Source organism: Pseudomonas sp. NPDC089396 (genome assembly GCF_044749545.1).
In the GTDB taxonomy this organism is placed as follows: domain Bacteria; phylum Pseudomonadota; class Gammaproteobacteria; order Pseudomonadales; family Pseudomonadaceae; genus Aquipseudomonas.
Genome location: NZ_JBIVIC010000004.1, coordinates 1 through 55,394, shown reverse-complemented (window position 1 = coordinate 55,394; position 55,394 = coordinate 1). Strand labels below are relative to the sequence as shown.

The following is a 55,394-nucleotide window of genomic DNA, read 5'->3' as shown; positions in this document are numbered from 1 at the left end:
ATAGAGCGCCAGCACACCTTGGTTGGTTTCTTCCAATTCCGAGCGCAGGGCCTGGTTTTCGGCCTGCAGACGCGCCACGAGTGCGGCCTGCTCGGCGCTGATGTCGGGTTCAGCCATGTACGGTCTCCAGGTCGATGACCAGCACCGTCACGTCGTCCCGTCCTCGGCAGAAGTCGCGATGCAATACGGCGGCGATCACGGCTGGGTGGCGGTGAGCAAGGCCGGGATAGGTATTGAGGCTCCAACGGGACTGCAGGCCGTCGCTGAACATGATCAACAGATTTCCCTTCACTTGAGCGTAGTCGAACACCTGTCCCTTGCGGTATTGCCCGCCGACGATGCCCGGGTGCGAGGCCAGGCCGCGCGTTCGGTCGCCACCGATCAGTGTCGCGCCGATGTTGCCGATGCCGATGAACGTCAGTTTGTCGCCCGCCCTGTCGTACTGGGCAATGGCAACGGCCCCGCCACGGGTGGCGGCCATGGCGTGGTGCAGATCGCCCAGCAGGTACTCGGGGGCGTTGAAAGGGCTCTGGGCAAACGCTTCGGCGCCGGCCTTGGCGGCACGCTCGGCCTCCTCGCCATGGCCCAGGCCATCGATCACCAGGGCGCTCAGGCGTTGTTCCCCAAGCGTCACGTGCCAGGTGTCGCCACACGCCTCTGCGTCATGCAGTGAATGCTGGCTGACGCCGATGCGCAGGTCCCTGGCCGTGTCTTCTTGCCTGTAGAGCCGCGCCAGTACCACCGCCCCGCCTGCGTCGGCATGCACATCGAACACCTGGGCCAGGCGGCTAACCGCCCCCAGGCCGATGCCTTGGGTGCCACCGGTGGAATAGCCGTCGGCCAGGCAACTGGGCAGGTCGAAACCTTGGGCACGGTCCACCGCGATCAGCTCGATGCCGTGATGGGCGCCCTGGCTGAGCGCCCGCAGGTGCAGCTCTCCGTGCTCGGCGTGCTTGAGCACATTGCTGGACAGTTCGGTAGCGACGATCGCCGCACGCCCGGCGTCAGTCGCTGAAAAGCCGAGCTGTTCGGCAAGTTTCTGCACGACCCGCCGGGCGTACCCGACCTGGCTGGCGTCATCGAGGCGAAGGACCTGGGTCAGGCTCGCGGCCAGGTTCATGTCCATCGGGTGATCGTTACCCGGGTGCCTTGCCCGGGAGCGGTGTCCAGTTCGAATTCATCGACCAGCCGACGAGCGCCTGTCAGCCCCAGGCCCAAGCCTGAACCCGAAGTCCAGCCATCGGTCAGCGCCAGCCGGGTATCAGCGATGCCCGGCCCTTCGTCGCGAAAGACCAGGCGCAGCCCTACCCGCCCGGTTTCTTCGATGACCGCCCAGTCCATGTCGCCACCGCCGCCGTACACCACCGTGTTGCGGGCCAGCTCGCTGACGGCCGTGACCAGCTTGGTCAGGTCGACCAGGCGCATGCCGCATTCGCTGGCGATCTTGCGTGCCAGTTGCCGGGCCAGTACCACGTCCTGTTCGATGCGCACCGGTTGACTGCCGCTTTGGCGAATGGTCATGAGCGGCCTACTCGCTGGCGCAGCAGGTTCATGCCGCGGTCGACATTGAGCGCGGTATTCACCCCGGGCAGGGTCAGGCCGAGCTCCACCAGGGTAATCGCCACCGCCGGCTGCATGCCGACCAGTACGGTTTGGGCATCCATGATCCGCGACAGGCCGGAAATGCTCGCGATCATGCGGCCGATGAACGAATCGACCATGTCCAGTGCGGAAATATCGATCAGCACGCCCCGGGCCGAAGTCTGGTCGATGCGCTCGGTGAGGTCGTCCTGCAGCCGCAACGCCAGCTGGTCATGCATGTCGACCTGGATGGTTACCAGCAGAAACTCACCCATTTGCAGAATGGGAATGCGCTCCATCGTCTCACACCCGCTCGCCAGTGGCCGTGCCCAGGCGCGCGAGCGCCAGTTTCAAGGCATCGGCGAGGTTGGACTTGGTCGTCAGGGTTCCCAGGTCCAGGCCCAGGTGCACGATGGTCTGGGCGATCTGTGGGCGCACGCCGCTGATGATGCAATCGGCCCCCATCAGCCGGATGGCCGTCACGGTCTTGAGCAGGTGCTGGGCCACCAGGGTATCGACCGTGGGCACGCCGGTGATATCGATGATGGCGATTTCCGAACCTGTGTCGACGATGCGTTGCAGCAGCGACTCCATCACTGTCTGGCTGCGTTGAGAATCGAGCGTGCCGATCAGCGGCAAGGCCAGTACCCCTTCCCACAGCTTGACCACGGGGGTGGAAAGCTCCAGCAGTTCTTCCTGCTGCCGCTTGATCACCGCCTCGCGGGTTTTCTGGTAGGTGCGGATGATGTGCAGGCCGAAGGCATCGAGCAACTGCGATATTTCCCATAGCTGCTCGGCCAGCAGCGCGGGTTGCTCGCGGTAATGGGTTTGCAGGAGGGTGAACAGCGGGCCCTTGAGGGCAAAGATGAAGTAGGCGGTCTGGTGGGATTCCTGGCCGATCTGGGCGCGGGTGGTTGACAGCTTATCGAGGAAGCGGCGGACTTCCTCCCAGCCTTCGACGCCGATCTGGGTGCCGCATTCTTTGCGCAGACCGTCGAGCAGCAGTTGAAGAAAGTCACGGGTTTCCTGACGCAGGTCCTGTTCGCGGATATTTCGCGTCGCTCCGTTGGCTTCCAGCGCCGCCAGCCACTCCCCCTGCAGTTGCGCCTGACTCCCGACGATCGCTTCCAACGTGCTGTTCTGCAGTGCTGCCATTGCGGTTCGCTCCTGAATAATGGTGTCGACTTCAAAAAAGGACATCTGCCGATGAAGAAAGTTGTGGCGTCATGCAATGGTTTCATTGCGCCATCTACCGTGCCGCTAACTCTAGGCCATGTTCATTGGCCATGCGCCGGCGTGAACGGCGGATGCGGGTGCAGTCCACTTTGTGGTGTACCTGTGGATAGGGTCAGAACAGGCGGTACAGGACGACAGGGTTGTGCCTGCCCCGGCCTCATCGCCGGCAAGCCGGCTCCCACAAGCTTGCGCACTTACCGTAGGGCTTGCACCAGTTGTTCGACAACGTACGCTTCAACGGCACCTTCACTTGCGCCCACCTCAAAGGCAGCACAACACACCGATGCCTTTGCACCGCAGATTCGGTAGACGGCAATGACACTGTCCGGCCCGCAGCCTGTGTGCCCGCACAAGGTGAATCCACCGTCTACCGCCCCCTGCATCACACCCAGGCCATAGCCCGGCGTGAGCCATGGGCGTCCAGGAATCGGGCCGCCCAGTGCCCGGGCCGCCTGCATTTCCAGAAGCAAGGCCGTGGGGAGAAGTTCTCCGGAAAAGAGTCGATCCAACAGTAGCGCTGCTTGTGAGACCGGGCCGATCAGCAAACCATGGTAGACCCAGCCGGGGTCGTAGTTTGAGTGGTTTCCAAGATGGGTCGCCTGCAAGTCAGCACGCGTTCTAGCGAAGCGCACGTTCGACAGGCCCAGCGGGTTGAGGACCCGTTGACTCACGGCCTCATCGAGCGGCAGGTCCGTCAGCCGTTCGATGAGCCTGCCGACGAGCATGTAGCCCACATTCGAATAACGCCACGCGGTGCCTGGGTTACAGCGAAGCCGAGTACCATCGAGTCGCTGCATCATCTCACTTGCCGACCAGGCAGACTCACCGTTGGCGACCGCGGCGTGATACGCCGCGAGTTCGCCATAATCGGCGAGGCCTGCCTCATGCCGCAGTAGCTGGCGCAACGTGAAAGGCTGATCAGGAATCGGGGCGTCCAGTCCGACCCGGCCATCACGCACCAACGTCAGGGCTGTCGCTGCCAGAACTGTTTTTGTAAAACTCCACCAGAGGGCCGTCAGTTCTGATCGGCCAGGCGGTTGTGATTGACCATTGACGATGAGTGAACTGAGCATTGGCGTCCTTGGCGTATTGAGATCGAGAGCACTACAAGATACCCCATGCACTTTCGCCAGCGTGCAAAGCCAATCCTGTGCATTGCCAATGGACATTGCTTGGATAAATGGCAGTCCCTTAGCCTGCGGGACGTTTGGAAATCAGCTGTACCAAGTACTGAACGTGGACGCTCGAACGGCGAAGAACAGCCGAAGAACAAGGTAGACATCTGGATGTTGGGGCCGCTTCGCGGCCCATCGCCGGCAAGCGCGGCTCCCACAGGGGGCTTGGTGATACTGATACTTCTGTGGGAGCCGGCTTGCCGGCGATGAGGCCGGCACCGGCAACAGAACCTGTCACCTGCCGCTGGTCACTTGCGTCCACAACCGCGTGCTCTAGCGCATGCCGGCCGGCGATAGGGTCTGGATCGGAAACTGCGGATCGAGCACCTCCTGGGGTGGGTACACCGCCGGGTACCCGGCATGCAAGGCAGTGCTGCATTGCCTCGAAGCACAACTGGAGCAAACGCGGGTTGGCCCGTTTACTTCTGCTGCCTGCCCCTGATGTTGCCGACAACCCCGCCGGCGACGGCGCCGACCGCTGCGCCCGTCCATCCACTGCCACCAGCGATAGCGGCAATACCAGCGCCAGCCGCAGCACCGATGGCCGCACCGCTCACCGTCCCCTGCTGCTCAGCGCTCATCGAGGTGCAGCCGATCACACTCGCTGCGGCGAGGGCTACGGTATAAAATCTCAAACTCTTCATGTCCACCTCCGCTACTTATTCTGTTTCAGTCCGGGCTGTACCATCTCGAACCAGATGGTCTCGATGACGGGCCGTTTCACTTGGTCGGGATGGGCGGCGTACCACTGGTTGAGCTTTTCACGGACAGTATCGAGCGTTTGACCCTTCAAGCCCCTGCCGAATCGTGGAATCAGGCTCTGCTCATCGGACGGTGGCTTCGCGCCATAGTAGGCCGCCTCTACCTCGTAGGCATTGGCGATGCCGATGAGATAGACCTTCTTGAGCTGCTCCGTCGACTGCATCCATTGCTCGCCGGTGATCATGGCAACGCCTTCGGCGCGCGCCATACCCGATGCCGTCACCAGGGCCATCCATGCCAACCAGACCAAACTGCCCCATCGCAATGCGCTCATCGTCTTCCCTCCTCGCCAGGATGAACTTCGACGTTTTTTCAGGGTGAGTTATCAGAATAGGCCAACTGGCGAAGATCAGCGGGTTGGCGCTGTCACGCATCCGGTTCTACGCGGCAAGCAAAAAAAGGAAGCAAGGGACTGGCCCCGGCTTCCTTTTCTCGTCACTGACTGCCTGCTATTTTTTCGGCGGTGTGCCTTCAGCGTTTGCCACCACCACGTCGATTTGCACCAGTGCATCATCAGGAAGCGCTGACACGCCCACTACCCGGCGTGCTGGCACGCCACCTGGGAAAAATGCCGTGTAAACCTCATCCAGTGCCGCGATATCTTCAATGTTCTTAAGGAAGACGTTGACCTTTACGACATCGCTCAAGGTGTGGTCGACACTTTCGACAATGGCCTTGATGTTTTTCAAGCATTGTTCCGTCTGCTCCCTCACCCCGCTGCCCACCACCTTTCCGGTGTTCGGGTCCAACGGTAATTGCGCAGACAGGTGGTTGTAATGAGAAAACGCTACCGTTTGGGTAGACAGCGCATGTCTGGGAGCGTTCGCCGTATTATTTGCCTTGATGACAATCCCGTGTCTGTCTTCAACCACTTGCGGTGGCGTGCCATCGCCGTGGGATACCACGGCTTCTATTTGCACTAAAGCATCCAGGGGTAAAGCGGAGGCTGCCACTACAGTGCGCGCGGGGAAATAGCCTACCGCCCGGGCAATGGCCGAATCCGGGAAAAAGGTGGTATAGACTTCGTTAATACGCTCGATGTCCGAGAGGTTTTTAACGAAGACAGTAATCTTTACAATATCATCAAAAGGAACATCAATACCTTCCAGGATCGCCTTGATGTTTTTCAAACACTGTGCTGCTTGCTCTTTTACACCACCCGCTACCAACTTGCCTGTTTTGGGGTCGATCGGCAGTTGGGCCGACAGGTTGTTGTAATGCGAAAACGCCACGGTTTGCGCAGACAGTGCGCTGACGGGAGCAGTCTCCGTGTTCTTTACCGTTTTTATCAAGTCGCCGGCCTGTGGCGCTTGTGGAATAGTCCCTTCGCCATTTGAAATCAACGCTTCCACTTGCACTAAAGCATCCATGGGCAAAGCGGCAACGGCGACGGTCGTCAGAACGGGCACATAGCCAGGGAAGAACCCGGAATACACACTGTTGACCGTTTCGATGTCGGCGATATTCTTAAGGAAAATAGTAACCCTTACGACATCTTCCATCGTGTGGTCGATGCTTTCTACAACTGCCTTTATGTTTTTGAAGCACTGTTCAGCCTGCGCCTTGACGCCACCCGCTACCACCGTACCCGATGCAGGGTCGATCGGTAGCTGAGCTGAAAGATTATTATAGTGAGAGAACGCTACCGTTTGAGAGTACGGACCTATGCCTTTTGGAGCATCACCTGTGTTTCTCGCCAATACCGCGTTATAGCCACTCATAATAGTACTCCCGTTCCTCTGGACTTCGCGGGTTGTGTGGCAAGCACCTATTCCACTGCGCTGTCGACGGTTGCCACCGTTGGTCGGCCGACTGGCTTCACTTCCACGAAGGACTCGCGAGCCAGTGCCGGGGGTGTCCCATGGAGCAGGATCAATTGTAGTGGTCTCTGCGTGGTGTGATATTGACTTGGGTTAGGTATTGAACGGAATTGGCTGCGCGACCAATCAATTTGGCATAACTTCAATAACCGTTTGTTAAGAAATATCGGCTACGACGCAACCCTGCTGTCGCACGACTTTTGCAAACAAAAAAGTGAAGTTGGATTGCGCGTGTTCAAAGCCCGCGAAGGCCGGATGTTGGGTGCCGTGCTGGATGACTGTCACTTCCAGCAACGGCCGTTGACGGCTGCGGGCTTCGAACACTCATGCGGTGGACTCGATTGCTCCCTGGTAGCGTGGGGCTATTGCTCTTCAGTTGGTGCTAACCCCTCTGTGTCATCGTCAGCGAATTGCTCGGAGAGTACAGGTGCGTTGGGGTGCATCGAGTGTGAACCATTTCTCCCGACTGCCCGAATATATCCAGATGCGTCTTCGTCAGCATATTGCGCGGCGGGTAAAGGCGCGTTGGGATGCATCGAGTGTGAACCATTTCTAACGACAGTCTGGACAAATCCAGAGGTGCTGTCGGTAGCGTCGTTGGAGCCTGCAAGTGCTGTCAGGCAGGCTGCGCTCAGCAGCGCTGCGGTCATCGCACTCACTAAGGTAGTGCTCATTGTCATACGCCTCCGTTTAGAGTCGCACCTCGCAGTTTGAACCTCTGGGCAAGAAGCGCGCTTGCAGGTGACCAACGGCCAGGAGCAGTTGGTCGACCGATCAAGCTGGGGCGGTTACGCTGGCGCTTTTTATCATCTACATGGAGGTGCGTATGGCAGGGGCATACCAAGGAAGCTGCTTGTGCTCAGCGGTCAGTTACGCGCTAATCGCCCCGCCAAAGGCAGTGAGTCATTGTCACTGCAGCCAGTGCCGCAAAGGTCACGGGGCAGCATTTGCTTCGTATGGCAGCGTCCCGCGTAGCGCACTTCGAATACTTCGCGGCGCCAGCAGCATCAAAACCTTTGCTTCTTCACCGACGGTAATGCGCGAGTTCTGCGTGGAATGCGGTTCGACCTTGTTCTGGTCACGGTCTGAAGGCGAGTTTGCCGACTGGATTTCGATAGCGCTGGGCACGCTCGATACCCCGTTCCTGCCCCAGAAGCAAAAACACATACACGTCGATTGTGCAGCCCCCTGGTACACGCCCACCCTTTCCAAAGACTGACGTGCTTTTGGCGGGTGGACGAGCACCCCGCTCCCACAGTGACACCACAGGCATTGAATGCAGTGATTTCCCCTGTGGGAGCCGGCTTGCCGGCGATGAGGCCGGCACAGGCAACACGACCAGCCGCTTTCCCTACTTGCTGGCAATCGCCTGATTAGCCAACGGACAGCTCTGTGCATTCAGGAAGCGCGATTGCTTCAGCCAGTCTTGCTGCGGGTAATAGGCGAACACATAGCTCCCGCGTCGCAGCGTATCGATCAACTTGCCGGCAATTGCCGGCCGTACGGCAGGACACCCCTGACTGCGGCCCAAGCGACCGAGACCCGGAACGACCTTGGGATCGGCATAGGCGGCGGCATGCATGACAATCGCCCGCGACATGCTGTTGTCGTTGAACCCCGGCTCCAGCCCCTGCAGGCGCAGCGAGCGGCCGTGCTTGCCGCTATAGGTCTGGCCCGTCTCATACAGGCCAATGGAGGATTGGTAGCTGTTCGGCGCGTTGGAGAACGTGGTCGGCACATCGGCGCCGCTGTTCTTGCCATGGGCAACCCACTCCTCGAACAGCAGTTTGCGGGCTTGCAGGTCGAACACCCACAGACGCTTGTCACGCGAGGCCTTGGAGTAATCGATCACCGTCAGCAACTTGTCCGCGTCGCTATGACTGGCGCACGCGTAGGCGGTGAGTGCCAGGGCCAGGGTCGAAAGGCTGGCGCTCGGCGCCAACTGCTGCAGTTCGGCGGCGCTAGGCAGGGGTTGCGCCTGGGCGGTATGCCAGGCGCTGAGGAAAAACAGGCCAACACTGGCCACTGAGAGCCGGATGGCTCCCCGCAAGGGTTTGAACATCGACATGGATTACCTGTTAAAAAACCTGTGCCCAAAACCCGCTACTGTGCTTGATTCCTGGAGGATTTCCGATCATTTCTTGACCAACGGTTTAAGATCTTCACCGTCTTCGGTGCTGATCACCGTGAATTTTCCATCGCTGCGCGTATCCCGGGTGGACGCCCAATCGGTGATTACCAGCATCGTGCCGACGTCCATCGCCGCACGCAAATGACGGCGGAATTCCGGGTTCAAGTTCAGTTGCCCCAGTTGTTCATAGGGCGTATCCCCATACTCCGGGTTGCTCAGCCCCACCACCGACCAGCGTAAGGGTAGCGCAGCGTCAGTTGCCAAGGCGGACGGCTTTTGCAGCAGGGAATACACCGCCATGCCACTGCGATGCTGACGGCTTTCAGGCGACAGTGCCGGCGCCGAGCCGATCAACTGGCCACCGCGAAACACATAGGCGCGCAGGTCGGCACGACTGATCAGGATCGACAGCGGTCCCGAGGTCGGGTCCGGATCGTCCCAGAACTGTTGGTTGCTCAATACCAGCGGGCCCTGGGGTTTGCCTTCGCTCACCGTCGGTGCCAGCACGCCGGGGTGGTAGACCTCCACCGGTGCACTGTGGGTATCGGAAACGATGACGGTGGTCGAACTGAAACCGGTGACTTCATACAGTTTCTTGGCAAATCCCATCGGCAGGCGCACGCAACCATGCGAAGCGGGGTATCCCGGCAGATGGCCAGCGTGCAGGGCTATGCCATCCCACGTCAGCCGCTCCATATAGGGCATGGGTGCGCTGTTGTAGAGGCTGGACTTATGCTCGACTTTCTTCTGCAGGATGCTGAATACCCCCGTGGGAGTTTCCCGGCCTGGCTTGCCGCTGCTCACGGTACTGACGCCGATGGCGATGCCATTGCGATAGACGTAGGCACGTTGCTCGGTGAGGCTGATCACCACGGTCACCGGTCCCACCGGCGAGACCTGCGGGTACCAGAGAAACTGACCAGGCTTGAGGCTGTCGAGCTGGCTCCTGAGCTGGGCCGGGGTAGGCACCTGCAACGGCGCCGCCTCGACCAACGCGACGGCAAGTAATAGTCCCAGTCCTAGCGGTATATGCAACATCGAATCCATCCTCATAGAAGCATCAAGCCAGCTTAATCGGAACATTCACCTGCGAGCAAATGCGTGGAGTCCCCGCAAAGCTCGACATACCCGGCCTACGGTTGGCATGAAATAGAAAGAAAATGGCGTCGAATGTAAAGCCGGCCAACAGACATGAACTCAGGCCTGGCACTGTTTCTGTGGGAGCCGGCTTGCCGGCGATGAGGCCAGCGCTGCCAACAAATACCGCTTTGGGTGCCTCCAGCTCGTCGCCCCAGTTTTGCCCTCGTCATGAAGTGAAAAACCGCTGTCGTGGGATGAGAAGTGGCCGCAGCCACTGCTGCCGTAGAGTCGGCGCACAACAAAACAAAAGCCCGGAAGCACGAGAGCCACCATGAGCAGATCCACCCGAACGAGCGAGACTGCAATCCCCACCCAGCGCCCCCCTGCAACCGCCCGAAAGCGTCGCGTGCGCAAGAAGGCCGATCTCCCGGACAACACCGAGCACCAAGCACTGATCGGCACCGCTGCCAACCAGACCCTGGCGGGCAATCCACTCGTCAGCGTGCGCCCGGCCGACCTGGCCAGCTCGGCCGGCTACCTGCTCAAGGCCGTGGGCAAGTCGCCGCTCAAGGCCGGTGCTCATCTGGGCGGCTACCTGAAGGCGCTGCGCGGCATCGTCGGTGGCAACTCCTGCCTCGCGCCGGACCCGAAGGACAAGCGCTTCGCCGATCCGGCCTGGCATTCCAACGTCTTCCTGCGCGCCCTGTTGCAGAGCTACCTGGCTGGCCAAACCGAGCTGACCCGCTTCATCGAGTCCACCGACCTTGCCCCGCTGGAAAAGAGCCGCGCCCGGTTCGTGGCAGCGCTCCTGGCCGATGCCGTGGCCCCGAGCAACTCCCCGCTGACCAATCCGGCGGCGCTGCGCAAGCTGGTGGACACCGGAGGCATGAGCCTGGCCAGGGGCGCCCGCCAGTTCGGCGAGGACATGCTGCACAACCGTGGGTTGCCCAGACAGGTCGACAGCACGCCGTTCAAGGTGGGCGAGAACATCGCCACCGCCAAGGGCGAAGTGGTGTTTCGCAACGAGATGTTCGAGCTGCTGCAGTTCGCGCCCACCACCGAAAACGTCTTTGCCCGGCCCTTGGTGATGTCGCCACCACAGATCAACAAGTACTACGCCATTGACCTCGCGCCGGAAAAAAGCCTGATCAAATGGATTCAGGACAGCGGCGTGAACCTCTTCGTCATCAGTTGGCGCAACCCCACCCGCGAGCATCGCGACTGGGGCTTGTCCGAATACGCGATGTGCCTCGACCAGGCGGTGGACGTGGCGCGCAAGATCACTGGCAGCCCGGATGTGAACATGTGGGGTTCCTGCTCGGGCGGCATCACCCTGGCGGCCTACCTGGGCTGGCTGGCGGCCCGTGGCGAAGGCCACAAGGTGGCCAATACCAGCTGGGCCGTGTGCGTGCTCGACATGCCCTCGGCGCTGGACGACACCACCCTGGGGCTGTTCACCACCCCGTCCGCCCTGCGCGCGGCCAAGGCCAGCTCCCGGCGCAAGGGGGTGCTGAGCGGCCAGGGCATGGCCCGCATGTTCGCCTGGATGCGCCCCAACGACCTGATCTGGAACTACTGGGTCAACAACTACCTGCTGGGCAACAAGCCACCGGCTTTCGACATCCTGGCCTGGAACAACGACACCACACGCCTCCCCGCCCAACTGCACGCGGACTACCTCGACCTGATCCAGCAGAACCCCTACAGCAACCCTGGCACCCTGGAGATTGCCGGCGAGTCGATCGACATGACCCAGGTGAAGGTGGGCGCCTATGTGGTTGGCGGCACCACCGACCACATCACCCCCTGGCAGGGCTGCTACGGCACCGCAAGGCTGTTTGGCGAGGACACCACCTACGTGCTGTCCAATGCCGGCCACTTGCAGAGCCTGGTGAACCCGCCGGGCAACCCCAAGTCCTTCTACTATGCGGCGCCAGCCGAAGCCGAAACTCCCGAAACCTGGCTGGAGAACGCCGGAGAGCGCCAGCAAGGCAGCTGGTGGCCGCATTGGCGCGAGTGGATCGGGGAGCGCTCGGGTGACAGCCTGCCGGCGCCGAAAAAGCTCGGCTCACGCAAGTACCCGCCCCTCTGCCCCGCACCTGGCACCTATGTCATGGAGCGTTGAGGCTGCCCTCTCCTCCTGAAGCCGACCCCACGCCAGTCGTGGGGTTCAGCGCTTTGCGGTCATCCAGGCGGTGCCCTACGATGCAGCCATCTTCAATAAAGGACTCATTGAATGGCGATCCGACTAAGGCCAGCCTGTGTGACCGATCTTCCAGCCATCTACCGCGGCGAAGAGCACTACATCCGCAATTGGGAGCCCGATCATGAAGCCGCGTGGCGCGCCAACCTGGAGCGCCACCTGACACGTTGGGTGGAGAATTTCGAGCGGTTGACCGTTGCCATCATCGACGAGGCTTTTGCCGGTTACTCGTTGTGGGCGCCCGAGCATGGCTATGCAGAACTGTGCACCATCAGTGTGAATCAGGAGCATCGACGCAGCGGCGTTGGCACGGCGCTACTGGAAGCTTATGCGCTGGACGCGGCGAGGCAGGGTTTCACTCGATTGCGCTTGAGTGTACGGCCTGACAATCCCGCCAGGTTGATGTATCAGAAAGCGGGCTTCGCATGCACGGGTACGGGTGCGAATGACTACCTCACGTACGAGCGCCAAGTTTGAAGGCTTGCAAGGTTCTGTTGCCAGCGCCGGCCTCATCGCCGGCAAGCCGGCTCCCACAGGGAACGCCATAGCATTCAAGGCTTGCGGTGTACCTGTGGGAGCCGGCTTGCCGGCGATGAGGCCGGGTCAGACGCCACCAGAGGTCAAGTAGGTGCGTTAAAACGCATACACCAACGTAGCCGTGGCACTACGCGGGGCGCCATACCATCCACGCGCGCCAATCGCTGTGTAGTACTTCTCGTCGAACACGTTGTCGAGGTTCAAGGAGACGCTGGTTTGCGGCGTGAACGCGTATTGCGCCATCAGGTCGACCACACTGTAGTCGCCCTGAGTGAACGTTTCGCCGTTAGGTCCAGCATCCTTGTAATACTCGGTTCCCTGCCAGCGCACACCACCGCCCACCTTCAACTGCGGCAGGCTCTGCAGACGGTAGCTGGTGAACAGCTTGAAGGTATCGCGCGGTATTTCAGTGAGCAGGCGCTCGCCATCCGAGTCCTTGCTCACGGCATAGGTGTAGCTCGCCGATACCTGCCAATCGGGCAGGATCTCACCGGCCATTTCCATCTCGAAACCGCGGGTTTTGGTACCGGACTCGGCACGGTAGGCCTGGTTGCCATCCGGGGCCAGGTTGCTGCCGTCGGCGACGGCGAGGTTGTCCTGGTGCACCTCGAAGACACTGAACGCGGTCGTCAGGCGCTTGTCCCAGAATTCGCTCTTCAGACCCATCTCGTAGTTCACGCCCTCCAAAGGATCAAGATAGGTGCCATTGACATCCTTGTTGCTCTGCGGCTTGAAGATGGTGGTGTAGCTGGCGTAGGCCGACCAGTGTTCGTCGAGGTCATACACCAGGCCCACGTACGGCGTGACGACCCCGTTTTCGGTTCGCGAGGTGCGGCTGGTCTGGCCGGTCGACAAGTCGGTATTGGCTTCGTCACGTTTCCAGTCGATCAACCGCGCGCCGGTAATCAGCGACAGGTCATCGGCCAGGCTCCAGCGGACCGACGCCACCAGGCCGTCCTGGGTTTCGTCCAGCGCATCTTCCGAAGACTTGGTGTGAATAGCGTCCGGGATGGGCAGCGAGCCGTCCCAGGTGAAGATGTTGTCGATGGACTGGATGGTCCACAGTGGGTAACCGTCGTTCCGGTAGTAAGCCTTGTAGTGACTGGCCCCCAGGTAGAGTTGGTGCTCGCGGGCGAACCATTCGAATGGGCCGGTCGCCGACAGGTCGAACGAGGTCTGCCGGGGCTCACCGGCCCAACGGCCCGTCCAGGTGGAGACGCCACTGCCATCGGGGTTGACGGTGCCACTGGCTGCGGTGGCAAAGGCGTCGTCATAGCTGCGGCGGTTGTGTTCGGCATTCAGTTTCAACTGCCAGCCGTTGTCCAGCTGGTGCTCAAGGGTGGTGAACACCGTTTTCGTGCGACGCTTGTGGTAGCTCCAGTCCGCGGCCGAGTTGAACGAGCGGGAGGGATTGAAGTGACTGCCATCGGAGTTGTACATCGTGAAGCCGTGGTTGCCCGCCCCGTCGTTGTCCATCTCCTGATATTCCGCCCCCACTGTCAGCATCGTGCTGTCAGTAACGTCCCACTCCAGCACCCCGTATGCCACCTGCTTATCCAGGGACTGGCGGTCGACATAGCTCTGGCTGTTGGTGTTCGACGCGACGAAGCGGCCACGCACATTGCCGCTTTCCGACAACTTGCCGGACACGTCCAGCTCGGTGCGGTAGTCGTCCCACGAGCCCGCCTTGAGGGTCAGCTTGCGTTGGGTTTCGAGGGTGGGCTTCTTGCGAATCAGGTTGACGGTCGCGCCCGGGTCGCCGGTGCCCGACATCAGCCCCGTGGCCCCCCGCACGACCTCGACTCGGTCGTAGCTCACCATGTCGGCAAGGTCATCACGAAAACCATAGGTATTGGGGCGGTTGACGCCGTCGACCTGGATGCTGCCAACCTCGAAGCCGCGCACGTAGATATGGTTGGCGTCGCTGCCCGCTGGCCCCATGCTGTCGACGACCACGCCTGGGGTCTGTTCAAGCACCTCGGCAACGTCATTGAGGTTCTGATCTTCGATCTGCTGACGGGTGACCACGCTGACCGATTGAGGCGTCTCGCGTGCAGAGAGCCGTAGCCCCGTCGCGGTGTTGGCCGAACCTGTGGTGTAGCTGCCGGTGCCTTCTGTGGTGGCGCCCAGTTGCACGCTCGATACGGTCGTTGCCCCCAGTTCCATTGCGCCGCCCTCCTGGAGGGGGCGAGCCAGCATGTAGCGCTTGTCTGCCACCTGCTGCAGCTGCAGACCAGTGCCTTGCAGCAGATGCGCGAGGCCCTGTTCCGGCTCGTAACTGCCCTGCAGTCCTTCGCTGCGCAGGCCGGCGGTTTCTTCGCTGCTGAAGCTGACAATCACCCCGCTGACTGTGGCGAATTGATTGATGGCGGTCGCCAGTGGCCCTGCGGAAATGTTGTAGCTCACAGGCGCTGCCCAGGCATTGGCACAGGCCAGCATCGAGCTGGAAAGGCTCACCGCCAGCGCGGCTTGGCGAATGCTGAAAGCGGGGGAAACAAAACAAGCGGACATCCATGGACTCCTGACTGGATGGAATACGCGAGCAATCCCAACACTAAACGTATTGATAATGGGAATCCTTCGCATAACGGCGGCGCGATGTTCTGTTCTTTATCCGCTGGCTGTCAACTTGTGTTTTGTAATGTTGCGGGCCTGGTTCACGCCTGGTTCAAGAGAAGGGAGCGTCGAGCGCTGCTGACCTGCAGCAGGATCTACTGGAAACGCAAGTGAAAGGCCCTGTTCAATTTGAACAGGCGTGTTTCAACACGAATGATGTTGGCCAGAATATCGCGCAGTGCCGACTTCAATGCTACGCCAACCAACCGCTCGCGCACCCGAAGCAATTCCTCGGATTCTTCGTCGAGCATACGCTCGTACAACAAGGCAACGATCGAGTCCTTGTTGGGGAAATATTGGGTGAAACTTGAAGCAGCACTTATCACGCATGAAACCTTGATCTTGTCTGTACCTGGGTTACGGCCCGAGCAGCACCTGGCGATTGCCCGGTACTTCGGCGAGCCCGAAGTTCACACCTTCTATCCCAACCTGGTCAAAGGTTTCGAACAGATCACCGTGATCGACTCCAAACAGGGCGATCGCGCCGATATGTGGCACCACGACGAGAGCTTCCTGCCCAGCCCCCCGATCATCACCATGACACACGCGCAGGTATTGCCGCCGTGCGGCGGCGATACCTGCTGGATCAGCATGACCACCGCGTACGACGGATTGTCCGAACGCATGAAGCAGTATCTCGAAGGCCTGAATGCCTGGCACGACATGAACGGACCGATGACGGCGGCGCTGCGCCAGAACGTCGTCACGCACGAGCGCTATGTCGACGTCATCAAGATGAACCGCAGGCACCTTCATCCACTGGTCATCGCGCACCCGGTTTCAGGTCGAAAGGCGTTGTACCTGAGCCCGACCTACACCACCCATATCGACGGCGTGGCCAGCCCCGAAAGCGATGCGCTGCTCGGCTACCTGAATGCCCATTGCCAGCAGGTTCAATTCGGCTTTCGCCATCGCTGGCGGGTCGGGGACATGGTGCTCTGGGACAACCGCAGCGTGCTGCACAACGCCATCCTGAACTATCAACCGCACCAACGGCGCATGCATCGCACCTCGGTGTTCGCGCGTGGGGCCGCCCACGCCTGACTCGCTGACGGGTTGATCACCACTTGCATCGGTCGCTGAAGAGGAAACAGCCATGCTGAAGGATGAACTGAACCATGATTTGCTGGCCCGCTACATTCCCAGGCCAGGTCGCTACCCGCTGCTACCCGATCTGACACCGCGCCAGCGCGTGGCCTTGCTGTGCCGGGTATTGTCCCGCGAGGGCTATAACGACCATATCGCCGGCCACATCACCGTTCGCCAGGACGACGGCACTTACCTGGCCAACCCGTGGGAACTCACCTGGGGAGAGGTCACCGCCTCGGATATTTTGCGCCTCGATCAGCAGGGCAAGGTGATCGAGGGTGACTGGAACATCACCCCGGCCATCAACCTGCACATGGATGTGCACGCGGCGCGGCATGATGTTGGCGTGGTGATTCACAACCACCCCAGTGGGGATCGGTGTGGTCGGCGGTGGGGCGTGTTCCACCGATCTACGACCAGACCTCGGCCTTGGTCGACACTGACCCGGTGCTGTATGACGAGTACCGAGGCACGGTCGAAGACATTGAACGGGGCCGCGCCGCCGTGGAGGCCCTGGGTACACGGAAATGGGCATTGCTTGCCAATCATATAGCCGGCTGACGCCCGCCTGGTCATGAAAAAGCCCGCGCACAGGCGCGAGCTCTGGCAGGACAAGCGTGCCTTCAGCGATCGAGTTCATCCTTGATGATCGTGCCCTTGTGCGGGTCGACCTGGAATTCGTAGCGCTTGCCGTCCGCCTTCATGCCCTCCCCTTCCCAATGGCCGTCGTCGGCTTCGATCTTGGTGATCTGGGTATAGCCAGCGCCCTTCAAGGCAGCTTCGGCCTGATCCTTGGTCACTGTCCAATCGGCGCCGGGCTGATCGGCCCAGGCCATCGAGGCGCCCAATGCACCTGCCAGTGCCAGGCCGGTGAACAGTCGAGTCATGGTTTTCATTGCCAACATCCTTTTTTGCGGGGTTCAAAGGATGCGACTCAGGCTGGGGTGGCGCAGTTCAGTTCGAAACATGCCGGGCTGCTGGGCCGGCCTCATCGCTGGCAAGCCAGCGCCCACAGGTACTGCACAATCCTCAAGATCTCCACAGGTCGGTGTAGGAGCCGGCTTGCCGGCGATGTGGCCAGTCCAGTCACCAAGGCACTCAGTGCATCATGCCCAGCTCGGCATCATCCATCAGTGCCTTGGCCAAGGCACTCAGGTAGTGCGCTGCCCAGATCATCATGGGCTTCTCGTCCATTGCTCAATCTCCCTGAAATTTTTGCTGCCTGGTCTGGCCCTATCGCTGGCAAGCCAGCTCCCACAGGTGCTACACAAGACCCGAAATCTGTGGAGATCTCTGTGGGAGCCGGCTTGCCGGCGATAGGGCCAGCCCAGACAACACATCACTTGAGCCCTAGTGCAAAGTCCCAGGCTCAGCCGGCATCTGCACCTGGATCAACATCGACTCAAGCATCACCCGCAGCGCCTCCATTTCATGCATCGACGCCATCATCAGAATCGAAGCCGGTGATTTGGGCTGCAGCAGCAGTGCCTGATGAATCACGGTCTGCGCGCACAGGGCGTAGTCCGTGGCTTGGAAGAGGGTGTCTTCGAGGGAATGGGGGTTGTGCGGCGGATCGGGGACAATTTTCAACATATTGACTGTGCTCTTGGTGGGACCACCACCTACCCGCTGTCAAACAGAAGGGTGGCAGCTGTGCATAGGTTGACAGACCGGCGAACACAGAAACCGGCGCACGCAAGCGTGCCCAGTGCACAGCCGCCATAAACGGCAAAGCCATGCAATGTGCTCGTTACGGCCTGTCAAAGCCGTGTCGTCAAAATGCAACGACCCGCCGAGACTAGAGCGCAGCCCAAGCGGCCACAACGAAAAAAAGGCGGCCGAAGTATGTTTGGGAAATGTCCTACAAGAAAGAGGTTAAAACTGATTATCTACCGGGCAAAACACCTCATCCATTCCCGGCAACGCTCGCCTCATTCGTCCCTTGGCAACCATTGCGGCATGCACAGTCGAACTCAGCCTCGGCGCGCGTCGAATAATTCACGCTCAGGCGGACCTTGTCTTGCGTGTCGTACAGGTCGTAGCCCTCGCCCAGCGCGCTGGGAAAACCAACACGTCGGGGAAAAATTTCTTTCTGGCTAGGTACGGCGGGAACCACAACAAAGCGCGTCTGCATGATCATCCCTCTTCCGGCAGTCATTAAGTATTAGTCTGACTATCTGTAAGACTCAAGTCGGCTCATGAAAGATTTGCCTGCCGCCTGGCAGCCGCAGGGCTTGCCCTATGGCTCTCGCGCGTTCGGGGGTGCTCGGCTGCGACTTCTTGTGATGATGGCAAAGTGGCACTACCCTGTGGGTGGGCTATCTGCTGATGCTGGGTGGGTACTATGGTTTGAAAGGCAAATCGAAACCGCGCCAGGCCCTGCGCACCTGACGCGGTCTCTTTCCTCGGGGCGAACGCGTCGATCAATGCCCCGAATCCCGCAGCACCTGCTCGACGACTGCGCGCAACGCCCCGCGCACGTCCAGGCCTTGCGCACAGGCCTGGTCGAAGCTTGCCAGCTGGCGCTCGGCGCTGGTGCCTTCACTCAAGATGCGTTCGGCGTGCCTGAACGAGCGCTCGGCATCCACGGTGACGGGAGGCCGCAGCGCCTGTAGCTGCGCCAGCCACCCTGCGGCATTCACCGGTTGCTCGTCGTGCACGCCCAGGAAGGTGCCCTGACGCCCATAACGATAAGCCCGCCAGTAGTTTTCCTGGGTGACCCAACGCAGTTCCCGGGTCATCGGCCGCGTACCCTCGCGGGTGTGCAGCGCCTGTTCGACCAGGTGGCGGAATAGCCCGGCAATGGCCAACCCGTCTTCCAGCCGCGGGCACGCATCGCAGATACGCAGTTCCACCGTTGGGAAGCGCCGTGAAGGTCGCACTGCCCACCAGAAGTTTCCGTCGACGGCCAGCGCGCCGGTGCGTTGCAACAGGGCGCGATAGCGCAGGTAGGCGTTCCAGTCCGCCAGCGGCTCGGGCAACCCCATGTGCGGCCACTCGCCACAGACCACCCGGCGATAGCTCTGGTAGCCCGTGGCCTGGCCACACCACAAGGGCGACGAAGTGCTGAGCACCAGCAACAAGGGCAGCCAGTACATTAGACGGTTGATCAGCTGCATGCGGTCGCAGCTTGCGGGCACACCGACGTGCACATGCAGACCCGACAACAGGCTGCGCTGGGCCACGGCCTGGTAGTCGTCGAACAGCTGGCGGAAATGCGCTGTGCGGCGGGCCTGCTGGCGCCGCCAGGGCGCGTTGGGGTGGCTGGCGGCGCAATACAGGCCCAGCCCCTCCTCGGCCAATGCCTCGTTGAGGCGCAGGCGGTGTTCGGCGAAGAAATGGCGAGCCTGTTGAAGGTTGTCGAACACCGGCGAAACCAGCTCGATCTGGCTGCAGAACATTTCTTCGGCAAAATGCTCGCCCAGCACCTTCTGGCAACAACGGGCCACCGCTTGCGATGGCCTGGCCTGTACCTGACCGCTGGCAAGATCCACCAGCAGGTATTCCTCCTCGATGCCGAACGTGCACGCTGCAGCCATCGTAGGCTCAGCCATTGCGGGTCAGGGTCAGCGCGACTGCCGCGATGCGCTCGACCTGTTGGTAACCGGGTTCGAGCAGCTGTTCGCCAAACACGTCGGGGTCCACTTCCCGGTACACCCAGTTGAAGGCCGAACCCTGCAGGCGCTGGCGCACCGTTTCCAGCAATGCGTCGCGGCCCTCGACAATGGCGACGCCGGTGTACAACAACAAGGTGCCGCCAGCGTCCAGGCGCTGGCACGCCTGCTCCACGATGCGCAATGACAGCTCAGCGCCCAATGTGCCGCCGCCGTGGCGATAGGTACGCTTGCTGGCATCGAGCATGTAGGGCGGATTGGCCACGATCAGGTCGAACGTGCCGGTGATACCGGCCAGCAAGTCACTGGGCTCTACCGACACATTGGCCACCCCGGCCAGCGCCGCATTGATCGCGGTATAGCGCAGGGCCAAGGGGTTGATGTCCACCGCGCTGACCTGCGCATGGGGCGCGGCACGGGCGATCAGCAGCGCCCCGATGCCACTGCCGCAACCGATATCGACCGCGTGCTGTACAGGGTGCAGGCGGTGCTGCAGGTGATCGCGGATGACCTGGGCGAAACGGTAGCTGTCCGGGCCGAAGAACACGGCATCGCTGCTGTCGGTCGGCCATGCCGAATGGGTCAGCAGCAGGTCGTCGAGGCTGGACCAACGCACGGTGCTGCGCAGCAGATTGCCCTCCCCCTGCAGCACGCCGGCCGCCGTCAATTGCTGCAGCTCGTCGGTGCTGATCAATGAAGGCGAAAATGGCCGGCTCCAGCCGAACACGTCGCGCAAGTCATGAGCCTGTTGCGCCTGGGGCCTGGCATTGACCCGCGCCTGGGTGGCCGGCGTCACGCAGGTAAAACGGTAGCCATCGGCGCGCAGGCGCCGGCCCAGTTGCAGCAGGGCCTGGTCAGCCTGGGTTTGCTGTTGGTCGAGCAACATCAGCGTGGCCCTCCCTGCGCAAGCCCCGTGGCGCGGATGTAGTCGCGGGTGGCGCGCAGGCCGTCCGGTTGCGCGTGGCAACCTGCGGACATCCGTGCAATCAATCGATACACATCGGGCGAGCCGTGCGACTTGTCAGCGCCCTCTTCCAGCGCCAGTTCGTTCTCCCACTGCCCTGGCGCCACTCGCCGATACTGCACACCCGGCCACTCGTGGGCGATCCAGTCATGCCAGAGCTGTTTCTCGTAGGCATTGAACACCCCGAACATGGCGGCCACCGGACCATCGATCAGTGCCCAGAAACGGCTGTGCAACGGGTCTTCGCCGCGGCGTACCCAGCCTTGGGCTTCGAGGGCTCGCAGCAAACCCGGCATCCCTCCGGGTTCGGCCAGCCACTGGTTGATGGTGCGGCCTTGCAGGCGGCAACGGTCCGAATGCATGCACTGGCCGTACACCCGCTTGCGCTCAAGCGCTGCCAACAGCTCGGTTTCAAGGTCGAAACCCGCGATCAACGACGGTGTATCGGTGCCCAGGTCATTGAGGCGATAGCCCTGCCTGACACGGCCATAGAAGGCCTGAGCGTCCTCCCCCGCCATCAGCAGGCGCAGGCTTTCCAGGGCGCGTCGGGCATGGCCGCTGGCGGCGTTGTCGATGGTGACATGCAGCTGGAAGTAATGGGCATCGATGCCGAGTTCGGCGAGCTCGTGGGCGGTAATCAACAGGTGCAACGGGGGCTGTTCGTAGCCCAGGTTGTAGCCAATCACCTCGGGCAGGAAGTCTTCGCCATACTGCCCGAGCGCCAGTTGCAACGCACCCTGCAGGTAGCGCGTGGGGTCCAGTGGCAGCAGCTGTGCGCAGCCCAGACGACTCAGCAGGCGTTGATAGATCAACACATGGTTGCAACGTGGGTCGCCGTCGCCGAGTTCTTCGAGAAACGTGCGGATCAACCCGTGAAAGCGTGGGTCGAGCCAGTGGCGCAGGGTGCCATGCAGCCAGGCGCCGTCCACTAGCTTGGTGGGTGCGACCTGCTGCAGAAACCAGAGCGCCTGAGCGCGGTTGGCGAAGTAACGCCGAGGCGCGCCAGCGGCGCGTTGCTGCAGGTAGGCCGTATGCTCGTGGGCCACTTTGGCGGCGTGGGCGTGCGCCCATTGTGCGAGCGCCTCGGGAGTATCGGGCAGGTCGTCGGTCATCACCTCGGTACGGCGCAATTGCCTGGCAAGCCACTCCCGGCCCTCGGCATCCGGGCCTTGCAGCATGGCCTGGTAGCGTGATTGCGGGTCATCATCCGCCAGCTGACTGAGCTGGCGGTGGGTTACAGGGCGCATCACCGTCATACCGGGCACCTCTCGTGGAACTGCATGACCCATTGAAAGCTTGTCGCAGCCACCTTGTGGGAGCCGGCTTGCCGGCGATAGGGCCCGAGCAGACCTATCGACCTGCTATTGCCTGTCCTGGCCTCATCGCCGGCAAGCCGGCTCCCACAGGGGATTTGGGCTGATTTACAGATTTGGAGTAAGACGGTTGCTCCCGGATTCGATCGGCATGGCCCACGGGGGGACCAACGGTGCTCGCGAAAAAAAATAAACCTTTGCGGGTTGGCGCGGCTCAACCGATTGCGACACTGAGGTCGCGCCCCTGAAACGAAGGAGTGAACGATGAGCAATCCATTTCTGAAGCTCGCCGGCGTTACGCTGTTGGTGAGCATGGCTTCCTTCCACGTACAGGCCGCAAGCTCCGATGATTTCGTCGATACCGCCACCGAGGCAGGGATCGCCGAAGTGGTGACCAGCAACCTGGCTCAGGAAAAATCCCAGAGCGCCGACATCAAGCAGTTCGCACAGCAGATGGTCACCGACCACACCAAGGCCAACCAGAAGCTCGGGGATATCGCCCGCAAGCTGGACATCAGCGTGCCCGACGAAGCGGCGCTGACCGACAAGGTCAAGAAGATGATCCTCGAATGGCGTGAAGAGTCGTTCGACAAGTCCTACGTCAACAACCAGGTCGATGCCCACGAGAAGGCGGTGGAGCTGTTCCAGAAAGAGGCCACGTCGTCCGACAAACCTGAGCTGAAGGCATTCGCCAGTGATGCCTTGCCGACGCTGCAACATCACCTCGAGCAGGCCAAAGCCCTGCAGGCCAAGCACGGCAAGTAACCACGACCGGCCAGTTGAAACCCAGGGGCCGCGCGGCGGCCCCGCGTTTATTGTCCCCTGGAAATTCGCGCCTCGATGTGCTGTATGGTTACCTGATCAATGCGGCACTGGCCCGGCCGCTACTTGACCATTAGGGGATTTACCATGCTGCGTGTGTTCGAACGATGGCTCGACCCATTCCCACCCGATGAAGCCCCGCCGCCCCCGGTCGGCCTGCTGCGCTTCCTCTGGGCCTGCACGCGGGGAGCCCGCGGCTACATCCTCGCGCTTGCGCTGTTCAGCGCCGGTGTGTCGATCTACGAAGCCTGGCTGTTCTCCTTCCTCGGCCAGGTCGTCGACCTGCTCTCGACCTGGCAGACAGGTGGCGGGGTGAGCGGCGAAGAAAGCCGCGTGCTGTGGAGTATCGGCCTGGTGCTGCTGGCCAGCATCGCGCTGGTGGCCCTGCGCACCCTGATGCAACACCAGGTATTGGCGATCAACCTGCCGCTGCGCTTGCGCTGGGACTTCCACCGCCTGATGCTGCGCCAAAGCCTGTCGTTCTTTTCCGATGAGTTCTCCGGCCGGGTCACCACCAAGGTGATGCAGACCGCGCTGGCCGTGCGCGAGGTGCTGTTCACGGTCATCGAGATCGTCCCCGGCATTGGCGTGTACTTCATCGCGATCATCGCCCTGGCCGGCGGTTTCGCCCTGAAGCTGATGCTGCCGTTCATTGCCTGGCTCGCGCTGTTCGGCCTGGCCATGCTGTACTTCGTGCCGCGCCTGGGCAAGGTCGGGCAAGAACAGGCCCACGCGCGCTCTTCAATGACCGGGCGCATCTCCGATGCCTACACCAACATCACCACCGTGAAGCTGTTCTCCCACTCCAAGCGCGAGGCGCATTTTGCCCGTGCGGCGATGGAGGATTTCAAACAGACCGGCTTTCGCCAGATGCGCCTGGTCAGCCAGTTCGAGATCGTCAACCAGGCACTGGTGGTCGGCCTGATCCTGGGTGCAGGCGGCTATGCCTTGTGGCTGTGGCACCAGGGTGAGGTGGGCACCGGTGCGGTGGCGGCGATCACTGCCATGGCCTTGCGCATCAATGGCATGTCGCACTGGATCATGTGGCAGATGACCTCGTTGTTCGAGAACATCGGCACCGTGCAGGATGGCATGGCTACCCTGACCCGTGGCCCCAAGGTGCAGGATGCGCCGAACGCCGGGGCTCTGGTGACGTCCGGCGGCGCCGTGAGCTTCGACAATGTCAGTTTCAACTACAACGGTGAGCGCCAGGTGCTCGATGGGCTGAACCTGCACATCCGACCCGGCGAGAAAGTCGGGCTGGTGGGCCGTTCCGGTGCCGGCAAGTCGACGTTGATCAACCTGCTGCTGCGCTTCTACGACGTCGACGGCGGCACCATCCGCATCGACGGGCAGAACGTCGCCAAGGTGACCCAGGACAGCCTGCGCAGTGCCATCGGCATGGTGACCCAGGATACCTCCCTGCTGCACCGCTCCATCCGCGACAACATCGCCTACGGTCGCCCCGAGGCGAGCGATGCGCAAATCCGCAACGCCGCGGTCAATGCCCAGGCCGACGGGTTCATCCAGCAGCTGAGCGACCGCCAGGGCCATAGCGGCTATGACACCCTGGTGGGCGAGCGCGGCATCAAGCTGTCCGGCGGCCAGCGCCAACGCATCGCCATTGCACGGGTGATGCTCAAGAATGCGCCGATCCTGTTGCTGGACGAAGCCACCAGCGCGCTGGACTCGGAAGTCGAAGTGGCCATTCAGGAAAGTCTCGACGAGATGATGCAAGGGAAGACCGTGATCGCCATCGCCCATCGGCTCTCCACCATCGCGGCCATGGACCGGCTGATGGTGATGGATGAAGGGCGCATCATCGAACAAGGCACGCACAGTGAGTTGCTGGCTAGGAACGGCACCTATGCGCGGCTATGGGAGCACCAGAGTGGGGGCTTTCTGGGCGAGGATCAGGGACTGGCTCAGGCAATGGAATAGGCCTGCTCCCACATTTCGTTCATGGCCCTGTCACAAGCTTCGGCCGCGGGGATTGTGTGGGAGCCGGCTTGCCGGCGATCACCGGCGAAGCCGGTGCCATCCAATGATGACGCCTGCATCGCCGGCAAGCCGGCTCCCACGACTTCAGCGGCGCATGTACACCCTTTGTTCTATACGCAAAAGCGCAGCTTACTTCGCCTGGCCACGGTCCAACGCCTCGGCCACGGCATTCACGAACACCGCCTGTTCGTCATACAACGAACTCGGCGTTTCGGCGTTCTTCCAAGTCGACCACTGCACCACCACCAGGTGCTCGGCCGGGTTGATGGCAATGGTCTGGCCGAAGATCCCCAGCGCCCAGAACGTCTGGCCGCTGTTCGCCGTTTGCTTCGGCTCGGCCTTGGCATCCGGCGCGGGCGCGTTGTACCACCACTGGTAGCCGTATTGCCCGTTCGGCGCGGCGGCGGTCACCGAGCCTTTGGCCTGGTTCCAGTGCGTGGAGCGCGCAATCCAGTCATCCGGCAGCAGCTTTTCACCGCTCGGCAACTGGCCGCCGCTCAGCACGAACTGGCCGAAGCGGCCCCAGTCGCGCAGGGTGGCGTTGAAACCGTGGCCGCCCATGTCGACCTTGCCGGGCACCAGCGCGTGCCACACACCGTCCTGCTGCATGCCATAGCGGCTCCAGACCTGCTTCTCCAGGTATTTGGCGAGGGTCTGGCCGGTAGCGTTTTCCAGCACGCGGCCCACCAGCCAGGCGCCGCCGGTGTTGTACGACCAGACCTCGCCAGGCTTGACCCCCGGCTTGCGCTTCACCGAGCGCACCAGGTTGAGCACGCACTGGTACGGGTCGGGCTTGGCTTCGCACTGGGTCATGTGCGAGAAGTCGGAATCCTTCGACGCGTAGTTCTCGTCCCAGACCACCCCGGAGGTGTGCTGCATCAGCTGGTGCAGCGTCACGTCTTCCCAGGCGCTGCCTTTGAGTTCGGGGACGTACTGGGTGATCTTGTCGTCCACCGACTTGATCTTGCCTTCCTTGATGGCCACGCCCACCAGCACGCTGACCACCGACTTGGCCACCGAGCGTGACGTCCACAGCGTTTGCGCGGTGTTGCCTTGCGCATAGTGCTCGTAGGCCACCTTGCCATCCTTGAGCACCAGCAGGCCGGTCACGCTCTGGTTGTGCAGGTAGTCGGCAAGGCCCTGGGGCTTGCCCTCCAGGGTGTAGCGCACATCGGCGAGGGTGTGGTCGGCTGCAGGCAGCGGGTACGGCTTGGCGCCGTGGGTGCTGAAGACGTCACCGCCGTACAGGCGGTAGGTGTTGCGAAAACCTACCACGCGGGTTGCCTGGTCCCAGGTGAGCATGTCCTTGGGGGCGGGCAGCACCTTGTCGAAGGGTTGCGGGCACGTCTGCAGCCCGGGCACGCCGCACGGCCCCCTGGCGTCGTCGGCATGCGCCGCGCCGGTCATGGCGGCCAGCACGGACAGCACGGTGAACGATCGTTTTATTGTTGGTATCGCCAGCATGGGCGGCTCCTCGTAGAGCGTGGAAGTACGCCTTGCGAGTGTCGAGAACTTGCGGGGAGCGGAAAAGCACAATAAATTTTCCGCCGCTATTAAAAAAACTGACAGCTGAGGATGTTCACCCCATGGCGATTGACCGGCTCCCTCCGCTGAATGCCGTGCGCGCCTTCGAGGCAGCAGCGCGTTTGGGCAGTTACGTTGCGGCGGCCCGCGCGTTGCACGTCACCCAGCCGGCGATTGGCCGGCATGTGAAAATCCTCGAAGACTGGCTGGGCGTGCGCCTGCTCGACCGTTCACCACGGGGCGTCAGCCTGACCCAGGACGGTGCCCACTATTACCAGGCGGTGTCCGAGTCGCTGCAGCTGCTGGCAGACGCCGGCATGCGCTGCGGGCGGCGCAGTGCCGAGCGCTGGTTGCGCATCCTGTGTGTGCCGGCGTTCGCTTCGCGCTGGCTGACGCCGCACATCGAGGTACTGCGTGCGCTGCGGCCGGAGCTGAAGATCGCCATCGAACCTAACGCCACCTTCACCAGCGTCGATGCTCGCCAGGCCGACCTGGGCATCGCCTACGGCTTGCCCGGGGAGTTGTCTGGCGTTCGCGAGGTGTTGATCCGCCCCGAAGTGTTTGCCGTGTGCTCCCCGGCCTACCGGGCGCAGTTGCCCGAGCATTTGTCCGTTCGCGACTTGCCCCGCTGCAAGCTGATCCATGTCGACGACGGCAACTGGTGGAGCAGCTGGTTCGCCGCCCAAGGCGTCAGGGTGAGGGCCAAGGCCGATGCATCGCACCTGAGCAACGACATCGTGCTGAACCTGGCGCAGAGCGGGCACGGGATTGCCTTGGCCACCGACGTACTGGTCGGGCGCGAACTGCAGGCGGGGAGCCTGGTGCGCTGTGTGGCGCAGGGCGTGCCGCTGGAGAGCTACCAGGTGCTCGCGCCTTCACAGATGCTAAGTGACGATGCGCTGTGGTTCATCGAGTGGCTGCGGGCAAGCCTGCGCGACACTTACCCCGCAGCCGTGGTGTAAGCACATTCAGCGGCATGGCACGCTGGCTACTCGCGCGAAAGCCGCTTGAGCAATGCCTTGGCCACACCCTCCGACGAAGCAGGGTTCTGCCCTGTTATCAGATGGCCGTCCTCGACTACATAACTCGCCCAGTCTGCAGCCTTGGAATACTCGCCACCTTTGCTTTTGAGCATGTCCTCGACCAGAAACGGCACCACCTGGGTCAGCCCGACGGCGTCTTCCTCGCTGTTGGCGAAACCGGTCACTTTCTTGCCCTTGACCACCGGATGGCCATCCGGTGCATTGACGTGCTTGAACACGCCCGGTGCATGGCAGACTGCGGCGATCGGCTTGTTGGAGGCGTAAAAAGCTTCCAGCAGCGTTTTCGAATCCTGGTCCTCGGCCAGGTCCCACAGCGGCCCATGGCCACCGGGATAGAACACGGCATCGAAGTTGTACGGGTCGATTTCGCTCAGCGGTACCGTGTCGGCCAGCGCCATCTGCCCTTCGCTGTCAGCGCGAAAACGCCGGGTGGCATCGGTCTGTGCGTCGTCCTCGTCGCTCTTCGGGTCCAGGGGTGGCTGGCCGCCCTTGGGCGAGGCCAGGGTGACGTCGGCGTTGGCATCGATGAACACGTAGTAAGGGGCGGCGAACTCTTCCAGCCAAAAGCCGGTTTTCTTGCCGGTATTACCCAACTGATCGTGGGATGTCAGCACCATCAGGATCTTTTTCATCAGCGCCAGTCCTCCAAGTGTGAATGGCAGCGCGTCGTTCGCCCTGCATTACTGTGGGAGGTCGCCGCAGGGCAGACGTTCCCTGCGCCGGCGTGTTTTCAGCCCGATGCCGCCTGGCATGAGGGCGTCGGCCAGCCCTGGTGATTGGCCACCATGAAATCCACGAACACCCGCACCCGCGCCGGCATCGCCGGGCCGCCGACGAACACGGCGTGGATCGGCTCCCGGTCGCCCGGGTTGAAAGCCTCCAGCAGCGGCACCAGTTCGCCGCGTCGCAGCTCATCGGCCACGGTGAAGGTACCGATCCGTGCAATGCCGGCGCCAACCTTGGCCATTTGCGCCAGCGCCTCGCCGCTGCTGCATTCGATATTGCCGGCCACCTTCAGCGAAAAAGCCTGCCCCTCCCGAACAAACGGCCACTCGGACACCGCACGGCGGAAGTTGAAACGCAGGCAGTTATGCCGGGCCAGGTCTTCAGGTTGCAAGGGGGCGCCGCAGCGTTCGAGGTACGCGGGCGAGGCGACGATGACTTCGCCGGTGTCGCCGATGTAGCGAGCACTCAGCGAGCTGTCCGGCAGATGCCCGAAGCGCAAGGCGACATCGGCCTGGCCGCCGAGGATATCGGTGATCTCGTCACTCAGCGTCAGGTCGACCAGCACTTGCGGATACAGGGCGCTGAACGCGGCTACCAGCGGCACCACGGTTTGCCTGCCGTGGCCAAGCGCGGCGCTGACCCTCAGCCGCCCCCGCGGCACGCCCTGGTCGGTGATGGCTTCTTCCACTTCGATCATGTCGGCGAGGATGCGTCGTGCGCCGTGCAGGTAGGCGTCGCCCTCGGCCGTCAGGGTGATCGCACGGGTGGTGCGCAACAGCAGACGGGTGCCCAGGCGCTGCTCGGTGCGGGCGATGATGCGGCTGACGGCGGACGGCGTCAGGCCTAGCGCACGCGCGGCTGCCGACAGGCTGCCTTCGTCCACCACCTTGGCAAATACCTCCATCTCGCCGGATCGCCCGTGGTAGTCCATTTGTGCCTCTTGCGCAAAGGTGGTTGCCAGAAAAGGGATCTAGTGCTTTTAAAGCTCGAATCGTAGCATTCCACGCACAGATTAGGAGTTTTGCCATGCGTATCAACCCACCTCTCGTCGCGCTCTCTGTCGGTGCCTTCGGCATCGGCGTCACCGAGTTCGCACCCATGGGCATGTTGCCCAGTATCGCCGCCGATCTCGGCGTGTCGATCCCTGCCGCTGGGCTGCTGGTCAGCGCCTACGCCATTGGCGTGCTGATCGGCGCGCCGTTGATGACACTGGCCACCGGCAAGATCCCGCGGCGATACCTGCTGATCGGGCTGATGGCGATTTTCACCCTGGGCAACCTGATGTCGGCGCTGGCCACCGACTACCAAAGCCTGCTCATCGCCCGGGTAGTCACTTCGCTCAACCATGGCGCGTTCTTTGGCGTAGGGTCGATTGTCGCGGCCAGCCTGGTGTCACCGGAAAAACGTGCCGGGGCCGTGGCGGCGATGTTCATGGGGCTTACACTGGCCACTATTGGCGGCGTGCCGATGGCTACCTGGTTCGGCGAGCTTATGGGTTGGCGCACTGCGTTCTGGGGCATTGCCGGCCTTGGCTTGCTGACGATGGCAGCGCTGTGGTTTGCCCTGCCCAACCTGAAGCTGCCTGCCAGCGATGGCGCACTGGCCGAGATCCGTGTGCTGGCGCGCGGGCCGGTGCTGTCGGCGCTGGCGCTGACGGTGGTGGGCTCCAGTGCCATGTTCACCGTGTTCACCTATATCGCGCCCATCCTGAACAGCGAAGCCGGGGCCTCGACCACGTTCATCACGGCCATGCTGGTGCTGTTCGGCGTTGGTCTGACCTTGGGTAACGTATGGGGTGGCAAGGCAGCGGACCGCTCGGTTGACCGCACCTTGATCGTCTCGCTGGCAGTGCTGATTGCAGTGTTGCTGGTGTTCCCGCTGGTGCTGGGCTGGCCGCTGCCGACTGCCGTGGCCATCCTGGTCTGGGGCGCCGCCAGCTTCGCCCTGGTGCCGCCGCTGCAGATGCGTGTGATGGAGGCTGCCAAGGACGCGCCGAACCTGGCGTCTGCGGTGAACATTGGTGCGTTCAACCTGGGCAATGCCATCGGGGCGGCGTTGGGTGGAGCGGTGATCAATGCGGGGTTGGGTTATCCGGCGATTTCAGTAGCAGGGGCAGCGATGGCGGGGCTAGGGCTGCTGATGACTGTGGCCTGGCGTGCACGGCCACAACCCCTGGCGAACCCGCTGTCATAGGCCGCCACAAACGGTACTGAGCCAGCAGGGACGGTGTGGGAGCCGGCTTGCCGGCGATGGGCCGCGAAGCGCCCCAACATCCAGATGTCTGCTTTGGGTCCAAACTGACTGAATCGCCCCTGGTTTCATAGACACCTCCAAGCCTCATAATGAGGCCCAAATAGGAGGTGCCATGAGTCGTCAGCGTTACCCCGAAGAATTCAAAATCGAAGCGGTCAAGCAAGTGACCGAGAAAGGCAAGCCTGTCGCTGATGTTGCCCAGCGCCTGGGCATGTCCGTTCACAGCCTCTACGCCTGGATCAAGCTCTACAGCAAACCCCAAGACCAGCGTCAGCAAGACGATGAACTAGGCTTGCGATGCTGTTCTGCGCCGGCGTTTGTAAGCATTGGCGAAAATCAGCAGCGCCCCACCGGCCACGCTCAGCGCCAAGCGCTGTTCCACACTTAAGCTGGTGTGACGATAAAGGAGGCCGCCGCAGCGGGTGCACTCGGCGCTCTGATGACGTTGCAAGGGAATGCGGTGATATACCGCATCGCAGTACTCGCAAATAATGAGTTCGTGTACCTGAGTCATGTTTGGGTCAGTCGTCAGCGCCTCAAAACGGGGCATTTAGCAGGCAATCGACGTCAATAAAGCATACGCTTCGAAGCAAGCCGATGCACATTTCATGACACCTCTTATCGCATCTGGATTTTTCGAATACTCAGTACTGATCAATTCGGTAATAGATTCTGGATTCAGGAGGGGATGATGGAACTCGCCGTTGGCGCATTGCGTGCCAACCCGGAAATTGCTTTATTTTTGGCGATTGCTTCTGGGGTCATGTTGGGGCGCGTGAAGATTGGGACGTTTCACTTGGGCTCCGTCGCTGGTGCCCTGTTAATGGGGTTGCTGATTGGTCAAGTCGGTGTGCAAGTACCCCATGAACTGAAGGCAGTGTTCTTCGCCTTGTTCATCTACGCGGTCGGTTTTAAGAGCGGACCGGAATTCTTCGGCAGTCTGAACCGCGGCACGTTGAGACGTCGTGCTCACCAACCGTCAATTGGCCGGCCGCACCATTCATCAGGTGAAGAAGGCGCTTGTCGGCTCCGAGCGCATGGGGTGCTTCTTGACGGATATCACTCGCCAAGGTCTGCCGTTACCGCTCCTGCCCGAAACAGTGCTGCGTCGAGGCGATGTGATCAGCCTGACGGGACGTGCAACAAGCGTTGATGCATTAGCGGCTCAATTAGGGCGTGAGCGTAAACCGAGCGACCGCACTGATATTGCCATTCACGCCTTGGCCGTGGTGTTTGGCTCGCTGCTCGGTTTGCTCTCGACTCACATCGGAATGATCCCAGTCGAGCTGGGGATTGGCGGCGGAATCCTGCTGACAGGTCTATTGATCGGTTGGTACAACTCGCGACACCCGGAACTAGGTGCCCTACCACCGGCTGCGCAGTGGGCATTCTCCGAATTCGGGCTGACTGCATTTGGCGCAGTGGTAGGACTACTAGCCGGACCTGCGGCGCTAGCGGCCATCCTGGAGCAGGGGCTCGCGCTAGTAGTGGCAGGTGCATTGGTCACACTGATCCCTCCCTTGGTGACGCTCTACTTTGGACGCGACGTTCTGGGCCTTCATCCCATGATCTTGCTCGGAGCCTTGGCGGGAGCTCAGACCGAAGCCGCTTCGATGAACAAAATCATCGAGCAATCTGGAAGCAATACACCTGTGGTGGGGTTTACGGTCTGTTACGCCGTGTCCAATGTGCTTCTAGCTGTCTGCGGGCCGATCATTATAGCGCTTTCGTGATGGCAAAATGCCAAACAACCGATTTAGCTCAAAGGTTCAATCCTTTTTTAGAGTTAACACTTGAAACGCAGAGCTTGTCGTCTAATGTTTAAATTCAATTGAGTAGATTCGCGTCTCATTCATGATTAGCCATGGCATGAAAAGAGAGTACTCACTCGTTTAGTCATTGGGACGTGACTACTTGTTATCGCTGTAAAAATCGTTCGCTGGCAGTTACCTATCCGGCACAGCGCATTCGTTTAAAAGGAGTTTCTGATGTTGATTGCGAAAAGACCGAGCACATACGAAAAAGCAACTGTAAACCCTTCCTCTCTCTGGAAACTGGGTTCGTCATTCCTCCTCGCGAGTGCTATCGCGTTCACCACACAGGCGTGGGCAGCCGAATCGCCAAAACCGGCAACAGATGCCACCAAGGCGGCCAATGACGCATTGCTCAAAGAGCTTCCTTTCAACGACAAGACTTCTTTCGAACTGGCCCACAAAGGCTTTATCGCACCGTTACCCTCGGAGCCGATCAAAGGCCCTAACGGCAACATGATCTGGGACCCGAATAAGTACGGGTTCATCAAGGAAGATGAAGCGGCCCCGGCCAGCACCAACCCCAGCCTGTGGCGCCAGTCGCAGCTGATCAATATTTCCGGTTTGTTCGAAGTGACCGATGGCATCTACCAGGTGCGCAACTACGACCTGTCCAACATGACCATCGTCGAGGGTAAAGAAGGTATCACCATCTTCGACCCGCTGATTTCCAGCGAAACGGCCAAAGCAGCGCTCGATCTGTATTACAAGCACCGGCCGAAAAAGCCCGTAGTCGCCGTGATCTATACCCACAGCCATGTCGACCACTACGGTGGCGTGCGCGGCGTGATCAACGAAGAGGACGTCAAGGCTGGCAAGGTCAAGGTCTACGCGCCCAAGGGCTTCCTCGAACACGCCGTGGCCGAGAACGTGATGGCCGGTACCGCCATGAGCCGGCGTGCAAGCTACATGTACGGCAACCTGCTGCCGCCGAATGATAAAGGCCAGCTCGGTGCGGGCCTGGGGACCACCACCTCGGCCGGCACCGTGACCCTGATCCCGCCGACCGACATCATCGAGAAGACCGGCGAGAAGCACGTGATCGACGGCCTGACCTACGAGTTCCTCTATGCGCCGGGCAGTGAGGCGCCGGCCGAGATGCTCTACTACATCAAGGAGAAAAAGGCCCTGAACACGGCCGAAGACTCCACCCACACCCTGCACAACACCTACTCGCTGCGTGGTGCGAAAATCCGCGAGCCGCTGCCGTGGTCCAAGTACCTCAACGAAGCGCTGAAAATGTGGGGTGACGACGTCCAGGTGATGTACGCCATGCACCACTGGCCGGTCTGGGGCAACAAGGAAGTGAAGGATCAGCTGTCGTCGCAGCGTGACATGTACCGCTACATCAACGACGAAACCCTGCGCCTGGCCAACAAGGGCTACACCATGACCGAGATCGCCGAGCAGGTGAAACTGCCGCCGTCGATCGCCAACCGTTTCTCCAACCGTGGCTACTACGGCTCGCTCAACCACAACGTCAAGGCCACCTACGTACTGCACCTGGGCTGGTTCATCGGCAACCCTGCCACCTTGTGGGAGCTGCCGCCGGATGAGCAGGCCAAGCGCTACGTCGACATGATGGGTGGCGCCGACGCTGTACTGAAAAAGGCCAAGGAGTACTACGACAAGGGTGACTACCGCTGGGTGGCGGAGGTGGTCAACCACGTGGTCTTCGCCGATCCGAACAACCAGGCGGCGAAGAACCTGCAGGCCGACACGTTGGAGCAATTGGGCTACCAGGCCGAGAGCGGCCCATGGCGCAACTTCTACCTGACCGGTGCCCAGGAACTGCGCAATGGCGTGCAGAAACTGCCAACGCCAGACACCGCCAGCCCCGACACCGTCAAGGCGATGGACCTGGACCTGTTCTTCGACTTCCTGGCCATGCGCCTGAAAGGGCCTGAGGTGGGCGACAAGCACATCACCCTCAACCTGGACTTCACTGACCTGAAACAGAAGTACACGCTGGAGATGGTCAACGGTGTACTCAACCACACCGAAGGCATGCAAGCCAAGGACGCCGACGCGACCATCACCCTGACCCGTGACACCTTGAACAACATCATGCTCAAGCAGACCACGCTCAAGGACGCGGTCAGCAAAGGCGACGTGAAGATCAACGGCAACGAGGGCAAGCTCGAAGAGCTGATGAGCTACATGGACACCTTCGACTTCTGGTTCCCGATCGTCACACCTTGATGGCTCACCGGCGTTAGCGGACGTAGGCAAGGCTTTCGACGTAACTCGAAGCCTTGCCTCGTTCGGTAAGTGAGGCTCTAGCCAGCCCTCGCGACTCTTTGGAATTGGAGTGAGCCATGATGAAAAACAAACGAGCCAGCTCAGCGCGTGGTGCGCGATTGCGCGCATGCTATGTGCCGGCAATTGCCCTCGCCACGGCCATCCATGCCAACGCCAGTTGGGCGGGCGGAATTCTCATCTATGAGGCTGGCCAGGAAGGCAATGGGCTGGCAAATGCAGGGTCCGCTGCGCTGGCCAAAGATCCCAGCGTACTGATGAGCAACCCCGCAGGCATTACGCAACTCAAGGGCACGCAGCTCAGTGCCAATGCCCAGGTTATTCTTGGCGACCTGAGTTTCTCTCGTAATAGCAGCAACCAATTCGATGGCAACGAGGGCGGAAACTCTCTTGAGTACCTCCCTGGGGCCAGCCTGTTCGTCAGCCACCAGATCGATGAACGCTCGGCCATCGGCTTCGGTATGTACGGTAACTTTGGCCTGGCACTGGACTATGACGATGACTGGGCCGGTCGCTACTTTACGCAAGAGGCTGCGATCATCGGTGTTTCGTTGCAACCCACGTGGGCCTACAAGTTTACAGATGATCTGTCGATCGGCATCGGCCCGCGGATCATGGTCGGCTATTACCGCACCGAGATGGCGATCAACAATAATTTGTTAGGACTGGCCGACCGCCCAGATGGTCAGTTGGAATACAAGGACACCGATGTGGGTGTCGGTGTGAACCTGGGTGTACTTTATCAAGTCGATCCCAGTACCCGGCTGGGCCTTGCCTACACCAGCAAAGTCAAACTGGAATTCGAGGATAAACCCCACCTGAGCGAGATCAGTAATCCGTTGATAAATGCCGGATTGCGCCGTCTTGATGTGGATTCGCTGGAGCTCGACCTCAACGTGCCGCAAACCGTCACGTTCAGTTTGGCCCATGAACTTGACGATCAGTGGACGCTGCTGGGCAGCCTCGGTTGGCAAGACTGGAGCGATTTTGGAGATGTTGGCGTAGATGTCGATGCTAACGGAGACGGCACGAACCGTACTGTCGATCGCCAATACAAAGACACTTGGCATGCCTCGCTAGGTGCAATGTATCAGGCTACCCCGCAGTGGCGCTGGAGCATGGGCCTGGGTTACGACAGCTCCGCTGTGGATGATGAAGATCGCACCGTCGATAACCCCATGGGTGAAGCCTGGCGCTTCGCTGCTGGGGTCAATTATGCCGTGGATGCTGGACTGGATCTGCACATGGCTTACACCCTAGTTTGGTTGGGCGATATGGACATCGAACAGACAAAGTCACGTTCCGGTACAACCTTGTCCGGCAGCTACGACAACAGCGCACTGCACATCATTGGCGGGGGCGCCACCTGGCGCTTCTGAACACGCGTTTCATCGCTACTCATAAGGAAGGAGACACTGCATGAAAACCAAGGTAATGGCTGCAACGCTGTGCCTGACCACGCTCATGCTGCATGGCTGCGCCAGCAAGTATGTCGAAGCTGATCAGTACTCTGGCTTTCTCAAGGATTACAGTGTGCTGAAGGAGGATAAGTCTCCCTCAGGAGCACCGGTGATGCGATGGATCAAGCCGGGTGTTGACGCCAAGCAGTACTCGAGTATCTATCTGGAGCCAAGCCAGCTCTATCCGAAACCTCAGCCGACAGAGAAAATTCCGCAATCGACGCTGCAAGGAATTACCCAATACTACGACCAGACCCTGAAGAACCATTTTTCACAAGTGTTGCCATTGGCGACCAGCCCAGGGCCAAACGTGCTAGTGGTGCGTCCCGCGATCACTGCTGTCAGTGCCAAGACCAAAAGCTTGCGTCCCTATGAGGTCATCCCAATTGCTCTGGTTGCAGCCGGCATCAGCACCGCCACCGGCATTCGTGACCAGGACACCAGCATCGCGACTGAAGCAGCGTTCATTGATGGTAATAGCAATCAAGTAGTGGCTGAAGTCGTGCGCAAGGGGGCCGGCGCTGAATTGGACAACTCATCACAAGTGATGCAAGCCAAGGATGCCAAGGCGGTATTGGATGGCTGGGCCAAAGACATGGCCGGCGTTCTACAGCAACTCAAGAAATAATCAGAGCTGCCCCGTTAACACTTGAGCGGGGCATTTCAAATTGATTCATTAACGAGGGGCGCGAACTCATGGATAGCCTTCGCGATACTGATTTTTTTAGGATGCGCAAGAAAACAATAGACCGATTTCAGTCGGAAAGTGAAATTGCAATGCCTGATGCACCTAGACTTACCATGCTGGCCGGCGAAAGGTGTCAACGAAATTTCGTCAATATTTTCAAAAGACACGTTCAGGCATTGGCGCTTCCTAGAACCAACCAAAACTTAGCAATACTATATGATCATTTACTTTCGGGAGCTCTTCACCACTTAGCGATGTCTGCGCCTACCGTCGGCCACGCTTTGGTATCGCTCATCCGGTATATGCGCCATTGTGAATATGATATTCGCTTGCGATTGGAGCACCGCCCCGGGCAAGCAGTAATATATTTCGAGACTGCTCAAACAGAATCCTCAATCAAACCTCAAAGCATTGAGTTATGGGTTGCCACAATAGCACTACTCATCGGAGATCTCAGAGCCCCCCCCCTGAAACCGCAGGTTCTAGCCTTCTCGCATACAGCTCCAGGCAGTACTTCAAACTATGATAATTACTTCAGTTGCGCAGTCTTATTTTCTCAAGATCAAAATTATTTAGCCATTCCTGCAGACACGTTAAGCCAAACATGCGTTAAGCATGATGCTAATATGCATGCCATGGTCCGATATTGCCTTGAAACGCAAGAAATTCCGTCTGATGATATTAGCGTGGAAGTCGGAAGACAGATTATCATTCTACTGCCTCAGCAGCGATGCACATTAGAGCAAGTCGCCTTAGCGCTTGATCTTCATCCACGCACTCTGCAGCGCCGGATGTCTCAAGCAGCTTTTGACTTTGAGGAGTGTTTAGACCGTATCCGCCGGAGGCAGGCTGAGCAAATGTTACGCAAAACCAGCCTCACGGTAGGACAGATATCCGGCGAATTGGGATATCGGCGCACCACGTCTTTCTGCCGTGCCCACTTGAGGTGGTTTGAAATGACGCCTCTTGAGCACCGGAGGCAATACGGTGACTCTACGATCAGGGAGATTTAGAGGAAATACTGCCAGTGGTTGCTATAGGGTAAAAAAAGCGGCCTAATCTAGGCCGCGCAAGATTGGAGCAATCGGGAGCTTCATCCCTAGACTAGGTCCGTGGTGTGATTTATGCAAGTGGCCAACTTCGTGAGCTTGAGCTAAACAGGTTAATACCTGTAGGAAATAGGCGGGCTACTGCTGGCGGCCTGCTGACGGAGGAAACACCATGTTTCGTTTTGTGAAAACAACTATCGCAGGCGGATTGCTATTCATTTTTCCACTCGTGGTGCTTTTCATACTCATCGAGAAAGCCATTCATCTCTTGAGAGCGCCAATTGAGAAAATTGCTCCATTTTTGTCTAGTTACACATTTCTCGGCGGCACGGCCATTACGCTGGCAGCTGTCGTTGCTCTAGGGGCCATTTGCTTTTTTGCCGGGTTACTCGCTAAAACCAAAGCTGCGGAAAATACGCTGCACACTCTAGAGGATCGTTTGCTCGGAAATCTTCCTGGCTATCAACTAATTAAAGACGCCGCGTCACGATTTGCAGGATTGGAGAACATCGAAGGGGCCAAAGTAGGCATGATTTCCGAAGGCGAAGGTTTTCGTCTAGGACTGGTCCTTGAGTCGCGCGGAGCATGGGTACTTATTTATTTACCGGACGGCGGACCCGCAGGTGGGACTGCTGGTGAGGTGCGAGCCCTACCGCACGATCAAGTCCGACTCACCGACATTCCATGGCTATCTCTAGTTGCTTGTTTAAGAAGAGGCGGTCGGGGAACCCTAGACTTGATAGTTGAATATGTTGGTGAGCGCGGAGTGACGAAATGACTGTACCAGACTGCCTCCAGCCGCTTTTTGTGGTTTGCGTATAGCTGATAGGGGGCGATAGCTTCCAGTCGTGATTGCACTCAGTACCCGCCAGCAGAGAGAGAGTACATGCAACGAATTCATCTCACGTGCTTGTTCGTCGTGATGGTTGTCGTACAGGCCAGTGGTGCCCATGCCGAAGACTCGGCGGAATTGGCCAAGGCAGCGCTCAACCCTGTAGCGGCCATGTACAGCCTGCCCGTGCAGTACAACTGGGATCAGAAGATGGGGCCCACCGGCGAGGGCATGCACAGCGTGACCAACATCCAGCCAGTACTGCCGTTCAAGTTGAACGAGGACTGGAACCTCATTTCACGTACCATCCTCCCGCTTATCGACCAGCATGGCTTGGCCCCCAATGGCGCGGCGGAGAAATCGGGTGCCGGGGATATCACGCAAAGCTTTTTCTTCTCCCCCAGCAAACCCACCGACAGTGGTTGGATTCTTGGGGCGGGCCCGGCTTTGTTGATTCCAACCGGCAGTGATGAATTGCTTGGTAACGAGCAATGGGGCCTGGGCCCTACCGCAGTGGCGCTCAAGCAATCAAATGGCTGGACCCGCGGCATACTCGCCAACCACATCTGGGGCCTTGATGGTAGCCCGCCGGATGAGAAGGAAAAGGTCAACCAGACCTTCCTGCAACCTTTTCTGTCCTATACCACCGAGACCCACACCACGTACGGCATCAACTCCGAATCAACCTATGATTGGCAAGCACGCGAGTGGTCCGTACCCATCAACCTGACCGTCACCCAACTGCTGAAAATCAATGGCCACCCCCTGACAATCCAGGCAGGCCCGAGGTATTGGCTGGATAGATCTGGAGATGGGCCTCAAGGCTGGGGGTTCCGCGCCGCAGTGACGTTACTGTTTCCCCATTGACTGATATCCGCAGTCACCTGAAGCGTCTCACTTTCTGGAGGAGCGACAATGAGCAACGTGCTGCTGAAGATCAAACATGAATTCATGAAGGCGCTTCCCCCGACCCTATTCTTCTTCATCATTCTGCACATCGTGGCCCTTATCCGCGCCCTCATGATCAAGGGGTCAGGGGTGGACCTTCCCGTTTCGGCATCCGTGCTGATTGCATCCCTGGTGCTTGGAAAGTCTGTTCTGGTGGCAGACATGTTGCCCTTCATCAACCGTTTCCCTGACAAGCCGCTGATATGGAATGTCAGTTGGAAGACCCTCATGTATGCCCTCGTCGCGCTGGTGGTGCATTACCTGGAGCGGCTTTACGACTACTGGAAGGAGGCTCCGAGCTTCATGGACGCGAATTCCCTGCTGTGGTCCTCGATGAATTGGCCGCGCTTCTGGGCCATACAGATCCTGCTCGTGACCCTGATTTTCATGTACTGCGTCATCGCGGAACTGGCACGCGTCATTGGTCGTGATCGACTGAAAGTGATGTTTATTGGTCCATTGCCGCCAAAACCTGCTAAATCTGCGGAAGGTGCCTGAGGACCGCAGGGTGCAAGAGGGATTTTCGGACCATGCTTGAAAGTCCTCGCTGGGTCGTTAGCTGCCGGTCGTGATGGGCGAAACCAATTTTTTCCCCATTCAGTGCATCCAGTACACCCGTTTGCGGGTATTGCTTATGGGCGGCCTGTGGCTGCCCAGCCAAATGACCTGTAAGGAGCACTACCCATGAGCCTCAAACCCTCCGCCTGCCTGCTCGCCTGCAGCCTCGCCCTGGCGCTGCAACCCGCTCACGCCCAATCCGCACTGCCAGATGCGGTCAAGGTTCCCGATGGCCATCGCGTCATGCTTGAGACCGTCGGTGTCGGCGAGATTACTTACGAGTGCCGCGACAAGGCCAACACCCCCGGCCAAACCGAATGGACCTTCGTCGGCCCCAAGGCCGTGCTCAATGACCGTGCCGGCAAACAAGTGGGCGACTACTACGGCCCACCCGCCACCTGGCAGGCCAAGGACGGATCGAAAGTCACCGGCACCCAGCTGGCGGTGGCACCTGCAGATAAGGGCGCGATACCCTATCAACTGGTCAAGGCCAACCCGGCCGAAGGTAAAGGCGCCATGCAGGGAGTCAGCTACATCCAGCGCCTGGCCACACGCGGCGGCGTGGCGCCGGCAAGCGACTGCACGGCGCAGAACAAAGGTACCAGGCAGGTCGTCCAGTACCAGGCCGATTATGTGTTCTGGACAGACAAGTAATGCGCACTTGAGCAGACACCTTGCAATCGTTCATCTACGCTCGTTGGCAAGCCCCCGGCTGGATCGCCGGGGTACCTTGCATGACACAAGGAAGCTGCACACGTTGAACTCGCCTGTCGCCCCGTTCGACTACCACCACTGCCTGGAGGCCTGCTCTCAGGGAGACCGGCACGCCCTGCAGGCGCTTTACGACCACGAAGGTGCGCGCCTGCTGGGCGTTGCCCGGCGTATCGCGCGTGACAACGCCAGCGCAGAAGACATCGTCCACGATGCGTTTATCCGCATCTGGACCCGCGCCGCCAGCTTCGACCCGGCACGCGGCTCGGCGCGCGGCTGGATCTACAGCATCACCCGCCACCTGGCACTGAATTCGATCCGCGATTCGCGCCGTGAAACCGTGCTGGACGAAGCCGAAATGGATACGACGCCCACATTGCACGGGGGATTCGATGACATTGACCTCTGGTCAGGGTCGGCGAAGATCTACCGTTGCCTCGAAAAACTGCAGCCTGCACCGCAGCGTTGCATCCTGCACGCCTATGTGGACGGCTGCAGCCACGCCGAAATCGCCGGGCTGCTGGGGGCGCCATTGGGCACCGTCAAAGCCTGGATCAAGCGCAGCCTAAAGGCATTGCGGGAGTGCCTGGAATGAAGCCGGATACTGCCGAGGAATTGGACAGCCTAGCCGGCGAGTTTGTGCTAGGAACCCTGTCGCCACAGCAACACGCCACAGTGACCGAGCGACTAGGCAGCGATCCGGCTTTGCGCGCCGCCGTGGATACCTGGGAGACACGTTTGCTGGAGCTGACCGCGCTGGCTGCGCCGCAGCCACCGAGCGTCCGCCTGTGGGGCCGTATCCAGCGCAGCCTGAATGAATTGGCCGCACCCGCCGCCCAACAGCGAGTCAAATGGTGGCGACGCCTAGGTCTATGGCAAGGGCTGAGTGCTGCGGGGCTGGCAGCAAGCGCGGTCCTGGCGTTTACATTGCTTACTGCGCCCCCGCCCACCACTCAATTCGTGGTGGTATTGGTGGCGCCGAGCAGCCAGACCGCCGGCTGGGTGGTGCAGACCAGCGACAGCCGCATGATCGAGCTGATCCCGCTTGGCCAGGATGTTGTCCCTGAAGGCATGGCCCTTCAGTTCTGGACCAAGGGCGAACAGTGGCGCGCACCGGTTTCACTGGGCCTGGTCAAGCCCGGAGAGCCCTATCGTGTTCCGCTACAGAGCCTGCCACCGCTAGAGGCCAACCAGTTGTTCGAGCTGACATTGGAGAAATCCGGCGGTTCGCCTACCGGGCTGCCGACGGGGCCGGTGAAGTTCATTGGCCGCGCGGTAAAAGTGATTTGACCCAAAAGGTCTACAACCACTGACCGCTATGGGCCGATGGAGCTCATCCACGACGGTCAGCTTTCGACCCAAAACGGACACTGATTCAAAGCGCTTTTGCCGGTGCCAGCCTCATCGCCGGCAAGCCGGCTCCCACAAGAGTATCACCAGCCCCAGACACTGAAGAAGCCTGGCACGGGCTACGCCCATGTTCGCGGGACAAGCCCGCTCCCACAGGGCTGTGCTACATCGTCGTCACACTCCGGCGAATGCTCCAGGTCCCAGGCAGCCATGTCCAGATAGCGTTTTATCCAAGCCTTCTGGTAGGCCCCGCTGTAAATGCCATCCAGCACCAGCCAATAGATGAACAAGGCGACAACGCCAATTATCACGACTGCCAACCCTTGGCTTGTGAACACTTCTGCGCTCTTGATCAGCTCTGTGCTGATGGCAATCATGAAGGCGACGAGCGACGCGAAACCCAGGTTCTGCGACAACGGTGGCCTTGCAGGCTTGCCGACAAGGTCGGAATACGCTGACAGTTCACGGGCCTTTGCAGCCGTGTAGCCTTGCTTGCGCAGGCGCTCCAGGAAAAAGGCGTAACACAGGGTGCTTTCCCGGTGATGGAACGACTGCCGATCGATCACATGGTCGTCGAACGCCTGCGCATGCATCGTCCGCAGCCCCTTCAGGCGGGTGAAGTAGAGCGCGAGCCCCCAGGGCAGCAGCGCCATGTAGGCATACGGTAACAGCGCCGGGTGGATCATGGCCCAGAGCGCAAAGGCCACCAGCAGCAGTGTCGATGCAAATGCTGCCCACATCGGCCACAACCTGCGTGCATTCGCCCACTTGAACAATCGCTTGTTCGGTTGCCGACGGCTGCGTTTGTAGATTTCCTGGATCTCTGCCCACTCTGCCAGTTTCATGGTGACTCATTCCCTCGAAGTCATTTTTATTACAGACCGCTCCGAGCATACGTGGCCCCAGCGTCAACGTCAGTGCCGAATGGACCGAATTCAGCATGGGTGTAGGGCGCTGATGGGTGTCAGCGCTCCACCTGTCATGAAAAGACAGCCCCCTGTCACCCGATGTGAAGCACCGCCTTTTCCTGCGGCCTACAGTCTGTTCCAGCGTGTCCTGACGCTCACAACAACAATGCAGACTGGAGAACACACTCATGGCCAAAGCCGTACGCTTCTACGAAACCGGTGCCCCCGAAGTCCTTCGCTACGAAGACGTCGAAGTCGGTGAACCTGGCCCGGGAGAAGTACTACTTCGTCATGTGGCCGTTGGCCTGAACTACGCCGACACCTATTTCCGCAACGGCACCTACCCGATCCCCATGCCCAACGGCATCGGCGTCGAGGCAGCGGGTGTGGTCGTGGCGCTGGGCCAGGGCGTGACCAACGTCGCGGTCGGCGACCGTGTGACCTACACCGGCTTCATCAATACCCTGGGCGCCTACAGCACCGAGCGCATCATCCCCGCCGCTCCGCTGATCAAGCTGCCCGAAAACATCAGCTGCGAAACCGCTGCAGCCATGACCATGCGCGGGCTGACGTCGTCCTACCTGCTGCGCCGCATCTATGACTTCAAGGCGGGCGACACCATTCTGCTGCACGCCGCCGCCGGCGGTGTCGGGCTGATCGTCTCGCAATGGGCCAAGCTGCTCGGCCTGAACGTGATCGGCACCGTGTCCACCGACGCCAAGGCCGAGCTCGCCCGCGCCCATGGCTGCGCGCACACCATCAACTACAGCCACGAAGACGTCGCCAAGCGCGTGCGCGAGCTGACCGACGGCGTGGGCGTCAACGTGGTGTTCGACAGCGTTGGCCGCAACACCTTCATGAGCTCGCTCGACTCGCTCAAGCGCCGCGGCCTGATGGTCTGCGTGGGCACCGCCTCGGGCACCATCGAACCGTTCGATCCGCAGATCCTGGCAATGAAGGGTTCGCTGTTCGTGACCCGCCCTGCCCTGGCCGACTACATCGCCGACCCGGCCGAGAAAGCCGCCCTCGCCGGCGAGCTGTTCGACCATGTTGGCAGCGGGCGCATCAAGATCGAAATCAACCAGCAGTACGAGCTCAAGGATGCCGTGCAAGCGCACCGTGACCTGGAGGCACGCGTGACCACCGGCTCATCGATCTTCTGCATCTAAGGGTGGGCCACATCATGCAAGTCGAACAATTGACCTGCACCATCGGTGCGGAACTGGTCGGCCTGAACCTCGCCGACGCCATCCATGACGATGGGCTGTTCGCCGAAGTTCGTCAGCAACTGCTCAAGCACCGCGTGCTGTTCCTGCGCAATCAGGACATCAGCCACGCCGAGCATGTGGCGTTCGCCCGGCGCTTCGGCGAGCTGGAGGACCACCCGGTGGTCGGCAGCCACCCGGACTACCCGGGCCTTGTGCAGATCCACAAGTCGCCGGAAACGCCGGTGGACCGCTACGAGAATGCCTGGCACACCGATACCACCTGGCGCGAAAACCCTTCGATGGGCGCGGTACTGCGCTGCCTGGAGTGCCCGCCCGTGGGCGGCGACACCGTGTGGGCGAACATGGTCGTGGCCTACGATCGCCTGCCGGCGGATGTCAAAGCCAAGATCGAAGGCCTGCGTGCCCGGCACAGTATCGAGGCCAGTTTCGGCGCGGCCATGCCGATCGAAAAACGCCTGGCCCTCAAGGAGCGTTACCCGGACGCTGAGCACCCGGTGGTGCGCATTCACCCGGAAACCGGTGAGAAGGTGCTGTTCGTCAACAGCTTCACCACCCACTTCAGCAACTACCACACGCCCGAGCGGGTGCGCTTCGGCCAGGACTTCAACCCCGGGGGTGCCGACCTGCTGCGCTACCTGATAAGCCAGGCGACGATCCCTGAGTACCAGGTGCGCTGGCGCTGGAAGCCCAACAGCATCGCCATCTGGGACAACCGCAGCACCCAGCACTACGCCGTCATGGACTACCCGCCCTGCCATCGCAAGATGAACCGCGCCGGCATCATCGGCGACAAGCCTTACTGATCGGTCGCACGCCCGGTGCCCTTGGCACCGGGTCTTTTACGGCAGCTGTGCCAGCAGTCTGCCGTTTTTTTTTCGCCACGACGCAGGCGGCATGCCGAACTGGCTGATGAACCAACGAGTAAAGGACGTTGGCACCGAGAAGCCCAGCAGCACGGCGATGCGTTGCAAGGGGTAGTTGGAATTGCCCAGGTAGCGCAGGACCAGATCACGGCGTGCTTCGCCGATCAACCCACTGAACACATGACCCTGATCGTCCAGCCGACGCTGCAGGGTGCGCACGTTCATGCCCTGCAGCTGGGCGATGTGCTCGATGGTCGCGCGCCCCGCCGGCAGCCACTGGCGAATCGCTTTGCGCACGGCATCGACCAGCACCGGCCCGCCGTCCTGCTGCAGCGGCACCACATAGCGCTGGGCGTTGCGCGCCATCGCAGGGTCCGCCTGGCCACCGCCGAGCTCAAGATTGCCATCCGGGCAGACAATGCCGTTGAAGTGGCTGCCAAAGACCAGCTCGCAGCCGAACAGGCGCCGATGCAGCTGCAGGTTGGCCGGTGCCGGGTGGGTGAAATGGACGCTGTACGGCCGCCAGTGCTTGCCGAGCAAGGTGGCGCACAGGCGGAACAGCACGCCCATGGCCAACTCGTTGGCCTGGCGGCTGGGCATCGCGGCGCGGGTGAGCACCTCCTGGCGAATGATCGCCTTGCCCCCCTCCTCGTCCAGATGGATGGCCACCGACTCATTCATCAGGTGCCGGTAATGCAGCAGCACCTGCAGCGCATCGCGAAGCGAGCGCTGGTGGCACAGCAACAGGCTGACCGCGCCCAGGTCCGACAGCTGCCGCGCTACGGCCATGTTCAGGCCGAAGGTCTGGCAGCCGCTGGCGGCCGCGCTGTTTTCCAGCAGACGCACCGCCGCCTCACCGCACAGGCGGTGCTCGGCGTGCTGCAGCTGGGCTTTGCTCAGGCCGACGTCAGCCAGTAACGGCACCGGGTCCACCCCGAGCCGCTGGCAGACTTCCAGGTAATGGGTCAGGGCGCCAGCCCGGATCAGCAGGGTCATGCAATGGCCTCCTCAGGCTGGCGAGCAGGTGTCAGAAGCCGACCTGGTCGGCCCCTTTGAGCTTGAGCATCTGCCGGGCCTCGTCGGGGCTGGCCACTTCGAGGTTCAGCGACTTGAGGATCGACACCACACGCTTGACCTGGTCGGCATTGCTGCGCGACAGCACGCCCGGCCCGTCCCACAGCGAGTCCTCAAGACCGACCCGCACGTTGCCGCCCATGGTCGCGGCCTGGGTGGCCAGCGGCATCTGGTGCTTGCCCGCGCCGAGCACCGACCAGTAGTAGTCGTCGCCGAACAGGCGGTCGGCCGTGCGCTTCATGTGCAGCACGTCCTCGGGGTGCGCGCCGATACCGCCGAGCAGGCCGAACACCGACTGGATCAGCAGCGGCCCTTTGACGATGCCGCGGTCGAGGAAGTGCGCGGCGGTGTACAGATGGCCGATGTCATAGCATTCGATTTCAAAGCGCGTGCCGTTGTCTGCGCAGGACTCCAGGATGTACTGGATGTCGCTGAAGGTGTTGCGGAACACCCGGTCCCGCGAGCCTTCCAGGTACGGCTGCTCCCAAGGGTGCTGGAAGTCCTTGAAGCGATCGAGCATGGGGTACAGGCCGAAGTTGATCGAGCCCATGTTCAGCGACGCCACCTCAGGCTTGAGCTGCAGCGCCGGCTGCAGGCGTTCTTCCACCAGCATGTTCGGCGCGCCACCGGTGGTGAGGTTGATCACCACGTCCGAGCGCGCTTTGACCTGGGGCAGAAACTCCATGAACAGGCGCGGGTCCTGCGAAGGTTGACCGGTATTCGGGTCGCGCGCGTGCAGGTGCACGATGGCCGCGCCCGCCTCTGCCGCGCTCACCGCGGCCTCTTCGATCTCTGCGGCGGTCACCGGCAGGTAGGGCGACATCGAGGGGGTATGGATCGAACCTGTAACGGCACAGGTGACGATGACTTTGTTTTGCTTGGCAGCCATGGGGTCTCCAATCAGCTGATGGGTTGGCCGGATTCGCGGGGCAAGCCCGTTGCCACAAGGCGCGAATGCACCATGTCGTTGTTGTAATGACGCTTGGCGTAAAGCAGCACCGCTGCCGACGCCAGGCTGATCAGCGGCACCAGTTGCATGGCGGCATCCAGCCCGATGTGGTCGGACACCTTGCCGGTGATCAGCGGCCCGCTGGCAAGGCCGAGCAGGTTGTTGGCCAGGGTCAGGGTGGCCAGCGCGGTGCCATGCACCGACGCGTGGGTGAGGTTGCCGACAATGGCGCTGGTCGGGCCATTGGTGCCTGCCGCGACCATCATCCCCAGGCAGATCAACACCAGTTGCGCCAAGCCATGTGGCAAGGCGAACGCCAGCGACAGCAGCAGGCAACTGCCCAGGCAGTAGGCGACGCTCAGGCTGACCTGACGGTCCACCCGGGTGCGCGACAGGCGATCGCAGAGCATCCCACACAGGATGATGCCGACCGCCCCGCACAGCAGGATGATCGCCGACACACTGCCGGCCTGGTCGGTGCTCATGGCGTAGTAACGGTTGAGGTAGCTGGGCATCCAGACGATCACCGTGCCCCCGACGAACAGCTGCAGACCACTGCCCACGTAGGCGCACAGCACCGAGCGGGTGGCATACAGCGTGCGCAGGGGGCGCTGCGCCACGCAATTGGCCTTGTCGGCCAGGACAGCCAGCCGCTTGGGCGAGACCAGCGCTTCCTTGACGATGGCCGGGTACACCACCGCCAGCGCCAGGCCCAACAGCGCGATGACGGCAAACGCCCAGCGCCAGCCGAACTGCTGCGCGATAGCGCCGCCCAGGGCGATGCCGAGCACCGAGCCGAACATGCCACCGGCCATGAACGAACCTTGCAAGGTAGCGCGCATGTGGCGCGGGAACACCGACATCACCACGGCCCCGCCGACGCTGCCGTAGGCAGCCTCGCCAACGCCCACCAGAAAGCGTGCGACCAGCATCTGTTGGTAGTTCTCGGCCAGTGCGCAACCCAGGGTCGCCAGGCTCCAGAGCATGGCCATCAGCACCAGGCTACGCACCCGGCCGAAACGGTCGGCCATCAACGACAATGGAAAGGTCAACAGGCCGACCATCAGCGCCACGATGCCGCTGAGCAGCCCCAGCTGGCCATCGGACAGCGCCCATTCGCCCTTGAGCAGCGGGAACACGGCATTGAGTACTTGCCGCGACATGTAGTCGGAGATCAGCAGGCCAAAGGTCAGGGCAAAGACAATCCAGGCATAGCGCCTGGGTATGCCTGCAGAGGTGTCGGTACCATCTTCAGCGCACGGGTGATAGGCGGCCATGCTGCAACCTCATCGATTTTATTGTTGTTGTGAATCGAGCTTGTAGCCTGCAGGGCGGCCGTGCGGTGGCCGACCGCCCTGCGGGGTGCACGTCAGGCGTGCAGAGGTTTAGACGGCTGCAGCCGTCTTGTGCAGGAAGCCCTGTTGGCCACCGTTGCGGTTTGGCGCGAAGCCATTGGCCTGCAGGCTTTCTTCGACGGTGTCGTAGAACACGCCGATCTTGCTGATTTCACGGGCCTCTTTGGCAGTGGCGATCGGGCGGCCGAATTCACGCGAAATGCGCACCAGCTGCTCGATCTGCTGGACCGTGGACATCTTCTCGGTCTGGGACTGGTTCCACAGGTTGTCCTCGATGCCGCAGCGCACGTGCAGGCCCATGGCGATGCCCATCATGTTGACCGGCAGCACGTTGCGCATCGAGCTTTCCACGGTGAGCACCGCGCCGTCCGGCACGGCCCGCACGATGTTGGCCAGGCTGTAGATGTTCGGCACATCCATGCCACCGCCGATGGCTACCCAGTTCATCACCAGCGGGCCTTTGTAGATGCCACGGCGCATCAGGCGCTCGACCGACTCGAAGCTGTTCAGGTTGTAGCACTGGAAGGCGCTCTGGATGCCCGCGGCGCTCAGGCGACGGACGTGCTCCTCGACCCAGCCCGGCTGCGCCGGCACGGTCATTTCCTTGTAGGCCTCGTAGACCGCCGGGTCTTCCATCGAGGTACCGCGCACGTCCTGGTAGCCCCAGTGCTCGACCACGTTCATCTGCGAGGTGTTGACCGTGACGGTGACCTGATCCGGCTTGGGGTCGAGCTCGGCCAGCATGTGGCGGGTGTCGTCGCTCAGCCATTTGGCCGCGGCGCCTTCGGTTTCGGGGGCGAAACTGATCGAGCCGCCTACCTGGATGATCATTTCAGGCACGGCTTCACGCACGCCGGCGATCAGCTCGTTGAACTTGGACAGGCGCTTGGAGCCCTTGCCATCGAGTTCGCGCACATGCAGGTGAAGCACGGTGGCACCGGCGTTGTAGCAGTCCACGGCTTTCTGTACCTGCTCGGCCATGGTCACCGGAATGTCCTCGGGGAAGTCGGACGGCACCCAGGAGGGGGCATAGGGCGCCGCGGTGATGATCAGCGGCTGCTGGTTTTCGGTGAACAGGTGGCCATCGAGGAAGTTCATGGGGTGTTCCTTGTTGTCATTATCAAAGGTGTGTCGGTGCAGACCGACGGTTTAGTCGGCTTCAGCAGCAAGCTTGGCCATTTCTTCCAGCAGAATCGGTGCTCCGAGGCTGCAGGTGTGGATCCCGAGCATGGCGACCGACTGCAGCACCGCGAGGATTTCCTCAGGGGTCGCGCCAAGCTTCAGGGCATTGCGGGTATGCCTGCGCACACCGGGGCTGTACATGTGCGTGCAGGACGCGTTCACCGCGATGGCGAGGAACTCGTAGGTCTTGGGGTCGATCAGGCCGCGCTTTACCGGCAGCGCCGCGGTGTGCAGGAATTGCTCGGCCCATTGCGGATCGAGGTTGACGAAACTGTCCCAGGCCGGGTTCATCCCGCCGCTGGCACGCAGGTGGTCGAGGGTCGGGGTGGCGGACATCTTGTCTTCGGTGAGCGAGGCGTTCATCAGGCATCTCCTTGGCGTTTGTCGACACCCCTTGAGTCTGCTAAAACAGGCCAGGCGATATTTAACCTTTCGGGACATCCAGACCGACACTTTCAGGGACGTGACCCCCGCATGGCCAACATGGTTGTCAGCGCTTGCCTCACCCACTACGCCGAGGTCGCCCGCGCCTGCGGGCTGGACCCGATCGCCCAGTTGCGGGCGGTGCAACTTGACCCGGCGTGCCTTGAGCGCAGGGACTTCAAGATCAGCGTCGATGGGGTCTGGCACCTGCTGGAGAACTCGGCCGGCCAGGCCGGCGTGGAAGACTTCGGCCTGCGCATGGCCGAGCAACGCCAGCTGTCGAACCTCGGGCCGCTGGCCCAGGTGATGCGCCAGGAAAGCACCCTGCGCATGGCGCTGGAGACCCTGCAGCGCTACCTGCACCTGCACAATGAGGGCTTCCTGATCCTGATCGAGGAGCGCGACGGCATCGCGGTGATTCGCGGCGAGCAGATCACCCACCAGCAACTGCCCGCCCGCCAGTCGGTCGACCTGATGATCGGGGTCACCTACCGCACCCTCAAGACCTTGCTCGGTGAACAGTGGCAACCGCGTTCGGTGTGCTTCCGGCACCGCGCGCCACAAGACCGCTCGACCCACCTGCGGCTGTTCGGCCCCCGTGTGCAGTTCAACGGCGTGGTCGACGGCATTGTCTGCCGTTCTGCCGAGCTGGATGCGCCGCTGCCGGGTAGCGACCCGGCTGCCGCGCGGTCTGTGCGCCGGGAGCTGGAAGCCCGGGGGGCCGTCAGTGAAACGGTGGTGGATACGGTGCGGCGCCTGGTGTGGCAGCTACTGCTGACGGGGCGCTTGTCGGTGGAACAGGTGGCGGAGCAACTGGGCGTCGACCGGCGCACGGTGCACCGGCGGCTGTTGCGGCATGGGGAGAGTTTCAGCTCGATCCTGGACCAGGTGCGTCAGGAGCAGGTGGTCAGGCATTTGCGTGATTCGCGGCATTCGCACAGCGAGATTGCCGAGTTGCTCGGGTTTTCGTGTCTGAGTGCGTTTTCGCGTTGGTTCAGCCAGCGGTTTGGGTGCAGCCCGAGGGCTTGGCGCAAGGTGCATGTGGGGTGAGGGCCTGTACTGGCCCTATCGCCGGCAAGCCGGCTCCCACAGGAATCGTGTCAACTTTTAGAAATTGAGCAAGACAGTTGCTCCCACAGGTTCTGCACTGCCCTTGAGGCTGCGCCAATCCTGTGGGAGCCGGCTTGCCGGCGATAGGGCCCTGACAGACAGCGCCAATGGACCTGCCGAACTACAGCGCCGTCTTGCCACCATTCACATGCAGCACCTGCCCGGTAATGAAGCTCGCCTGCTGCGACGCCACGAACAAGATCGCATCCGCCACTTCTTCCGGCCTGCCAATACGCCCCGCCGGAATGGTCGCCGCCACCATCGGCAATTTGTCCGCGCCATCGGCAATACGCTCAAGCATCTCGGTAGCGATCGGCCGCGTCGACGCCGCGCAGCGCCGGGCCTTTTATCTTATCCAAGCAACCCCCACTCGACGCGCTCTTGGCGTTGCATGATCTTGTCTCGCAGGGGCCATGGTCGATACTCCGTCCAGACCATCAAGTAAGTGGGCATAATTTCACCTTCTTCGAAATGCTGAATATGATCTTTCCAACTATTGATCATGACTTTCCAATAACCACTTTCTGGACAAGGCCCGCCGCTGCGACAAACCATGATCGGAAAGTTGGCCTTGCTGAAAGCAGGTGAGCCTGGCATGGGTTTGCCGGTGGCCGGATCGAGCACTTTTCCCTTGGCTAGCTTGTGGATCAACGCTTCGGTAGGTTTCTCTGGAGGAATATTCGCCAAGCGAGCTTCAAGCCATTGGAGCTTACCATCCCACGGTGGTAACTGAGCGGGTGAGAGTGGCACTATTTCGTTGATTTCGGGGACTTTAGGGTCTGCGTAGGAATAATCTGCAAGCGTACTCCAGATTGCCTTGTAACGTTCTGCACGTTCAGGATCTACCTCCTGAGCATAATAGCGCGAACTTTCGACAGCCTGTGTTTGGAATGCATTGGCTAATCGCGAGGCAGCATGCTCGTAGCCACCTGCTACCCCCATCTGTAAAACTTCGAGCGCTTGCGGGTACTGGTCTTTCCCTCTCAGAATTATTCCTAAAGCAACTGCAGCCTTCCCATGCCCTTGCTCAGCCGCACAGCGATACATATCAGCGGCGATTTCTGGAGCAATAGCAACGGGATCTAGTTTATCACCAACGAAATACTGAGCTTGTGCATTTCCCTCGTCAGCAGCCTTGCGATAATAGCGCAACGCCATTTTTGAGTCTTGCTGAAGCCCCGCTGATCCTTGCTCGAGAAAATACGCAACGAATAAGTAGCCTGTAGCGACCTTCGCATCAATGAGTTTCTCACTCATTCTTAGGTATTCCCAACCGCGCAGCTTGAAGTGTCCTCGCATCGCGCCATTCTGCAAGTTAATGTTGGCTTTGTGGTGGCCATGCTCGGCACTGATACGATAGAGTCGTTCTATCTCCACATTCACGACAGGGTCTCGCTTGAGTTGGTTATTCTTTTGCAACCAACGCGCACATTGAAATAGAACATCTGCTTCGTCTGGAGGAGTTGGAATATCCTCATGCGCGCAATTGAAGGCGAGTCTCACATTGATGTCATCTAAGAAGTTAATTGATTTACCATTTTGAGACTTATGGATATCTACTAAATTGCAGGCCGCAAGTAGCAAACAGGCAAGCAAGCTACACAAGCGCATCAATCCAGACCCTTTAAAACTGCTTTTCCATAGAAAAGCTCAACAAGTGAACATTGCGGCGGCACACCGTCTTTTTGATGGCGACCATTATCATCAATTAATTCCTTCCATGTATCGAATGCCTCACGAGGATTATCCTGCACCCCTTCCCCTCCTGTATGCAGTTTCCACAAACGCCGCCTCAACTTCTGCGTTTCACTCGCCCACTCGTGCGCAATATTCAACTCACTGTCCACTTGCATGCTTCGCGTATTGATATTCGCCGAGCCATGGGTGGTGAACACATCGTTCACAATCATCAACTTCGAGTGGATATACACCGGCGTCCACGGCTGCCCCGCAGGGGAATCCGGCGCCACTAACGAGCACAAGTGCACCTTCAACCCCGGTATTTCCTCCGGCGTGATCGTGCTCTCTTGGATTTCCTTGATCTGCCCATCCAGTTCGGCCTCCCACTTCTCCTGAGCACGCCGGCCCATGTAGTCATTCGGCCCGTCGAGCCGGGGTCGTGGTGGCGCATTCTTTTTCACCTGCTCGATCCGCCGCAGCTTGGTCACCTGCGGGATGGTCTCGGCCCGCCCCAGGCCCTCGATCATCCGCTGGGTGTTCACCGTCCCTGCGCCGATGCCGTCGTCAGTGGCATTGGTGACCACGAACAGGTGCAAGGCCCCATGCAGACCTGGATCACGCCCGCCACAGGTCTGGCCCAGGGCGGCCTGCTTGATCGCCTCGGCCAGCGGCGGCCAACGGAAGTACTGGTTCTCGATGTAGATGAACTGGGTGGCGTTGTTCACCGCCTGCAGGTACAGCGGTTCGATCTCGAATTTCTTCTCCTGCGGCTGGGTTCGCAGCAGTTGGCACATCAGCCGCTGGCCGCTGCCCGTCTTGAGGTTCAGCGCTTTGCCCACCACTTTCGCCTGTCGAGTGATGAACAAGTCTTCCCCGGTCTCCTTGCGCCACGCCGAGGCAAAGTTCGCGTACATGCCTGGATTTATCCAAGCAATCCCCACTCGACGCGTTCTTGGCGTTGCATGATCTTGTCTCGCAGGGGCCAAGGTCGATACTCCGTCCAGACCATCAAGTAAGTGGGCATGATTTCGCCTTCTTCGAAATGCTGGATATGATCTTCCCAGCTATTGATCATGACTTTCCAGTAACCGCTCTGCGGACAGGGTTGGCCGCTGGCACAAACCATGACGGGGAAGTTGGCCTTGCTGAAAGCGGGTGAGCCTGGCATTGGCTTGCCGGTGGCCGGATCGAGCACTTTTTCCTTGGCCAACTTGTGGATCAGCGCTTCGCTGGGTTTTTCTGGCGGGATGTTTGCCAGGCGGGTTTCCAGCCATTGCAGCTTGCCGTCCCATGGCGGCAGCTTGGCAGGGGGAAGCGGGACAATCTCATTAATCTCTGGAACTTCTGGGTTCGCATAAGAATACCCGGCTAGGATACGCCATATTTTACTGTAGCGCTCGGCCCGCTCTAAATCTTCTTTCTGACCATAGTAATCATATTTATGTGTGGGTTCAGCTCCACGAAAAGCGTCTTCTAGCCGGCCACCAGCATGTTCATAACCACCTGCGACTCCCTTTTGAAGAACTTCAAGTGCTTCACGGAATTCACCACTGTGTTGCAGGCTTACAGCCAAAGCGACTGCAGCTTTACCATGCCCTTGTTCAGCTGCACAGCGATACATATCAAGAGCAACTGCTGGAGCGACATCAACATAATCAAGTTTATCACCAACGAAATATTGAGCTTGTGCACTTCCCTCATCAGCAGCTTTCCGGTAATAGCGCAGTGACATTTGAGAGTCCTGCTGAAGCCCCGCTGATCCTTGCTCGAGAAAGTATGCAACGAACAAATAGCCCGTAGCGACTTTTGCATCAATGAGTTCCCCACTCATTCGCAAGTGCTCCCAGCCGCGCAATTTGAAATGTCCACGCATCGCGCCATTTTGCAAATTAATGTTTGCCTTGTAATGATTATGCTCAGCGCTAATGCGATATAGACGCTCGATCTCGACATTCACAACTGGATCTCGCTTCAGCTGATTGTTTCTCTGCAACCAGCGTGCATATTGAAAAAGAACGTCAGCTTCGCGGGAGGGTTGTGGAATAACCTCATGCGCACATGTGAACGCCAACTTTACACTTACATCATCAAAATGAGCCATATTTTTACCATATTGATGTCGTAGATCCCCATCGACTTTACAAGCCGCCAGAGTCAAAAAAAACAGCAAGCCACACAAACGCATTAGTCCAGATCCTTTAAAACTGCCGCTCCGTAGAAAAACTCAACAAGTGAACAGCTGGGTGCCAATCCGCTTCTTTGTTTGCGCCTGTTATCATCAATAATTTTTTGCCACGCAATAAACGCCTGCTCTGGATTATTTTTCACCCCCTCCCCACCTGTATGCAGATCCCACAACCGCCGCCTCAGCTTCTGCGTCTCACTCGCCCACTCATGGGCAATATTCAGCTCGCTGTCCACCTGCATACTTCGCGTATTGATGTTCGCCGAACCATGCGTGGTGA

At 60.4% G+C, this 55,394-nt stretch carries 53 protein-coding genes and 7 pseudogenes (1 of these 60 running past the window's edge); 25 read left to right on the top strand and 35 right to left on the bottom strand.

All coding sequences use genetic code 11. From position 1 onward, the window contains the following. The 8 genes from ACIPZB_RS08535 to ACIPZB_RS08500 form a co-directional block, all read right to left on the bottom strand. A protein-coding gene (locus ACIPZB_RS08535; protein ID WP_400639822.1) for a sensor histidine kinase crosses the window boundary here: on the bottom strand, positions 1 to 117 show its 5' end (the start). Its footprint begins 753 nt before the window's first position; only the first 117 of its 870 coding nucleotides appear in the window; it begins with the start codon at positions 115 to 117; its stop codon lies off the left edge, out of view. Continuing rightward, positions 110 to 1,126, bottom strand: coding sequence for an ATP-binding protein (locus ACIPZB_RS08530; RefSeq protein WP_400639821.1), 1,017 nt, complete (start codon positions 1,124 to 1,126; stop codon positions 110 to 112). Before ACIPZB_RS08530 ends, ACIPZB_RS08535 begins: the two co-directional genes overlap by 8 nt. Continuing rightward, positions 1,117 to 1,521 carry an ATP-binding protein gene (locus ACIPZB_RS08525; RefSeq protein WP_400639820.1) on the bottom strand — a complete coding sequence of 135 codons (405 nt, stop codon included), beginning with the start codon at positions 1,519 to 1,521 and terminating at the stop codon, positions 1,117 to 1,119. Before ACIPZB_RS08525 ends, ACIPZB_RS08530 begins: the two co-directional genes overlap by 10 nt. Continuing rightward, a complete protein-coding gene (locus ACIPZB_RS08520) occupies positions 1,518 to 1,880 on the bottom strand; it encodes an STAS domain-containing protein (RefSeq protein ID WP_008093361.1) in 363 nt (120 codons plus the stop codon). The genes ACIPZB_RS08525 and ACIPZB_RS08520 overlap by 4 nt, the downstream gene beginning before the upstream one ends. 4 nt (positions 1,881 to 1,884) lie before the next feature. Continuing rightward, the gene (locus ACIPZB_RS08515; protein WP_400639819.1) at positions 1,885 to 2,736 is read right to left on the bottom strand and encodes an STAS domain-containing protein; all 852 of its coding nucleotides are present in this window, start codon (positions 2,734 to 2,736) and stop codon (positions 1,885 to 1,887) included. Positions 2,737 to 3,011: 275 nt separating this feature from the next. Continuing rightward, positions 3,012 to 3,890: a serine hydrolase domain-containing protein gene (locus tag ACIPZB_RS08510; RefSeq protein ID WP_400639818.1), complete on the bottom strand. Its 879-nt coding sequence runs from the start codon at positions 3,888 to 3,890 to the stop codon at positions 3,012 to 3,014. A gap of 521 nt (positions 3,891 to 4,411) precedes the next feature. Then, on the bottom strand, positions 4,412 to 4,636 hold the full coding sequence (locus tag ACIPZB_RS08505) for a YMGG-like glycine zipper-containing protein (RefSeq protein WP_400639817.1): 225 nt from the start codon (positions 4,634 to 4,636) through the stop codon (positions 4,412 to 4,414). Between the two features lie 11 nt (positions 4,637 to 4,647). Then, on the bottom strand, positions 4,648 to 5,028 hold the full coding sequence (locus ACIPZB_RS08500) for a hypothetical protein (protein WP_400639816.1): 381 nt from the start codon (positions 5,026 to 5,028) through the stop codon (positions 4,648 to 4,650). Positions 5,029 to 5,078: 50 nt separating this feature from the next. On the opposite strand from ACIPZB_RS08500, the pseudogene ACIPZB_RS08495 reads away from it, so the two are divergent. After that, positions 5,079 to 5,147, top strand: a pseudogene (locus tag ACIPZB_RS08495) (MerR family transcriptional regulator); the annotation flags it as partial. Between the two features lie 56 nt (positions 5,148 to 5,203). Here ACIPZB_RS08495 and ACIPZB_RS08490 read toward each other — a convergent pair. Further along, positions 5,204 to 6,475: a RidA family protein gene (locus tag ACIPZB_RS08490; protein WP_400639815.1), complete on the bottom strand. Its 1,272-nt coding sequence runs from the start codon at positions 6,473 to 6,475 to the stop codon at positions 5,204 to 5,206. Positions 6,476 to 7,400: 925 nt separating this feature from the next. On the opposite strand from ACIPZB_RS08490, the gene ACIPZB_RS08485 reads away from it, so the two are divergent. Continuing rightward, positions 7,401 to 7,793: a GFA family protein gene (locus ACIPZB_RS08485; protein WP_400639814.1), complete on the top strand. Its 393-nt coding sequence runs from the start codon at positions 7,401 to 7,403 to the stop codon at positions 7,791 to 7,793. A gap of 132 nt (positions 7,794 to 7,925) precedes the next feature. Here the strand turns inward: ACIPZB_RS08485 and ACIPZB_RS08480 are convergent, their stop codons facing one another. Both ACIPZB_RS08480 and ACIPZB_RS08475 read right to left on the bottom strand, forming a co-directional pair. Beyond that, complete coding sequence (locus tag ACIPZB_RS08480) at positions 7,926 to 8,636, bottom strand: murein L,D-transpeptidase catalytic domain family protein (protein WP_400640128.1); 711 nt, start codon at positions 8,634 to 8,636, stop codon at positions 7,926 to 7,928. Positions 8,637 to 8,708: 72 nt separating this feature from the next. Continuing rightward, positions 8,709 to 9,743: a L,D-transpeptidase gene (locus ACIPZB_RS08475; RefSeq protein WP_400639813.1), complete on the bottom strand. Its 1,035-nt coding sequence runs from the start codon at positions 9,741 to 9,743 to the stop codon at positions 8,709 to 8,711. A 373-nt stretch (positions 9,744 to 10,116) separates the two neighbouring features. Here ACIPZB_RS08475 and ACIPZB_RS08470 point away from each other — a divergent pair, with 373 nt between their 5' ends. Continuing rightward, a complete protein-coding gene (locus tag ACIPZB_RS08470; RefSeq protein ID WP_400639812.1) occupies positions 10,117 to 11,910 on the top strand; it encodes an alpha/beta fold hydrolase in 1,794 nt (597 codons plus the stop codon). Positions 11,911 to 12,021: 111 nt separating this feature from the next. Further along, positions 12,022 to 12,465, top strand: coding sequence for a GNAT family N-acetyltransferase (locus ACIPZB_RS08465; RefSeq protein WP_400639811.1), 444 nt, complete (start codon positions 12,022 to 12,024; stop codon positions 12,463 to 12,465). Between the two features lie 156 nt (positions 12,466 to 12,621). Here the strand turns inward: ACIPZB_RS08465 and ACIPZB_RS08460 are convergent, their stop codons facing one another. Together ACIPZB_RS08460 and ACIPZB_RS08455 are read right to left on the bottom strand one after the other, a co-directional pair. Beyond that, positions 12,622 to 15,036 carry a TonB-dependent siderophore receptor gene (locus ACIPZB_RS08460; RefSeq protein WP_400639810.1) on the bottom strand — a complete coding sequence of 805 codons (2,415 nt, stop codon included), beginning with the start codon at positions 15,034 to 15,036 and terminating at the stop codon, positions 12,622 to 12,624. Positions 15,037 to 15,236: 200 nt separating this feature from the next. Further along, positions 15,237 to 15,392, bottom strand: coding sequence for a hypothetical protein (locus tag ACIPZB_RS08455; RefSeq protein ID WP_400639809.1), 156 nt, complete (start codon positions 15,390 to 15,392; stop codon positions 15,237 to 15,239). A 49-nt stretch (positions 15,393 to 15,441) separates the two neighbouring features. On the opposite strand from ACIPZB_RS08455, the gene ACIPZB_RS08450 reads away from it, so the two are divergent. Then, positions 15,442 to 16,185: a TauD/TfdA dioxygenase family protein gene (locus ACIPZB_RS08450; RefSeq protein WP_400639808.1), complete on the top strand. Its 744-nt coding sequence runs from the start codon at positions 15,442 to 15,444 to the stop codon at positions 16,183 to 16,185. A gap of 52 nt (positions 16,186 to 16,237) precedes the next feature. Then, on the top strand, positions 16,238 to 16,783 hold the full coding sequence (locus tag ACIPZB_RS08445; protein WP_400639807.1) for a class II aldolase/adducin family protein: 546 nt from the start codon (positions 16,238 to 16,240) through the stop codon (positions 16,781 to 16,783). Between the two features lie 70 nt (positions 16,784 to 16,853). On the opposite strand, the gene ACIPZB_RS08440 is transcribed toward ACIPZB_RS08445, so the two are convergent. The 7 genes and pseudogenes from ACIPZB_RS08440 to ACIPZB_RS08410 all read right to left on the bottom strand — a co-directional run bounded on the left by ACIPZB_RS08440 (position 16,854) and on the right by ACIPZB_RS08410 (position 22,064). After that, positions 16,854 to 17,126, bottom strand: coding sequence for a PepSY domain-containing protein (locus ACIPZB_RS08440; RefSeq protein WP_008094514.1), 273 nt, complete (start codon positions 17,124 to 17,126; stop codon positions 16,854 to 16,856). A gap of 202 nt (positions 17,127 to 17,328) precedes the next feature. Then, positions 17,329 to 17,424, bottom strand: a pseudogene (locus ACIPZB_RS08435) (DUF3077 domain-containing protein); the annotation flags it as partial. A 156-nt stretch (positions 17,425 to 17,580) separates the two neighbouring features. Next, positions 17,581 to 17,823, bottom strand: a complete 243-nt coding sequence (locus ACIPZB_RS08430; RefSeq protein ID WP_400639806.1) for a hypothetical protein — start codon at positions 17,821 to 17,823, stop codon at positions 17,581 to 17,583. Positions 17,824 to 18,136: 313 nt separating this feature from the next. Further along, the gene (locus ACIPZB_RS08425) at positions 18,137 to 18,370 is read right to left on the bottom strand and encodes a hypothetical protein (RefSeq protein ID WP_400639805.1); all 234 of its coding nucleotides are present in this window, start codon (positions 18,368 to 18,370) and stop codon (positions 18,137 to 18,139) included. Positions 18,371 to 18,653: 283 nt separating this feature from the next. After that, a complete protein-coding gene (locus ACIPZB_RS08420; protein ID WP_400639804.1) occupies positions 18,654 to 19,769 on the bottom strand; it encodes a carboxylate-amine ligase in 1,116 nt (371 codons plus the stop codon). A gap of 7 nt (positions 19,770 to 19,776) precedes the next feature. Beyond that, entirely contained in the window at positions 19,777 to 20,730 is a 954-nt protein-coding gene (locus tag ACIPZB_RS08415) for a methyltransferase (RefSeq protein WP_400639803.1), read from the bottom strand. Next, entirely contained in the window at positions 20,730 to 22,064 is a 1,335-nt protein-coding gene (locus tag ACIPZB_RS08410; RefSeq protein ID WP_400639802.1) for an iron-containing redox enzyme family protein, read from the bottom strand. Before ACIPZB_RS08410 ends, ACIPZB_RS08415 begins: the two co-directional genes overlap by 1 nt. Before the next feature lie 321 nt (positions 22,065 to 22,385). Here ACIPZB_RS08410 and ACIPZB_RS08405 point away from each other — a divergent pair, with 321 nt between their 5' ends. Together ACIPZB_RS08405 and ACIPZB_RS08400 are read left to right on the top strand one after the other, a co-directional pair. Then, positions 22,386 to 22,886, top strand: a complete 501-nt coding sequence (locus ACIPZB_RS08405; RefSeq protein ID WP_400639801.1) for a DUF4142 domain-containing protein — start codon at positions 22,386 to 22,388, stop codon at positions 22,884 to 22,886. A 144-nt stretch (positions 22,887 to 23,030) separates the two neighbouring features. Beyond that, entirely contained in the window at positions 23,031 to 24,884 is a 1,854-nt protein-coding gene (locus tag ACIPZB_RS08400) for an ABC transporter ATP-binding protein (protein ID WP_400639800.1), read from the top strand. A gap of 189 nt (positions 24,885 to 25,073) precedes the next feature. On the opposite strand, the gene ACIPZB_RS08395 is transcribed toward ACIPZB_RS08400, so the two are convergent. After that, positions 25,074 to 26,408 (bottom strand): serine hydrolase domain-containing protein, encoded by a 1,335-nt coding sequence (locus ACIPZB_RS08395; protein ID WP_400639799.1) that lies wholly within the window; start codon positions 26,406 to 26,408, stop codon positions 25,074 to 25,076. 122 nt (positions 26,409 to 26,530) lie between these two features. Between ACIPZB_RS08395 and ACIPZB_RS08390 the strand changes: the two genes are divergently transcribed. Next, positions 26,531 to 27,430: a LysR substrate-binding domain-containing protein gene (locus tag ACIPZB_RS08390; protein WP_400639798.1), complete on the top strand. Its 900-nt coding sequence runs from the start codon at positions 26,531 to 26,533 to the stop codon at positions 27,428 to 27,430. A gap of 26 nt (positions 27,431 to 27,456) precedes the next feature. Here ACIPZB_RS08390 and ACIPZB_RS08385 read toward each other — a convergent pair whose 3' ends face one another. After that, on the bottom strand, positions 27,457 to 28,143 hold the full coding sequence (locus ACIPZB_RS08385) for a type 1 glutamine amidotransferase domain-containing protein (RefSeq protein ID WP_400639797.1): 687 nt from the start codon (positions 28,141 to 28,143) through the stop codon (positions 27,457 to 27,459). 98 nt (positions 28,144 to 28,241) lie between these two features. Continuing rightward, positions 28,242 to 29,168, bottom strand: coding sequence for a LysR family transcriptional regulator (locus ACIPZB_RS08380; RefSeq protein WP_400639796.1), 927 nt, complete (start codon positions 29,166 to 29,168; stop codon positions 28,242 to 28,244). A gap of 95 nt (positions 29,169 to 29,263) precedes the next feature. On the opposite strand from ACIPZB_RS08380, the gene ACIPZB_RS08375 reads away from it, so the two are divergent. Both ACIPZB_RS08375 and ACIPZB_RS08370 read left to right on the top strand, forming a co-directional pair. Beyond that, positions 29,264 to 30,430, top strand: a complete 1,167-nt coding sequence (locus ACIPZB_RS08375) for an MFS transporter (RefSeq protein ID WP_400639795.1) — start codon at positions 29,264 to 29,266, stop codon at positions 30,428 to 30,430. A 172-nt stretch (positions 30,431 to 30,602) separates the two neighbouring features. Next, positions 30,603 to 30,776, top strand: a pseudogene (locus ACIPZB_RS08370) (transposase); the annotation flags it as partial. Positions 30,777 to 30,809: 33 nt separating this feature from the next. Here ACIPZB_RS08370 and ACIPZB_RS08365 read toward each other — a convergent pair. Then, a pseudogene (locus ACIPZB_RS08365) lies at positions 30,810 to 31,004 on the bottom strand (paraquat-inducible protein A); the annotation flags it as partial. Positions 31,005 to 31,178: 174 nt separating this feature from the next. Between ACIPZB_RS08365 and ACIPZB_RS08360 the strand changes: the two are divergent. The 11 genes and pseudogenes from ACIPZB_RS08360 (at position 31,179) to ACIPZB_RS08310 (ending at position 42,096) form a co-directional block, all read left to right on the top strand. Continuing rightward, a pseudogene (locus ACIPZB_RS08360) lies at positions 31,179 to 32,223 on the top strand (hypothetical protein). A 429-nt stretch (positions 32,224 to 32,652) separates the two neighbouring features. Then, on the top strand, positions 32,653 to 34,503 hold the full coding sequence (locus ACIPZB_RS08355; protein ID WP_400639794.1) for an alkyl/aryl-sulfatase: 1,851 nt from the start codon (positions 32,653 to 32,655) through the stop codon (positions 34,501 to 34,503). A gap of 119 nt (positions 34,504 to 34,622) precedes the next feature. Continuing rightward, complete coding sequence (locus ACIPZB_RS08350; protein WP_400640127.1) at positions 34,623 to 35,939, top strand: OmpP1/FadL family transporter; 1,317 nt, start codon at positions 34,623 to 34,625, stop codon at positions 35,937 to 35,939. A gap of 40 nt (positions 35,940 to 35,979) precedes the next feature. After that, complete coding sequence (locus ACIPZB_RS08345; protein WP_400639793.1) at positions 35,980 to 36,648, top strand: DUF3313 domain-containing protein; 669 nt, start codon at positions 35,980 to 35,982, stop codon at positions 36,646 to 36,648. Between the two features lie 68 nt (positions 36,649 to 36,716). Further along, a complete protein-coding gene (locus ACIPZB_RS08340) occupies positions 36,717 to 37,721 on the top strand; it encodes an AraC family transcriptional regulator ligand-binding domain-containing protein (RefSeq protein ID WP_400639792.1) in 1,005 nt (334 codons plus the stop codon). A gap of 208 nt (positions 37,722 to 37,929) precedes the next feature. Further along, complete coding sequence (locus ACIPZB_RS08335) at positions 37,930 to 38,535, top strand: hypothetical protein (RefSeq protein WP_400639791.1); 606 nt, start codon at positions 37,930 to 37,932, stop codon at positions 38,533 to 38,535. Between the two features lie 108 nt (positions 38,536 to 38,643). Then, a complete protein-coding gene (locus tag ACIPZB_RS08330; protein WP_400639790.1) occupies positions 38,644 to 39,456 on the top strand; it encodes a transporter in 813 nt (270 codons plus the stop codon). A 48-nt stretch (positions 39,457 to 39,504) separates the two neighbouring features. Next, entirely contained in the window at positions 39,505 to 40,035 is a 531-nt protein-coding gene (locus ACIPZB_RS08325) for a hypothetical protein (protein ID WP_400639789.1), read from the top strand. Positions 40,036 to 40,221: 186 nt separating this feature from the next. Next, on the top strand, positions 40,222 to 40,749 hold the full coding sequence (locus tag ACIPZB_RS08320; protein ID WP_400639788.1) for a DUF3455 domain-containing protein: 528 nt from the start codon (positions 40,222 to 40,224) through the stop codon (positions 40,747 to 40,749). Positions 40,750 to 40,852: 103 nt separating this feature from the next. Beyond that, the gene (locus tag ACIPZB_RS08315) at positions 40,853 to 41,401 is read left to right on the top strand and encodes a sigma-70 family RNA polymerase sigma factor (protein WP_400639787.1); all 549 of its coding nucleotides are present in this window, start codon (positions 40,853 to 40,855) and stop codon (positions 41,399 to 41,401) included. Beyond that, positions 41,398 to 42,096 (top strand): anti-sigma factor domain-containing protein, encoded by a 699-nt coding sequence (locus ACIPZB_RS08310; RefSeq protein ID WP_400639786.1) that lies wholly within the window; start codon positions 41,398 to 41,400, stop codon positions 42,094 to 42,096. The genes ACIPZB_RS08315 and ACIPZB_RS08310 overlap by 4 nt, the downstream gene beginning before the upstream one ends. Before the next feature lie 179 nt (positions 42,097 to 42,275). On the opposite strand, the gene ACIPZB_RS08305 is transcribed toward ACIPZB_RS08310, so the two are convergent. Next, a complete protein-coding gene (locus ACIPZB_RS08305) occupies positions 42,276 to 43,001 on the bottom strand; it encodes a hypothetical protein (protein ID WP_400639785.1) in 726 nt (241 codons plus the stop codon). 251 nt (positions 43,002 to 43,252) lie between these two features. Here ACIPZB_RS08305 and ACIPZB_RS08300 point away from each other — a divergent pair, with 251 nt between their 5' ends. Next, on the top strand, positions 43,253 to 44,233 hold the full coding sequence (locus ACIPZB_RS08300; RefSeq protein WP_400639784.1) for a quinone oxidoreductase family protein: 981 nt from the start codon (positions 43,253 to 43,255) through the stop codon (positions 44,231 to 44,233). 14 nt (positions 44,234 to 44,247) lie between these two features. Continuing rightward, the gene (locus ACIPZB_RS08295; RefSeq protein WP_400639783.1) at positions 44,248 to 45,096 is read left to right on the top strand and encodes a TauD/TfdA dioxygenase family protein; all 849 of its coding nucleotides are present in this window, start codon (positions 44,248 to 44,250) and stop codon (positions 45,094 to 45,096) included. Between the two features lie 36 nt (positions 45,097 to 45,132). Here ACIPZB_RS08295 and ACIPZB_RS08290 read toward each other — a convergent pair whose 3' ends face one another. From ACIPZB_RS08290 to ACIPZB_RS08270, 5 genes are all read right to left on the bottom strand, one after another. After that, positions 45,133 to 46,152 (bottom strand): AraC family transcriptional regulator, encoded by a 1,020-nt coding sequence (locus ACIPZB_RS08290; protein ID WP_400639782.1) that lies wholly within the window; start codon positions 46,150 to 46,152, stop codon positions 45,133 to 45,135. A 31-nt stretch (positions 46,153 to 46,183) separates the two neighbouring features. After that, positions 46,184 to 47,119: a 3-keto-5-aminohexanoate cleavage protein gene (locus ACIPZB_RS08285; RefSeq protein WP_400639781.1), complete on the bottom strand. Its 936-nt coding sequence runs from the start codon at positions 47,117 to 47,119 to the stop codon at positions 46,184 to 46,186. Between the two features lie 11 nt (positions 47,120 to 47,130). Beyond that, positions 47,131 to 48,456 carry an MFS transporter gene (locus tag ACIPZB_RS08280; RefSeq protein ID WP_400639780.1) on the bottom strand — a complete coding sequence of 442 codons (1,326 nt, stop codon included), beginning with the start codon at positions 48,454 to 48,456 and terminating at the stop codon, positions 47,131 to 47,133. 108 nt (positions 48,457 to 48,564) lie between these two features. Beyond that, positions 48,565 to 49,632, bottom strand: a complete 1,068-nt coding sequence (locus tag ACIPZB_RS08275) for a 3-keto-5-aminohexanoate cleavage protein (protein ID WP_400639779.1) — start codon at positions 49,630 to 49,632, stop codon at positions 48,565 to 48,567. A gap of 51 nt (positions 49,633 to 49,683) precedes the next feature. Continuing rightward, entirely contained in the window at positions 49,684 to 50,079 is a 396-nt protein-coding gene (locus ACIPZB_RS08270) for a carboxymuconolactone decarboxylase family protein (RefSeq protein WP_008100974.1), read from the bottom strand. A 111-nt stretch (positions 50,080 to 50,190) separates the two neighbouring features. Between ACIPZB_RS08270 and ACIPZB_RS08265 the strand changes: the two genes are divergently transcribed. Further along, positions 50,191 to 51,189, top strand: a complete 999-nt coding sequence (locus tag ACIPZB_RS08265; RefSeq protein WP_400639778.1) for an AraC family transcriptional regulator — start codon at positions 50,191 to 50,193, stop codon at positions 51,187 to 51,189. Positions 51,190 to 51,370: 181 nt separating this feature from the next. Here ACIPZB_RS08265 and ACIPZB_RS08260 read toward each other — a convergent pair. From ACIPZB_RS08260 to ACIPZB_RS08240, 5 genes and pseudogenes are all read right to left on the bottom strand, one after another. Beyond that, positions 51,371 to 51,568: pseudogene (locus ACIPZB_RS08260) on the bottom strand (SDR family oxidoreductase); the annotation flags it as partial. 32 nt (positions 51,569 to 51,600) lie between these two features. Beyond that, on the bottom strand, positions 51,601 to 52,860 hold the full coding sequence (locus ACIPZB_RS08255) for a DUF6396 domain-containing protein (protein WP_400639777.1): 1,260 nt from the start codon (positions 52,858 to 52,860) through the stop codon (positions 51,601 to 51,603). Next, positions 52,860 to 53,843 carry a phospholipase gene (locus ACIPZB_RS08250; protein WP_400639775.1) on the bottom strand — a complete coding sequence of 328 codons (984 nt, stop codon included), beginning with the start codon at positions 53,841 to 53,843 and terminating at the stop codon, positions 52,860 to 52,862. Before ACIPZB_RS08250 ends, ACIPZB_RS08255 begins: the two co-directional genes overlap by 1 nt. Before the next feature lie 8 nt (positions 53,844 to 53,851). Next, a complete protein-coding gene (locus ACIPZB_RS08245) occupies positions 53,852 to 55,114 on the bottom strand; it encodes a sel1 repeat family protein (protein ID WP_400639773.1) in 1,263 nt (420 codons plus the stop codon). Next, positions 55,114 to 55,394: pseudogene (locus ACIPZB_RS08240) on the bottom strand (phospholipase); the annotation flags it as partial. The pseudogene ACIPZB_RS08240 and the gene ACIPZB_RS08245, both read right to left, overlap by 1 nt.

Bases quoted from the DNA above. Each gene is read 5' to 3' on its own strand.
- ACIPZB_RS08530 (WP_400639821.1), bottom strand. From the start codon at position 1,126: ATGGACATGAACCTGGCCGCGAGCCTGACCCAGGTCCTTCGCCTCGAT.
- ACIPZB_RS08525 (WP_400639820.1), bottom strand. From the start codon at position 1,521: ATGACCATTCGCCAAAGCGGCAGTCAACCGGTGCGCATCGAACAGGAC.
- ACIPZB_RS08520 (WP_008093361.1), bottom strand. From the start codon at position 1,880: ATGGAGCGCATTCCCATTCTGCAAATGGGTGAGTTTCTGCTGGTAACC.
- ACIPZB_RS08515 (WP_400639819.1), bottom strand. From the start codon at position 2,736: ATGGCAGCACTGCAGAACAGCACGTTGGAAGCGATCGTCGGGAGTCAG.
- ACIPZB_RS08510 (WP_400639818.1), bottom strand. From the start codon at position 3,890: ATGCTCAGTTCACTCATCGTCAATGGTCAATCACAACCGCCTGGCCGA.
- ACIPZB_RS08505 (WP_400639817.1), bottom strand. From the start codon at position 4,636: ATGAAGAGTTTGAGATTTTATACCGTAGCCCTCGCCGCAGCGAGTGTG.
- ACIPZB_RS08500 (WP_400639816.1), bottom strand. From the start codon at position 5,028: ATGAGCGCATTGCGATGGGGCAGTTTGGTCTGGTTGGCATGGATGGCC.
- ACIPZB_RS08490 (WP_400639815.1), bottom strand. From the start codon at position 6,475: ATGAGTGGCTATAACGCGGTATTGGCGAGAAACACAGGTGATGCTCCA.
- ACIPZB_RS08485 (WP_400639814.1), top strand. From the start codon at position 7,401: ATGGCAGGGGCATACCAAGGAAGCTGCTTGTGCTCAGCGGTCAGTTAC.
- ACIPZB_RS08480 (WP_400640128.1), bottom strand. From the start codon at position 8,636: ATGTTCAAACCCTTGCGGGGAGCCATCCGGCTCTCAGTGGCCAGTGTT.
- ACIPZB_RS08475 (WP_400639813.1), bottom strand. From the start codon at position 9,743: ATGTTGCATATACCGCTAGGACTGGGACTATTACTTGCCGTCGCGTTG.
- ACIPZB_RS08470 (WP_400639812.1), top strand. From the start codon at position 10,117: ATGAGCAGATCCACCCGAACGAGCGAGACTGCAATCCCCACCCAGCGC.
- ACIPZB_RS08465 (WP_400639811.1), top strand. From the start codon at position 12,022: ATGGCGATCCGACTAAGGCCAGCCTGTGTGACCGATCTTCCAGCCATC.
- ACIPZB_RS08460 (WP_400639810.1), bottom strand. From the start codon at position 15,036: ATGTCCGCTTGTTTTGTTTCCCCCGCTTTCAGCATTCGCCAAGCCGCG.
- ACIPZB_RS08455 (WP_400639809.1), bottom strand. From the start codon at position 15,392: ATGCTCGACGAAGAATCCGAGGAATTGCTTCGGGTGCGCGAGCGGTTG.
- ACIPZB_RS08445 (WP_400639807.1), top strand. From the start codon at position 16,238: ATGCTGAAGGATGAACTGAACCATGATTTGCTGGCCCGCTACATTCCC.
- ACIPZB_RS08440 (WP_008094514.1), bottom strand. From the start codon at position 17,126: ATGAAAACCATGACTCGACTGTTCACCGGCCTGGCACTGGCAGGTGCA.
- ACIPZB_RS08430 (WP_400639806.1), bottom strand. From the start codon at position 17,823: ATGTTGAAAATTGTCCCCGATCCGCCGCACAACCCCCATTCCCTCGAA.
- ACIPZB_RS08425 (WP_400639805.1), bottom strand. From the start codon at position 18,370: ATGATCATGCAGACGCGCTTTGTTGTGGTTCCCGCCGTACCTAGCCAG.
- ACIPZB_RS08420 (WP_400639804.1), bottom strand. From the start codon at position 19,769: ATGGCTGCAGCGTGCACGTTCGGCATCGAGGAGGAATACCTGCTGGTG.
- ACIPZB_RS08415 (WP_400639803.1), bottom strand. From the start codon at position 20,730: ATGTTGCTCGACCAACAGCAAACCCAGGCTGACCAGGCCCTGCTGCAA.
- ACIPZB_RS08410 (WP_400639802.1), bottom strand. From the start codon at position 22,064: ATGACGGTGATGCGCCCTGTAACCCACCGCCAGCTCAGTCAGCTGGCG.
- ACIPZB_RS08405 (WP_400639801.1), top strand. From the start codon at position 22,386: ATGAGCAATCCATTTCTGAAGCTCGCCGGCGTTACGCTGTTGGTGAGC.
- ACIPZB_RS08400 (WP_400639800.1), top strand. From the start codon at position 23,031: ATGCTGCGTGTGTTCGAACGATGGCTCGACCCATTCCCACCCGATGAA.
- ACIPZB_RS08395 (WP_400639799.1), bottom strand. From the start codon at position 26,408: ATGCTGGCGATACCAACAATAAAACGATCGTTCACCGTGCTGTCCGTG.
- ACIPZB_RS08390 (WP_400639798.1), top strand. From the start codon at position 26,531: ATGGCGATTGACCGGCTCCCTCCGCTGAATGCCGTGCGCGCCTTCGAG.
- ACIPZB_RS08385 (WP_400639797.1), bottom strand. From the start codon at position 28,143: ATGAAAAAGATCCTGATGGTGCTGACATCCCACGATCAGTTGGGTAAT.
- ACIPZB_RS08380 (WP_400639796.1), bottom strand. From the start codon at position 29,168: ATGGACTACCACGGGCGATCCGGCGAGATGGAGGTATTTGCCAAGGTG.
- ACIPZB_RS08375 (WP_400639795.1), top strand. From the start codon at position 29,264: ATGCGTATCAACCCACCTCTCGTCGCGCTCTCTGTCGGTGCCTTCGGC.
- ACIPZB_RS08350 (WP_400640127.1), top strand. From the start codon at position 34,623: ATGAAAAACAAACGAGCCAGCTCAGCGCGTGGTGCGCGATTGCGCGCA.
- ACIPZB_RS08345 (WP_400639793.1), top strand. From the start codon at position 35,980: ATGAAAACCAAGGTAATGGCTGCAACGCTGTGCCTGACCACGCTCATG.
- ACIPZB_RS08340 (WP_400639792.1), top strand. From the start codon at position 36,717: ATGGATAGCCTTCGCGATACTGATTTTTTTAGGATGCGCAAGAAAACA.
- ACIPZB_RS08335 (WP_400639791.1), top strand. From the start codon at position 37,930: ATGTTTCGTTTTGTGAAAACAACTATCGCAGGCGGATTGCTATTCATT.
- ACIPZB_RS08330 (WP_400639790.1), top strand. From the start codon at position 38,644: ATGCAACGAATTCATCTCACGTGCTTGTTCGTCGTGATGGTTGTCGTA.
- ACIPZB_RS08325 (WP_400639789.1), top strand. From the start codon at position 39,505: ATGAGCAACGTGCTGCTGAAGATCAAACATGAATTCATGAAGGCGCTT.
- ACIPZB_RS08320 (WP_400639788.1), top strand. From the start codon at position 40,222: ATGAGCCTCAAACCCTCCGCCTGCCTGCTCGCCTGCAGCCTCGCCCTG.
- ACIPZB_RS08310 (WP_400639786.1), top strand. From the start codon at position 41,398: ATGAAGCCGGATACTGCCGAGGAATTGGACAGCCTAGCCGGCGAGTTT.
- ACIPZB_RS08305 (WP_400639785.1), bottom strand. From the start codon at position 43,001: ATGAAACTGGCAGAGTGGGCAGAGATCCAGGAAATCTACAAACGCAGC.
- ACIPZB_RS08300 (WP_400639784.1), top strand. From the start codon at position 43,253: ATGGCCAAAGCCGTACGCTTCTACGAAACCGGTGCCCCCGAAGTCCTT.
- ACIPZB_RS08295 (WP_400639783.1), top strand. From the start codon at position 44,248: ATGCAAGTCGAACAATTGACCTGCACCATCGGTGCGGAACTGGTCGGC.
- ACIPZB_RS08290 (WP_400639782.1), bottom strand. From the start codon at position 46,152: ATGACCCTGCTGATCCGGGCTGGCGCCCTGACCCATTACCTGGAAGTC.
- ACIPZB_RS08285 (WP_400639781.1), bottom strand. From the start codon at position 47,119: ATGGCTGCCAAGCAAAACAAAGTCATCGTCACCTGTGCCGTTACAGGT.
- ACIPZB_RS08280 (WP_400639780.1), bottom strand. From the start codon at position 48,456: ATGGCCGCCTATCACCCGTGCGCTGAAGATGGTACCGACACCTCTGCA.
- ACIPZB_RS08275 (WP_400639779.1), bottom strand. From the start codon at position 49,632: ATGAACTTCCTCGATGGCCACCTGTTCACCGAAAACCAGCAGCCGCTG.
- ACIPZB_RS08270 (WP_008100974.1), bottom strand. From the start codon at position 50,079: ATGAACGCCTCGCTCACCGAAGACAAGATGTCCGCCACCCCGACCCTC.
- ACIPZB_RS08265 (WP_400639778.1), top strand. From the start codon at position 50,191: ATGGCCAACATGGTTGTCAGCGCTTGCCTCACCCACTACGCCGAGGTC.
- ACIPZB_RS08255 (WP_400639777.1), bottom strand. From the start codon at position 52,860: ATGCGCTTGTGTAGCTTGCTTGCCTGTTTGCTACTTGCGGCCTGCAAT.
- ACIPZB_RS08250 (WP_400639775.1), bottom strand. From the start codon at position 53,843: ATGTACGCGAACTTTGCCTCGGCGTGGCGCAAGGAGACCGGGGAAGAC.
- ACIPZB_RS08245 (WP_400639773.1), bottom strand. From the start codon at position 55,114: ATGCGTTTGTGTGGCTTGCTGTTTTTTTTGACTCTGGCGGCTTGTAAA.